The sequence below is a fragment of the Bifidobacterium sp. LH_389 genome (assembly GCF_056357235.1).
Window position 1 is genome coordinate 1 of the sequence record NZ_JBKEVR010000008.1, and the last position, 57,671, is coordinate 57,671.

42 protein-coding genes, 3 tRNA genes and 3 pseudogenes (1 of these 48 running past the window's edge) are annotated in these 57,671 nt (G+C 65.0%); 21 read left to right on the forward strand and 27 right to left on the reverse strand.

The window, feature by feature from the left end; all coding sequences use genetic code 11:
* Positions 1–117 precede the first annotated feature (117 nt).
* Positions 118–1,085 (forward strand): annotated as a pseudogene (locus tag AC1AZA_RS08335) (IS256 family transposase); the annotation flags it as partial.
* Positions 1,086–1,479: 394 nt separating this feature from the next.
* On the opposite strand, the gene AC1AZA_RS08340 reads toward AC1AZA_RS08335, so the two are convergent.
* The 4 genes from AC1AZA_RS08340 to AC1AZA_RS08355 all read right to left on the reverse strand — a co-directional run bounded on the left by AC1AZA_RS08340 (position 1,480) and on the right by AC1AZA_RS08355 (position 7,988).
* Positions 1,480–2,673: an AAA family ATPase gene (locus tag AC1AZA_RS08340; RefSeq protein ID WP_476514200.1), complete on the reverse strand. Its 1,194-nt coding sequence runs from the start codon at positions 2,671–2,673 to the stop codon at positions 1,480–1,482.
* Positions 2,674–2,837: 164 nt separating this feature from the next.
* On the reverse strand, positions 2,838–4,289 hold the full coding sequence (locus AC1AZA_RS08345) for a tyrosine-protein kinase domain-containing protein (RefSeq protein WP_476514201.1): 1,452 nt from the start codon (positions 4,287–4,289) through the stop codon (positions 2,838–2,840).
* A 91-nt stretch (positions 4,290–4,380) separates the two neighbouring features.
* The gene (locus AC1AZA_RS08350; RefSeq protein ID WP_476514202.1) at positions 4,381–6,402 is read right to left on the reverse strand and encodes a DUF4012 domain-containing protein; all 2,022 of its coding nucleotides are present in this window, start codon (positions 6,400–6,402) and stop codon (positions 4,381–4,383) included.
* The gene (locus tag AC1AZA_RS08355; RefSeq protein WP_476514203.1) at positions 6,402–7,988 is read right to left on the reverse strand and encodes a sugar transferase; all 1,587 of its coding nucleotides are present in this window, start codon (positions 7,986–7,988) and stop codon (positions 6,402–6,404) included. Before AC1AZA_RS08355 ends, AC1AZA_RS08350 begins: the two co-directional genes overlap by 1 nt.
* A gap of 165 nt (positions 7,989–8,153) precedes the next feature.
* Between AC1AZA_RS08355 and AC1AZA_RS08360 the strand changes: the two genes are divergently transcribed.
* The 7 genes from AC1AZA_RS08360 to AC1AZA_RS08390 all read left to right on the forward strand — a co-directional run bounded on the left by AC1AZA_RS08360 (position 8,154) and on the right by AC1AZA_RS08390 (position 16,689).
* Positions 8,154–9,683 carry an MDR family MFS transporter gene (locus AC1AZA_RS08360; protein ID WP_476514204.1) on the forward strand — a complete coding sequence of 510 codons (1,530 nt, stop codon included), beginning with the start codon at positions 8,154–8,156 and terminating at the stop codon, positions 9,681–9,683.
* Positions 9,684–9,914: 231 nt separating this feature from the next.
* Positions 9,915–10,895 (forward strand): hypothetical protein, encoded by a 981-nt coding sequence (locus AC1AZA_RS08365; RefSeq protein ID WP_476514205.1) that lies wholly within the window; start codon positions 9,915–9,917, stop codon positions 10,893–10,895.
* 112 nt (positions 10,896–11,007) lie between these two features.
* A complete protein-coding gene (locus tag AC1AZA_RS08370) occupies positions 11,008–12,111 on the forward strand; it encodes a LacI family DNA-binding transcriptional regulator (protein ID WP_476514206.1) in 1,104 nt (367 codons plus the stop codon).
* An 85-nt stretch (positions 12,112–12,196) separates the two neighbouring features.
* Positions 12,197–13,498 (forward strand): adenylosuccinate synthase, encoded by a 1,302-nt coding sequence (locus AC1AZA_RS08375; RefSeq protein ID WP_476514207.1) that lies wholly within the window; start codon positions 12,197–12,199, stop codon positions 13,496–13,498.
* 84 nt (positions 13,499–13,582) lie between these two features.
* Positions 13,583–14,896 (forward strand): fluoride efflux transporter FluC, encoded by a 1,314-nt coding sequence (locus tag AC1AZA_RS08380; RefSeq protein ID WP_476514208.1) that lies wholly within the window; start codon positions 13,583–13,585, stop codon positions 14,894–14,896.
* The gene (locus tag AC1AZA_RS08385) at positions 14,893–15,270 is read left to right on the forward strand and encodes a fluoride efflux transporter FluC (protein WP_476514209.1); all 378 of its coding nucleotides are present in this window, start codon (positions 14,893–14,895) and stop codon (positions 15,268–15,270) included. The genes AC1AZA_RS08380 and AC1AZA_RS08385 overlap by 4 nt, the downstream gene beginning before the upstream one ends.
* A 60-nt stretch (positions 15,271–15,330) precedes the next feature.
* Positions 15,331–16,689: a polysaccharide deacetylase family protein gene (locus tag AC1AZA_RS08390; RefSeq protein WP_476514210.1), complete on the forward strand. Its 1,359-nt coding sequence runs from the start codon at positions 15,331–15,333 to the stop codon at positions 16,687–16,689.
* Positions 16,690–16,783: 94 nt separating this feature from the next.
* On the opposite strand, the gene AC1AZA_RS08395 is transcribed toward AC1AZA_RS08390, so the two are convergent.
* Positions 16,784–16,857: transfer RNA gene (locus AC1AZA_RS08395), tRNA-Gly, on the reverse strand.
* Between the two features lie 125 nt (positions 16,858–16,982).
* Between AC1AZA_RS08395 and AC1AZA_RS08400 the strand changes: the two genes are divergently transcribed.
* From AC1AZA_RS08400 to AC1AZA_RS08415, 4 genes are all read left to right on the forward strand, one after another.
* Positions 16,983–17,696, forward strand: a complete 714-nt coding sequence (locus AC1AZA_RS08400; protein WP_476514211.1) for a LytR/AlgR family response regulator transcription factor — start codon at positions 16,983–16,985, stop codon at positions 17,694–17,696.
* Between the two features lie 7 nt (positions 17,697–17,703).
* Positions 17,704–18,381, forward strand: a complete 678-nt coding sequence (locus AC1AZA_RS08405; RefSeq protein ID WP_476514212.1) for a sensor histidine kinase — start codon at positions 17,704–17,706, stop codon at positions 18,379–18,381.
* 137 nt (positions 18,382–18,518) lie between these two features.
* Positions 18,519–20,483 (forward strand): ABC transporter ATP-binding protein, encoded by a 1,965-nt coding sequence (locus AC1AZA_RS08410; RefSeq protein WP_476514213.1) that lies wholly within the window; start codon positions 18,519–18,521, stop codon positions 20,481–20,483.
* Positions 20,480–22,426, forward strand: coding sequence for an ABC transporter ATP-binding protein (locus AC1AZA_RS08415; RefSeq protein WP_476514214.1), 1,947 nt, complete (start codon positions 20,480–20,482; stop codon positions 22,424–22,426). The genes AC1AZA_RS08410 and AC1AZA_RS08415 overlap by 4 nt, the downstream gene beginning before the upstream one ends.
* A gap of 100 nt (positions 22,427–22,526) precedes the next feature.
* Here AC1AZA_RS08415 and htpX read toward each other — a convergent pair whose 3' ends face one another.
* The 10 genes and pseudogenes from htpX to gltX all read right to left on the reverse strand — a co-directional run bounded on the left by htpX (position 22,527) and on the right by gltX (position 35,738).
* A complete protein-coding gene (htpX, locus tag AC1AZA_RS08420; RefSeq protein ID WP_476514215.1) occupies positions 22,527–23,483 on the reverse strand; it encodes a zinc metalloprotease HtpX in 957 nt (318 codons plus the stop codon).
* Positions 23,484–23,614: 131 nt separating this feature from the next.
* On the reverse strand, positions 23,615–25,066 hold the full coding sequence (locus AC1AZA_RS08425; protein ID WP_476514216.1) for an FAD-dependent oxidoreductase: 1,452 nt from the start codon (positions 25,064–25,066) through the stop codon (positions 23,615–23,617).
* Between the two features lie 412 nt (positions 25,067–25,478).
* Positions 25,479–27,062: pseudogene (locus AC1AZA_RS08430) on the reverse strand (heavy metal translocating P-type ATPase); the annotation flags it as partial.
* A gap of 69 nt (positions 27,063–27,131) precedes the next feature.
* A pseudogene (locus tag AC1AZA_RS08435) lies at positions 27,132–27,704 on the reverse strand (hypothetical protein); the annotation flags it as partial.
* Positions 27,705–28,032: 328 nt separating this feature from the next.
* Positions 28,033–29,604, reverse strand: a complete 1,572-nt coding sequence (locus tag AC1AZA_RS08440) for an MFS transporter (protein WP_476514217.1) — start codon at positions 29,602–29,604, stop codon at positions 28,033–28,035.
* 575 nt (positions 29,605–30,179) lie between these two features.
* Positions 30,180–32,045, reverse strand: a complete 1,866-nt coding sequence (locus tag AC1AZA_RS08445) for a S1C family serine protease (RefSeq protein ID WP_476514218.1) — start codon at positions 32,043–32,045, stop codon at positions 30,180–30,182.
* A gap of 210 nt (positions 32,046–32,255) precedes the next feature.
* Positions 32,256–33,689, reverse strand: coding sequence for a metallophosphoesterase family protein (locus AC1AZA_RS08450; protein WP_476514219.1), 1,434 nt, complete (start codon positions 33,687–33,689; stop codon positions 32,256–32,258).
* Positions 33,690–33,824: 135 nt separating this feature from the next.
* Positions 33,825–33,899 (reverse strand) — tRNA-Gln (locus tag AC1AZA_RS08455).
* 42 nt (positions 33,900–33,941) lie between these two features.
* Positions 33,942–34,014, reverse strand: a tRNA-Glu gene (locus AC1AZA_RS08460).
* Between the two features lie 194 nt (positions 34,015–34,208).
* Positions 34,209–35,738: a glutamate--tRNA ligase gene (gene gltX, locus AC1AZA_RS08465; protein WP_476514220.1), complete on the reverse strand. Its 1,530-nt coding sequence runs from the start codon at positions 35,736–35,738 to the stop codon at positions 34,209–34,211.
* Between the two features lie 117 nt (positions 35,739–35,855).
* Here gltX and AC1AZA_RS08470 point away from each other — a divergent pair, with 117 nt between their 5' ends.
* Together AC1AZA_RS08470 and AC1AZA_RS08475 are read left to right on the forward strand one after the other, a co-directional pair.
* Entirely contained in the window at positions 35,856–36,644 is a 789-nt protein-coding gene (locus AC1AZA_RS08470) for an ABC transporter permease (protein ID WP_476514221.1), read from the forward strand.
* A 154-nt stretch (positions 36,645–36,798) separates the two neighbouring features.
* Complete coding sequence (locus AC1AZA_RS08475) at positions 36,799–37,710, forward strand: DUF805 domain-containing protein (RefSeq protein WP_476514222.1); 912 nt, start codon at positions 36,799–36,801, stop codon at positions 37,708–37,710.
* A gap of 93 nt (positions 37,711–37,803) precedes the next feature.
* On the opposite strand, the gene AC1AZA_RS08480 is transcribed toward AC1AZA_RS08475, so the two are convergent.
* On the reverse strand, positions 37,804–38,697 hold the full coding sequence (locus AC1AZA_RS08480) for a hypothetical protein (protein ID WP_476514223.1): 894 nt from the start codon (positions 38,695–38,697) through the stop codon (positions 37,804–37,806).
* A gap of 53 nt (positions 38,698–38,750) precedes the next feature.
* Positions 38,751–39,434, reverse strand: coding sequence for a histidine phosphatase family protein (locus tag AC1AZA_RS08485; protein WP_476514224.1), 684 nt, complete (start codon positions 39,432–39,434; stop codon positions 38,751–38,753).
* 211 nt (positions 39,435–39,645) lie between these two features.
* Here AC1AZA_RS08485 and AC1AZA_RS08490 point away from each other — a divergent pair, with 211 nt between their 5' ends.
* Positions 39,646–40,986, forward strand: coding sequence for an MFS transporter (locus AC1AZA_RS08490; protein ID WP_476514225.1), 1,341 nt, complete (start codon positions 39,646–39,648; stop codon positions 40,984–40,986).
* A 16-nt stretch (positions 40,987–41,002) separates the two neighbouring features.
* On the opposite strand, the gene AC1AZA_RS08495 is transcribed toward AC1AZA_RS08490, so the two are convergent.
* Positions 41,003–41,536 (reverse strand): GtrA family protein, encoded by a 534-nt coding sequence (locus AC1AZA_RS08495; RefSeq protein WP_476514253.1) that lies wholly within the window; start codon positions 41,534–41,536, stop codon positions 41,003–41,005.
* 143 nt (positions 41,537–41,679) lie between these two features.
* Here AC1AZA_RS08495 and AC1AZA_RS08500 point away from each other — a divergent pair, with 143 nt between their 5' ends.
* Complete coding sequence (locus AC1AZA_RS08500) at positions 41,680–42,027, forward strand: phenylpyruvate tautomerase MIF-related protein (protein WP_476514226.1); 348 nt, start codon at positions 41,680–41,682, stop codon at positions 42,025–42,027.
* A 102-nt stretch (positions 42,028–42,129) separates the two neighbouring features.
* Here AC1AZA_RS08500 and rplI read toward each other — a convergent pair whose 3' ends face one another.
* The 5 genes from rplI to AC1AZA_RS08525 form a co-directional block, all read right to left on the reverse strand.
* A complete protein-coding gene (rplI, locus tag AC1AZA_RS08505; protein WP_476514227.1) occupies positions 42,130–42,579 on the reverse strand; it encodes a 50S ribosomal protein L9 in 450 nt (149 codons plus the stop codon).
* A gap of 17 nt (positions 42,580–42,596) precedes the next feature.
* Positions 42,597–42,845, reverse strand: coding sequence for a 30S ribosomal protein S18 (gene rpsR / locus AC1AZA_RS08510; RefSeq protein WP_476514228.1), 249 nt, complete (start codon positions 42,843–42,845; stop codon positions 42,597–42,599).
* Between the two features lie 61 nt (positions 42,846–42,906).
* The gene (gene ssb / locus AC1AZA_RS08515) at positions 42,907–43,530 is read right to left on the reverse strand and encodes a single-stranded DNA-binding protein (protein WP_476514229.1); all 624 of its coding nucleotides are present in this window, start codon (positions 43,528–43,530) and stop codon (positions 42,907–42,909) included.
* Between the two features lie 42 nt (positions 43,531–43,572).
* Positions 43,573–43,869 carry a 30S ribosomal protein S6 gene (gene rpsF / locus AC1AZA_RS08520; protein ID WP_476514230.1) on the reverse strand — a complete coding sequence of 99 codons (297 nt, stop codon included), beginning with the start codon at positions 43,867–43,869 and terminating at the stop codon, positions 43,573–43,575.
* Positions 43,870–43,996: 127 nt separating this feature from the next.
* Entirely contained in the window at positions 43,997–46,096 is a 2,100-nt protein-coding gene (locus tag AC1AZA_RS08525; RefSeq protein WP_476514231.1) for a DUF4012 domain-containing protein, read from the reverse strand.
* Between the two features lie 305 nt (positions 46,097–46,401).
* Here AC1AZA_RS08525 and AC1AZA_RS08530 point away from each other — a divergent pair, with 305 nt between their 5' ends.
* Complete coding sequence (locus tag AC1AZA_RS08530) at positions 46,402–47,688, forward strand: ABC transporter permease (protein WP_476514232.1); 1,287 nt, start codon at positions 46,402–46,404, stop codon at positions 47,686–47,688.
* A gap of 5 nt (positions 47,689–47,693) precedes the next feature.
* Positions 47,694–48,728, forward strand: coding sequence for an ATP-binding cassette domain-containing protein (locus AC1AZA_RS08535; RefSeq protein ID WP_476514233.1), 1,035 nt, complete (start codon positions 47,694–47,696; stop codon positions 48,726–48,728).
* 37 nt (positions 48,729–48,765) lie between these two features.
* Here the strand turns inward: AC1AZA_RS08535 and AC1AZA_RS08540 are convergent, their stop codons facing one another.
* The 3 genes from AC1AZA_RS08540 to AC1AZA_RS08550 all read right to left on the reverse strand — a co-directional run bounded on the left by AC1AZA_RS08540 (position 48,766) and on the right by AC1AZA_RS08550 (position 52,509).
* Entirely contained in the window at positions 48,766–49,818 is a 1,053-nt protein-coding gene (locus AC1AZA_RS08540) for a LacI family DNA-binding transcriptional regulator (protein WP_476514234.1), read from the reverse strand.
* A 37-nt stretch (positions 49,819–49,855) separates the two neighbouring features.
* Positions 49,856–51,436, reverse strand: coding sequence for an arabinosylfuranosidase ArfA (gene arfA / locus AC1AZA_RS08545; RefSeq protein WP_476514235.1), 1,581 nt, complete (start codon positions 51,434–51,436; stop codon positions 49,856–49,858).
* 359 nt (positions 51,437–51,795) lie between these two features.
* Positions 51,796–52,509 (reverse strand): HD domain-containing protein, encoded by a 714-nt coding sequence (locus AC1AZA_RS08550; RefSeq protein ID WP_476514236.1) that lies wholly within the window; start codon positions 52,507–52,509, stop codon positions 51,796–51,798.
* A gap of 131 nt (positions 52,510–52,640) precedes the next feature.
* On the opposite strand from AC1AZA_RS08550, the gene zwf reads away from it, so the two are divergent.
* From zwf to pgl, 3 genes are all read left to right on the forward strand, one after another.
* The gene (gene zwf, locus AC1AZA_RS08555) at positions 52,641–54,164 is read left to right on the forward strand and encodes a glucose-6-phosphate dehydrogenase (protein ID WP_476514237.1); all 1,524 of its coding nucleotides are present in this window, start codon (positions 52,641–52,643) and stop codon (positions 54,162–54,164) included.
* Complete coding sequence (locus tag AC1AZA_RS08560; protein ID WP_476514238.1) at positions 54,161–55,099, forward strand: glucose-6-phosphate dehydrogenase assembly protein OpcA; 939 nt, start codon at positions 54,161–54,163, stop codon at positions 55,097–55,099. The genes zwf and AC1AZA_RS08560 overlap by 4 nt, the downstream gene beginning before the upstream one ends.
* Positions 55,100–55,294: 195 nt before the next feature.
* Positions 55,295–56,122: a 6-phosphogluconolactonase gene (gene pgl, locus AC1AZA_RS08565; RefSeq protein ID WP_476514239.1), complete on the forward strand. Its 828-nt coding sequence runs from the start codon at positions 55,295–55,297 to the stop codon at positions 56,120–56,122.
* Between the two features lie 134 nt (positions 56,123–56,256).
* Here pgl and gndA read toward each other — a convergent pair whose 3' ends face one another.
* A protein-coding gene (gene gndA, locus AC1AZA_RS08570; protein WP_476514254.1) for an NADP-dependent phosphogluconate dehydrogenase crosses the window boundary here: on the reverse strand, positions 56,257–57,671 show its 3' portion. It continues 10 nt past the right edge of the window; 1,415 of the gene's 1,425 nt are visible here — the last part of the coding sequence; its start codon lies beyond the right edge, outside the window — the gene reads right to left on this strand; it ends in the stop codon at positions 56,257–56,259.

Genomic DNA, 57,671 nt, shown 5'->3' on the forward strand with positions numbered 1-57,671 from the left:
CGCAGACAGGCAGCGGCCACATCCAATACCGCACACACTGCGGAAAACCCGCTGCCCACACTGCGGAAAAACACTGCACACAACGCGGACACCAACTTGACAAAACACAAAATGAGCCTGAGGGTGCCGAAGCTGAAGGGTGCGGTGTTCGAGTCGGCCGTGATTCGGACGCTACCGGCGGCGCGAGGAGAGCGCCCGGGGAGGCGCTGATCGACATGTACCTGGCCGGCGTGAGCACGCGTCAGGTCGATGACGCCGGCCAGCTCCTGTGGGGCGACCGCATGCCCTCGCAGACGCTTTCCGACAAGCTCAAGCGCATCTACGCGGATATCGACGCGTGGAGGGAGCGCCCGTTGGAACAGGAGTACCCGTACGTGTTCATGGACGGAGTGTGGCACAAGCGATGCTGGGGCGGCTCGGTCGAGAACGCGGGCGTGCCGGTCGCCATCGGCGTGCGTCTGGACGGCCACAGGGAGGTGCTCGCCGTGGCGGAGGGCATGAAGGAGGACGCGGACAGCTGGCGTGGGTTCATCACCGGCATGCTCGCACGCGGCCTCAAGGGCGTGAGATTGGTGACCGGCGACCGGTGCGCGGGGCTCGTGGCCGCGGTGAACGAGCTGCTGCCCGGCGCCCGCCACCGGCGGTGCATGGTGCATTTCGAACGCAATATCCTCGCCAGGGTCAACCCCGGGAACCGGGAATGGGCCGCGGACGCGCTCAAGGCCGTGTTCTCCATGGAATCACGCGACAAGGCGCTGGAGAAGGCCGAGTCCGTCGCCGGGGAGATGGACTCGAGGAAGCTCAAGGAGGCCGCCACATGCCTGCGCGAGGGCATCGGGGAGACCACGACCTACCTGCTTGACGACTATCCGAGGGAGCACCGGCGTCGCATCCGCACGAACAACATGATCGAACGATTGAACCGCGAGATCAGGCGGCGCACGCGCGTGGTCGGCTCGTTCCCGGACGGCAGGAGCGCGTTGATGCTCGTCTGCGCGCGCGTCCGCTACGTCACCTCGAGCGAGTGGTCGACGCGCCGCTACCTCGACATGTCCCGACTCGGTGAGACCGTACCGGCAGCGAACCGATCATCGTCACAGCCGAGCGAAGACCAAAGTGCGCAAGAATCCGGGCACTACCACGCGTGGGCCCATTGCCGTGACACCCCGTATCGTCGGGCCGCGGAGGCGACGGGCCCCCGCCCCTGACGGCCGCGATGATGGAGCGATTGCGCAGCATGTCGCCCCGGGACGCCGCGTCGGGTGTGATGATGCCGCCGGCGCCGGCGCCGGCCGATGATGAATACGTGTCCATACACCATTGTCACCACCCGAAACCGTCAACCATGCCCCAGGACATACCGTCAAGCATGCCCCGACACATGCGTCAACTATCCGCTGAAGCTAAACAGATGCGGGCCATGCCCCTTCACCTCAAGCCCAAACTAAAGTGCGCAAAAAATCGGGCCTTATCCATCCGCTATCTCCTGCCATCATATGGCTGTTCCACCTCCGGCATAGCTCGGCGAACGAATTCGGCCATGCGGGGCACGGAAAAGGCCACTTGGCCGTAACCGGAGGAGTAGATCAGGCCGTCGGAGATGAGAGAGGCGCGTGCGCTGGCGGCGGACCCTCGGCTGCGGAACCGTTGAGCCACATCCGCCGTACGTACGGGGCCGTCAGAGAGATCTGCCATGATGCGCAAATACATGCGTCCAGCCTCGGTGGCCTTTTGCCAACGGGACATATACAATCCATGGTCTAGCATTCGCAATGCCTCAGCTTTACCGCGGTCAACGGCATCACCGCTAATTGGATTGGAGTCCGATGCATTCCACGTTGCCGCTCCATATGCCTGAATAAAATACGGATAGCCTTGAGACAGGTCAACCAGCCGATCCAACGAATCTCCGCTGAACGGGCGTCCGCTCTTGCGTGCAGGCTCTTGAAACCCCTCTCGTGTGGCAACATCATCCAACCGATCAATCTCACGATAGTCAAACAGCCGTTCGGCGTAAGACCGGGATTTGGCAAGAACTCCGGGGAGATCTGGGAGTCCCGCGCCAATAATGTAAAATGGCAGATTCTGCTGGCCCATTTCATGTTGGATGGTGATCAGATCCCCGAGCGGAGCATCATTCATTTCCTGCATCTCATCAACAAACAAGTACAGTCCTGAATTGGCTTTTTGCAGTTCCCGGCAAATGCCTTCAATCAGCAATTGCAGACGATATGACTCCGTACGATACGACTCTTTGCCCTTGAACCCGGCATCGGCCTTCACACCCATGAAGTCAAAGGAGATCGACTCCACATGGGCAAATACACCGCCAATCTTCTTCCGAAGATCAGGCTTGCCAATACGAGCAATCGCCATGGGAATATCGCGGAACAAGGCGTCATATACTTTACCGGCGTCCGCGCTGGCCTCAATCTTGATGGTGGCAATATGCTGCTGCTCGGCAATGGAGCGCATACGCAGCAAAAGCACGGTTTTCCCTATGCCACGCAACCCATACAGCATCACGCCTCTGTTGAGAAGTCCCAGTTTGGTACGTGCCACCATGCGGTCCATATGCTCCAGTTCACCGGCACGCCCAACCAACGCAGGCGGCTGCAAGCCGGCTCCCGGCATGAACGGATTCAACGCTTGCAAAGGCGGCTGCTGCTCCATCGTCTCCCCCAAATAAACTAAAATAAGGCTAGATATCTATAGATAATTATAGATAACTCCAGATATCATGGCAAATTTTCCGTTGGTTAGGCAAGCGCCTAATGCAAAAAGTCCGGGTTCCCACTCGTCATCTCGAGCGGAAACCCGGACCGTATACGATGCTGTCAGGCCTTTTTGTGCTTCTTGCCGTCAGACTTGCCTTCGCCGCCCTTGTCATCGGAACCGTAATAGTAGTAGTACTCGTCCTTCTTCTTGTCGCTTTCAGCGAAGTTGAGGGACAGGCCGGCGGTCTCGATCTCCAAGGTTCTGAGCTCCTGAACGGTGGTGCGCAGTTGCTTCTTTTCTGCCACGCCAAGGCCTACCACCAGCAGCAACTCGCCGCCTTCCTTCACGAACACTGCGGCGTCATTGGCTACGCGCATGGGGGCCGTGTCGATGATCACATGGTCGTAGTGGCCGGCCACCTGAGCGATGAGCGACTTCATGGCACGGGAGTTGAGCATGATGCTCGGGTTCATGGTCTGCTTGCCTGCGGGCAGCACGTGGAAGTTCGGCTTCCAGTAGCGCTGAATGGCGTCCTGAGCGGACAGCTTGCCGGCGAGCAGATGCGTCAGGCCTACATTGCCCTCGATGCCGAGCTGGGAGGCCACGGAAGGGCTGCGCACGTCCGCATCAATGAGCAGCACACTGCTGCCGGCTTCCGCAAACGCGGTGGCGAGGTTCACGCTGGTGGTGGTCTTGCCCTCGTGCTGGGTGGCAGAGGTGACCACGATTACGTTGGACAGGTTATTCTCCGGCAACGCGAAAGACAGATTGGTGCGGAGGCGGCGGATCTCCTCCGCCTCCGGAGACGCTGGCTTGGCAATAATGACCGGGGCCTTGCCGGAGAATGTCTCGCTGTTGGACAGGGTTCCCAGCACAGGCACGTCGTCCACAATGGCCTGCACGTCCGAAGTCTGACGCACGCGACGGTCTAGGAGATCCTTGACCACAGCGGCCACAATGCCCAAGACAATGCCGCCCACCAATCCGATGGCAAGATTCATCTTCGTGTTCGGAGAGCTCGGATTGGCCGGCACGTACGCCCGCTGCACAATCTGCAGATTCACTGGGGAGACGATCTTTTCGCCCTCGTCGCTATACAAGGTGGTGGTGATCTGCTTTTGCAAGCTGGTGGCCACGCTGTTGGCGATGTTGGACGCATTCTTGGGGCTCGGATCATCCACGCTGATCTCCACCAGCATGGTGTCCGTGGGATTGGAAGCAGTGACCTGCTTCGCCAGATCATCCACAGTGGTGTTGAGTCCCAGATCCGTGATGACCGGCTGCAGTACAGCTTCGGTCTTCACCAGCTCGGGGTAGGTGGCGATCTGCGACTCAATGTAGCTTGCACCGGAATTGAAGGAATTCGCGGTCGTGTCCTGCGTACTGCTGCCCTTGTACGTGGCCAACAACTGGGCGGACGCCGTATACTGCGGAGTGCGGGTGAACGTATAACCCGCCACTGCAGCAAACACCACCACAAGAGTAACCACCGTGGTGATGATATGCTTTTTGATGGCCCCAAGGACGTCAATGGTAATGACGTCATTCTCAGCGTTTTCAGTGGTAGCCAAAACTCAACTCCAATCCTCATACCCGGGCAGTTAGGGGGAACCTCATCCGCCACGAAATTCTTTCCTTAGTCTATCGCCTGTTCCATTCCGTCTACTTCAGCAGGGGGGTTTGGCGCAAAATCATCTCATCATCTGCAGCCACGATGGGCGATGTGGTCACATGGATAGTGGCCTCAAACGACTCTCCCGGCTGCAGGGTAACGCCTTTAACGCCAACGGTCAGCTCATTGTGCACGGCGATACTGTCGAAGTTGCCATCGCCCGTACCGGCACCGGTGAATTGCCAGTCCACCAAGCGGCCATCCGCAGGCGCATAGACATATGCGACCGTATCGATCTCTCCGTGGCGGGACGCACCTTGCTCATCAAAACCAAGTACATCCTTCGGGAAGGACGCCACCTCGTTCGGATCGGCCGTGTTGGTCAGTTTGATGTGCACGGTGTACTGCTTGGCGCCGGTGGGGTACGTCTGGTCGTACTCGTAGCTGACCTCGCGTTTGAGGTACCAGTCCATTTTGCCCATGGTGCCGTCGTTGAAGTAGACGCCAGCGACGGGTTTGCTCGGATTGGTGATAAGCGTGCCGGAAATGGCCGTACCGTCAATCTGCTGCTGCTCATCCTCGTGAGCGGTCCACAGGTAAACGTGCCGGTTGCTGACGGCACTCTGCACCGCCTTGACGAGTGCAGCGTTGTTGCCGCCGGCGGATGTGATGAGATGGTTGAAGATACTGGTGGCGGCAGAAGAGAAGAACGCATCCTGAGCCCTGCCGGAAAGCTTCGTAAAATACGTGTCATGCAGCAGGGTCTGTACGGTGTTCTGGCCGTTGAGCTGGGAACCGTCGGCCAAGGTAACCGGGCCTGTCACGTTCAGCAGACTTTGCAGGAACACCGGATCAATGCTGATCACGCCATCCACAGCCTGGTTGTTGAGGTTCTTCCACATGGCGGCTGCGATTTCCGCAGCGCGCGAGAAATCCGGGGTGAAATCTGGATCCTGCTGGTAGGTGGCCATCTTCTCGGTGAACAGCGACTTCTCCTCTGGCGTGAGCTGCACCACGGGAGAACCGGGCACCGGCGGCACCTGCGCGGGGCTGAACGCGCCCATGGTGAGCTTGCCGCCGTCCACGGTGAGCACGCCCCACGAACCGAAGATGCCGCCAGTGGCACGCAGCTCCGCATTGTTCTGCGCAATGACCAGATAGGTACGAACCTTGCCGTCGTTGGGCGCATTGCCGGGGCCGAGGTCGAACATGGCAGGCATGAGGTTGGCCACGCGGGTACCGAGATCCACAGTGGAGGCGAGCTCGCCGAACTGGGCCTTGGCGGAGGCAAGCGCATCCGTGAGCTGCGGAATGGTGGTACCGGAGACGTTGCCGAACTTCACGTTGGCGTCGGCGATCACCTTGTTGGCGGCGGTCAGCTCATCGGCCACGGACGCCATGCTGCCAAGGTCCACAGCACCATCGCGAATGCCGATCTGGCTCAGGTTCAATCCATCCACGGAACTGGCGAGCTTGGGGAGGGCATTGTTGCTCACGTCCTCCAGGATTTCCACGGTCTGGCGCACGGCCTTCACGTCCGAACCGTAGTGAGGCACCAGCGAGGCGAGCGCCCACACCGGGCTCTTGGTCTGCGCATAGGTGGCGTCAATATGCTGGCCGAACTGCTCGATGCTGGCCTTGGCGGCGGCGGTATCCCCGCCCATCACCTGCGACTGGATGCCGGAAGCCTGCGCCACGGCGGCCTCCACCTCGGTCTTGGCCTTGAGGGCGCTGGCAACGAACCATCCGGCGAGCGCAATGAGCACCACAACGAGCACCAGAATGCCGATCAGAATGCGGCGACGACGCTTGCGCCGCTTGATGCGGCGAATATGTTCCGGGCTCATGCGACGGCGATGCGAATGGTGCTCGGCGGCAGCGGCATCCGCCGCAAGCACGGCCGGGTCAATGTCCGGCTGAACGATCGGCGTGGCCTCGTCAATGTGCTCCACATAGTTGTCGGTACTTTCCGCACCCTGCGGGGCGGAAGCCACCGGAGTGGCAGGAATCGGAGCAAGGCCGATCGGCGGCTTCGGAGGGTTAAGCGGATCATTGGCAGAAGGATTCGTCATCAGTAGGCTCCCTTATGGCTCAGCACGGCGCCCACGGTACGGAACAGGAACACAATGTCTCCCAGAACGCTCCAGTTCTGCACGTAGGCCACGTCCAGAGCCTCGCTTTCCTCCTCGGACAGGTCGGACCGGCCGGACACCTGCCACGGGCCGGTGATGCCGGGCTTGACCAGCATGCGCGTGGCGTACACCTGATTGTAACGGGCGTACTCCTCCGGCAGCGGCGGACGCGGCCCCACGGCGGACATGTCCCCCATGAACACGTTGAGGAACTGGGGCAGCTCGTCGATGGAGAAGCGGCGGATGAAATGGCCCACCGGCGTGATGCGCGGATCGTTCTTCATCTTGAAGATGAAGCGATCGGTCTGGCCGGTCTCCGCCGCAAGCTTCTTCTTGAGCTCGTCCGCGTTGACCACCATGGAACGGAACTTGTACATCTTGAACGGCTTGCCACGCAGCCCGATGCGCGTCTGCGTGTAGAACACCGGGCCTCCGTCCGTCACCTTGATGGCAATGGCCACCGGGATGGTGATGATGGCGGAACAGACGATGGCCAGACTGGAGACCACAATGTCGAACAAGCGCTTGAAGAACGCGTTGAGCGGCGTGTACTGGGACAGGCGCTGCGTGATGATCGTAGTGCCCTGAATGGAACGCACCTGCAACTCATGGTTGCTCGTGTCCGCGGCGGAGGCGAGCATGGCCACCTCCAGACCAAGGCTCTCCATGCGCACGGAGAACGTGTTGTAGTTCTCCGAATAGCGGGTCATCACGTCGCACACCATAACGGTCTGTGCACCGGCATCCACGATGTGCTCGGCCAGCGTGTGGTCCTCGTAGGCGATAACCGGCAGGGACGCGCCCCAATGCTTCATCACCTGCGCGTCAAGCTCGGTGAGCACCTGCGGATCCGTAACCGGGCGAATCAGACCGCTCTGCGGATGCACCTGAATGGGGCATACGGCCACGGGCCGGTAGTTGAGCTGACGGCGCTGGGCAAGGAAGCTCAGCATGCGACCAATGCCCTCCGGAGAGCCGATCAGCACCGTGGCATACGCGTACGCGCCCTTCTGCCTGCTGCCGGTAATGATGCGGCGGCTGATCATGCGCTCCACCACGGTAAGCGCCCAAGCGGCCATCACCGCGATGGTGAGCGAGACGAGCGTGAGCTCGAAGCCGAAGATGAAGTTGAGGGCGCACTGGATCACCCAGCACACCACCATGCCCTTGATGAGCAGCATGTTGAGCTGGTAGCCGTCACCCATCACATGGCGGTGGTAGACGCCCACCGAGCGCAGCGACCACACCCAGAACGCGGCGCACATGAGCAGATAGACGGACACGTCCATGCTGAAGAACATGCGCATGGAATAAAAGGCATGCGACTCGTTGCGCAACAGCAGCACCGTGGCGCCGGCGATGATGTACATGGCGGCGTCCGCGAAACCCAACGCCATGTTGAGGAACATGCGCCAGTACTGGACGCTGTTGATCTGGTAGGCATTGCGGAGCATGTTCGACCTCCGGCGGCCTCCGCTCGGCCCCTCCGCTGCCTGTTCTGCCGTTTCGCCGCTTGTCAACGCCATTACGGTGCGCCCCTCTTGTACTACTGCTCTCATGGTTGGCTTACGCCTCTGCTATGCACTATACCCCCTACGTCGCGCATTTGTCCCCTTGCCGATTCAACCGTCGTCCATCTCCACGGGCGCGGATAGACTGACCGCGTACACGGACCAGAAGGCGATGATGACATGGCGAAACAGACAGTGCAACGGCAGCGGCTTTCCAGCGAGGAATCGTACGTTGACGGTCACCTCACCCACGCGGCCTTCGCCTCGCTCGCCATCCTGACGTTCATCACGTTCGTGGGCAACTTCACGCAGCTGCAGCTGAGCGCGGCCCTGCCCACCATCGTCTCCGAATTCAACATTTCCGTGACCACCGGGCAGTGGCTCACCTCCATCTTCCAGCTGGTGATGGGCGTGATGGTGCCGCTCACCGCGTTCCTGACCCGCCGGTTCTCCACCAGACAGATCGTGATCGCATCCATGGCGGTGTTCACCGTAGGGTCCGCGCTGGGATGGGTCGGCTCGTCGTTCCTGCTCGTGCTGCTCGGCCGTCTGCTGGAGGCCGTGGGCACCGGCGTGATGTGGCCCGTGCTGCAGATCACCGTCTTCTCCATCTACCCCCTCTCGCGCCGAGGCATGGCCATGGGCACGGTGGGCATGGCCATGAGCGTGGCGCCGGCGCTCGGACCCACCATCGGCGGCATGCAGACCGACACGTTCGGCTGGCGGTCCATCTTCCTCACGCTCACCGTGATCGGCGTGGCATGCCTGACCATGGCGGCGCTGTGGCTGCGCGATTTCGGGGAAAACGACGCGACCGCGAAGGCCGACTTCTTCTCCGTGGCGCTGTCCGTGTTCGGATTCGGCGGTCTCATGTTCGGCTTCACCAACATCGAGGCGTTCCCGGCGTCACATCCGATGGTGTGGCTCGCGATGCTCGTGGGCGTGGTGGGCATCGTGTGGTTTGTGGCGCGTCAGTTGCGCGGGGCGCAGCGCTACACTGCCTCGGACGGGACCGCCCAACCGCCGTTGCTCAATTTGGGCGTGCTCAAGAACCGCAGTTTCACCACCGGCACCATCTGCGCGGCGCTGAGCTTCTTCGCATTCAGCTCGATCATGGTGATCATGCCGCTGTACATTCAGGACGATCGCGGCTTCTCCGCCACCGTCAGCGGACTGGTGATGATGCCCGGCGCGTTCGGCATGTGCATCTCCCAGTATTACGGGGGCAAGCTGCTCGACCGGCTCGGCGCACGGCCCGTGGCGCTGTCCGGCACGATCATCCTGCTGTTCGGCACGATCATGATGAGCCTGATCGACACGGACACGTGGATCTGGTGGATCTCCATCTGGCAGTTCGTGCGGCAGATCGGCATGGGATTCATCATCATGCCCATCACCACATGGTCGCTCAACTGCCTTGAGCCGTCCGAGGTCTCGGCTGGCTCCGCGGTCACCAACACCGTGCGGCAGATCGCCGGCGCAGTAGGCGCCCCCGTGCTGGTGATCCTCATGGAAACGCTGAGCCATCTGGCGGCGCAGTCCAACGGAGACAATGCGATCCTCGCCTCCATCTTCGGCACGCAGTGGACGCTGCGCGTGAGCGCGTTCATCGTGTTCGTACAGCTGCTCATTGTGCTGTTCGGCGTGCGCGGGGACGGGGCCGGCTCCGCGCGGGACGCCGTGAACCGCGCACGAGCTCGCGCGCGCTGAGCACCTATGCCGCCAAAAGTTGCATATCCGGGCGCATCAATGCGTCGGCGGGGGCTTTTCACGCTCGAATATGCAACTTTTGGCGGCATACGGCTGTACACAGCCGTGCACGACTGTGCTCTGTGGATAAGTGGGCGCACGACACGCCCAAATCATGAATGCGGGGGCACGTTCGTCCACAATGCCCGGTCGAGCTTTTCTGCCACGCCGGCCGTCACATAGCGTTTCAGCATGAGGCGAAGCAACAAACTGGAACAGGCGCTGGCGGCAGCGGAACAGGCGCAGGCATGTCTGTGGACGCGCGACCGGGCACTCAAGCGAGTCATCAACGGACGTCTGGCGCGCGGAGAACTGATCGCCGTACGCAACGATCTGTTCGCGCGGCCGGCCTATTGGGCTTCGCTCACCTACTGGCAGCGCATCATGCACGTGCTCCGCGCGGTGGTGGACCAGCATCCAAATTGGCCATTATGCCAGCTCAGCGCCGCAGCCGTCTGGAAGCTGCACGGCACCTACACGATGCACGATCGCGTGCACATTGCCGTCGACGACCATACCTGCACCCGCAACCGGTCATATTTCCAATTTCACCATCTCACACGCATATGCGCCGTAGTTCGGGACGGCATCCGCGTCACCTCACTCATGCAGACCGTGTTCGATTGCATCCGTACATTGCGCTTTCCGCTGGCACTGGCCATCTGTGACGCGGCAATGCGCCTATATGGGCTTGCAGCCGACTCACTGCTGGCGTTCATCGACGAGCACGCCGGATATAAAGGTGTTGAACAGGCACGGCTGGTAGCCGCGCACGCCGATCCAAGAAGCGAGAACGGCGGCGAGTCCATTGCACGGGCGTGGATGCTGATCTGGGGATACGAGACGCCGGAATTGCAGTATGAAATCGTCGATCCCGTGAGCCATCGCCTCTGGCGCACGGACTTCAAATGGACCGGCGCTGACGGCACAACCATCATCGGAGAACTGGACGGCAGGGAAAAATACGTGAATCCGAGCATGGTCAAAGGCGCAGACGCCATCGACACCGTTCTTGCGGAAAAGGAGCGCGAGGGCGACCTGCGGCTACTGGGCAATACGGTCTTTGTACGCTTTACGTTCAACGAAGTCATCCACTCGCCTGCGCTGGTTCGTCGCAGACTCGATCTTGCCGGCGTGCCACGGCGCTGCCAAAAGTTGCAGATTCGGGCGTGAACAGCCCTCGAATGGAGACTGAGAGGGGCGAATATGCAACTTTTGGCGGGCACATGCCACGCGAACCGGTTCGAGTAGTATGGGGACGACAGACGCAAAGGAGGTGGTCGCAATGGTGGGAATGCGAGACGTGGCCCGCAAGGCCGGGGTATCGCTGAGTACGGTATCGCTGGTGGTTAACGGCAACGGGTACGTGTCGGATCAGATGCGCGCCAAGGTGCAGGCGGCCATGAAGTCGCTCAACTATGTGCCCAACGAGCTGGCCCGCAACCTGTACCACGACCGCACCAACGTGGTGGGGACGATCGTGCCGACCATTCGGCACCCGTTCTTCGCCACGCTCGTAGCCGGATTGCAAGGCCGGCTGTTCGAGGCCGGATACCGCACGATCATCTGCTCCACGGCCGACATGGGCACCGGCGAGGACCAGTACGTGGACATGCTGCGCCGGCACATGATGGACGGTCTGATCATGATGGGACACACCGCGCACCCGACCGACTACTGGACGTCCATCCGCAGGCCGATCGTCGCCTTCGACCGCTATCTGGGCGCCTCCATCCCCTCCATCGGCTCCGACCACGAGCAGGGCGGCGAGCTGGCCGCCACGATGTTCGCGCTCACCGGAGTGCGCAACGTGGTGGAGATAGGCGGACCGCGGTCGCAATACAACGATCTGCCGTCGACCGAGATGACGGGCGAGCACACCACCTTCCCGCCCGTGCGCTACCACTTGGCGTTCGAGCGCACGCTGGACATGGCCGGCATTCGCTGGAACTATCTCGAAGTACCGGACGTGAGCGACTTCGCCACATACGAGACCGTGGCGAGAGAGGCGTTCGAACGATTCCCGGATGCGGACGCGATCGTGGCACCGGACATGGCCGCCGCGTTCTGCGTGCAGGAGGCGCTGCGCCGCGGCGTGCGCGTACCCGACCACATGCAGATCATGGCGTACGACGGCACGTACGTGACCGATCTGGCCGGCATGAGGATCACGTCGATCCTGCAGGATTTCAAGGCCCTGACCGGCGTGGTGGCGCAGCGCATGATCGCGGAGATGCACGGCGACGACGCCACGGAACCGCACGGGCCCGCAGGCGTAGTGGCCGATCTGGTGCCCATGCGGGTCAAGCTGGGCGAAACCACCCGCATGAACGACGCCGTGCACCAGCTGCTGTTCGGTCCGGATACCACGCCGGCGCAGACCGACTGAGCCGGGCAACGGGTCGGTTTAGGGCTCGCGGTAGGCTGTAAGGCGGCTTAATCACAAGGCATACACACGGCTGCGGAGGTGCATCATGCCTGGAATCGTGTTGATCGGCGCACAGTGGGGCGATGAGGGCAAGGGCAAGGCCACGGACCTCATCGGCACCAAGGTGGACTACGTCGCCCGCTTCAACGGCGGCAACAATGCGGGCCACACGGTGGTGGTCGGCGACGAGACGTACGCACTGCACCTGCTGCCCTCCGGCATCATCTCCCCCACCGTCACCCCGGTGATCGGCAACGGCGTGGTGGTGGACGTCGAGGTGCTCTTCCAGGAGATCGACGGCCTGACCAGCCGCGGCGTGGACTGCTCCCGCCTGCTGGTGAGCGAGGCCGCGCACATCATCGCCCCCTACCACCGCGTGATCGACAAGGTGACCGAGCGGTTCCTGGGCAAGCACAAGATCGGTACCACCGGCCGCGGCATCGGCCCGGCATACGCGGACAAGATCAACCGCGTGGGCATCCGCGTGCACGACCTGTTCAACGCCGACCACCTGCACGACAAGGTGGAGGCCAGCCTGCACCAGAAGAACCAGATGCTCGTCAAGCTCTACAACCGCCGGCCGATCGACGTGGACCAGACCACCGACGAGCTGTTGCGACTGGGCGAACGCCTCAAGCCGTACGTGGCCAACACGTCGCTCATTCTCAACAAGGCGCTCGACGAAGGCAAGACCGTGCTGTTCGAAGGCGGTCAGGCCACCATGCTCGACGTGGACCACGGCACCTACCCGTTCGTCACCTCCTCCAACCCGACCGCCGGCGGCGCCTGCACGGGCACCGGCGTGGGACCGACCAAGATCGACCGCGTGATCGGCGTGGCCAAGGCGTACGTGACCCGCGTGGGCGAGGGCCCGTTCCCCACCGAACAGTTCGGAGGGGAAGGCGACTGGCTGCGCGCGCAGGGCCACGAATACGGCGTGACCACCGGACGCCCGCGCCGCTGCGGCTGGTTCGACGCCGTGGTGACCCGCTACGCATCCCAGGTCAACGGCCTGACGGACATCGTGCTCACCAAGCTCGACGTGCTCACCGGTCTCAAGGAAATCCCGATCTGCGTGGCCTACGAGGTCGAGAACGCGGACGGCACCGTGACCCGCTACGACGATATGCCCACCGATCAGGCCGCATTCACCGCCGCCAAACCGATATACGAGACCATGCCGGGCTGGACCGAGGACATCTCCCAGGTGCACCGCTTCGAGGATCTGCCGGACACTTGCCAGGCCTACGTGAAGCGCCTCGAGGAGATCAGCAACTGCCGCATCTCCGTGATCGGCACCGGCCCGCAGCGCGACCACATCATTCAAATCCACTCTCTGACCGACTAGCAGCAAACCGCCGGCGCCATACGCGTTCGGCGGTTTTTGACTTCACGGCGGGGCACATCAACCCGCAAGGAACACGGCATGCCCATGACACCATCACCATCCGATTACACCGACGCGCCCACCATCGTCACTCCAGTGGTACCTGTGCCCGGAGCCCGATCGGCCACGGCACGCGCAGACTCCGGCGGCGATCCGCTGATGGACCCACTGCTGTACGTGGTGGTGTTTCTGGGCGGGTTCCTCGGCACGGCCATGCGCTACGGACTGAGCCTGCTCATCCCCCGGCCGGCCACGGAAACCGGTTTCCTTTCCGCCTTCCACACGGCCACCTTCACGGCCAACATGCTCGCCTGCTTCATCTTCGCCTGCCTGACGGCAGCGATGGGCCAAGCCGCATGGATTCCCGCGCGCAGGCGCGAGCTCGTCAACCGCGGCGTGGGCATGGGCATGTGCGGCGGATTCTCCACGCTGAGTGCACTGGTGATCGAAGAGCTGCTCGCCTGGCACGGCGGCAACTTCCTCGGCGTGGCGTTCTACGAAATCATGAGCTTCGCATGCGGTCTGGCACTGGCCTATGCAGGCGCCCGACTGGGACTGGCGCTCACCGCGCGACGCGCGCTCCTGCACCGGCTGCAGGACGCGGCGAACGCCGGCAGCACCACGGGGGACATTCCGATCACCGTGGAGGACGCCGATGCGTCCGCCGACGCGTTTCTGGCGGCCCATCCGGCCGATGATGGAAATCTCAGTCCGAGGGATGAATCCTTCGCGCCGCCGGTAAGCGGGCCTGTGGCGGAAGCTCCGACCGAGGTATTTGCCAGGCAGCCTATGCGGGTGTCCGCAAGCCGTAAGGCAGGCAGCGGGCTGGACCTGCTGAACGGCGGATCCGATCATGCGGAGACGAATCCAACCGCCCCGCTACCGGCACTGGTATTCCCGTCGTTCCGGGAGGAATCCGCGGCGGAGCCCGAATCCCGGGATGCCGTAGAGCCTACTGCGCCAACCGTAACGGCGGAGGGCGGCTCGGGCTCCGCTACGGCGACTCCCGCGGCAGAGCCGGCTCCCGTGCCCGAGCCCGTGGCGGAATCCGAGATCGCCGAGACGAAGCCCGATGTGGCCGAACTGGCCGACGTAACGGAGCCGGCTCCCGCGGCAGAGTCCACCGAGCCGGAAGCCACCGTCGTAATGGAACCCGACGACGTTCCCGAAGCGGAAACGGACGTGCCTGCGGCGGGACCGGCCGACGCGCCGGAGCAAGCTCCTGCGCCGGACGACACGACGCCAAAGCCGGTCGTCATCCCCCACGTTGTGGGCGAGACCGACGACGACGCGCCGAACTTCGGACGCATCGTGACCGAGGTCAACGAGCGGCGCAAGGACGAGGAGACGGAACGATGATCGTACTGTTTCTGGGCGTATGCGCGTGCGGAGGACTGGGAGCCGTGGCACGGTTCGTGCTTACCGTGTCCATCAAACGGCAATGGCACCGGTCGTTCCCGCTCGCCACGTTCGTGATCAACCTCATCGCCACATTCTGCGCAGGACTCGCCGCCGGCGCCTATGCGCACGCGGCGGTCGCCAGCCCCACGTACCTGCTGTTCGTCACCGGATTCCTCGGCGGGTTCTCCACGTTCTCCACGGCAATCAACGAGATCGTGACCCTGGCGCGCGGCGGCAACCGCACCATGGCCGGCATCTATCTGGCCGCAACCATGCTCGCACCCCTAGCGTGCGTGGCGCTCGGCTGGGCGCTCATCGGGGCGGCACTGTAGATTCGTCGGCACGTTTCACCTTGGCACCCCATAGAATGTGAGCGGTAGAAAGGATCGGAGTTGACTGGAAACGACGAAGAGAACGACGCCCGCATGGAGCATCAGCTGGAGGGCGTGTCGGACGGCGACGTACAGGAACTGGATTTCAACGGTAGCGCCTACGGACCGCGTCCGGGCAAACGCGTCGGCGGCAAACGTTCGGCGGGCAAAATCGTGGCTATCGTGCTCGCGGTGATCCTCGTCCTCGCCGGGCTCGGCGGGGGCGGCGGATGGTACTGGTACAACAATCTGCGGATGTACCCGGTGCTGGTGGACGGCAAGGTCGTCACCATCCGCAACGGTCAGTCGCTCAAAACCATCCTCGACGACAACGCCTACTTCGGCAAAACGCCCGGACGGCTCATCTCCGTGACCGGCAAGGTAATCGACGGGCAGGTAGGCAACCCCGTGGAGGTTGCGCTCAACGGCACGGACGTGCCGGAGGACAAGCTCGCCTCCACACGGCTCAAGGAGCAGGACGAGATTACGCTCACCAACGGCACCGACAAGGACGAGGACCACGAAGCCAAGGTGGAAGCCATCCCGCACGCCAAGAAGGCCACCAACATCGTCACCGGCGGCATCATCCAGCTGCATCTGCCCGGATCCGACGGCACCAAGGAAACGTGGGTGGGCAAGGTGTCCGGCGAAACCGTGGACAAGGGCGTGACCAAGGAGCCGGTGGACGAACAGATCACCGCACTCACGCCGCACGTGCCCTCGGACAGGAAGGTCATCGCGCTCACGTTCGACGACGGTCCCAGCCAGTACACCGTTCCGATGCTCGACATCTTCAAGGAGAAGGGCGTGCACGTCACGTTCTTCAACATCGGCACGCAGTCGGCGGAAATGAAGAGCGTCGTTCAGCGCATGGTGGATGAGGGACATCAGGTGGGCAGCCATTCCAACACGCATCCGTTCCTGCCCAAGCTCAGCGACGACGCGATCCGCTCGGAGCTCACCGCCGGATTCGACGGGCTCGAGCAGTCCGGCGTGAATTCGCGCATGTTCCGCTCCCCTTACGGCGCCTTCACCAACAAGGACTGGGACCGCGTGGGAGATATGCTCTCCACCAACGTGCTGTGGGACATCGACACGCTCGACTGGAAGATGCCCGGCGCTCAGGCCATTCACGACACCGTGCTCAAGGAAGCCCACAACGGTGCCATCGCGCTCATGCACACCGGTGGCGGCAACCGCGAGCAGGACATTGAGGCTTTGCCGAGCATCATCGATGATCTGAAGGCGCAGGGCTACGAGTTCGTGACCGTGGGAGAGCTCATGGCCATGGACCAGCAGCAGCGATTCCCCGACTGGGCCATCAAGGGCGAATTGCCGCCTTCCGCAACTTCCGCTACCGATACCGCCAACAAGCAGTAGAACAGTAGGAGCGCGTTCGAACCTTACGAATAGCCTCGATTCCGATGTTCCGCAAACCGTCGATGCGAGCCGGAATCGAGGCTATCTGCATCTGTGGAGCGGATGACGGGAGTCGAACCCGCCTTTAAAGCTTGGGAAGCTTTCGTTCTACCGATGAACTACATCCGCAGTAAGCCTCGCGCAACGGCGCGAATGCACAAGTAGACAGTGTACCACATGAGCTGACCGGCGTGCATTCGGCGGCGTGACCATTCCGCGCGGCACTAAGATATGAGCGAGGAAAGGAGCCCAGCATGCCGTACCGCATCGCCATCTGCGACGACAGTGACGTGGACGCCGAGTATGTGCGGTCGCTGGTAGGGCGGTGGGCCGGCGAACGTTCGGCGGAGGTCGAAACCGAGGTGTTTCCCTCCGCCGAACGGCTGCTTTCCCGCTACGAGGAGCGGCAGGACTACGACATCCTGCTGCTGGACATTGAAATGGGCGGACCGAGGTCGATGGACGGCATGGAGCTCGCGAAGACCGTGCGGCGTACGGACGCCGGCGAGCGCACGCAGATCGTGTTCGTCACCGGATACTCGGACTACATCGCCGAGGGGTACGATGTGGAGGCCCTGCACTACCTCATGAAACCGGTGGACGCGCACAAGCTGTTCGCGGTGCTGGACCGGGCCGCGGAACGGCTGCGGCAGAGCGAACGATGCCTGAATTTGCAGTACGCGGAGGGCGTGGTGCGCATCCCGCTGGAGACGATACGCTATCTGGACGTACGGCAGAACTACGTAACCGTCCACGCGGCGCGCGAATACACGGTTAAGCGGTCGCTCAGCGAGTTCGCGGACGAACTGGGGACGGAGTTCTTCCGTGCCGGACGGGGGCTGATCGTGAACCTGCGGCGCATCCGACGGGTTACCCGGACCGCCGTGGAACTGACGGGCGGGGAGACGCTGCGGCTGCCGCGCGGCGCGTACGAGCCACTCAACCGGGCGATCATCGAAAGGACGTGATGGCTGCATGAGGCTTCCGAAACTCTTCGGCCGCAGCAAGGCCGACAAGGCACTGGCCGCATACCAGCGCGAGCTTTTGGACACGCACTACCGCGAAGTGGAGAACATGTACCGGCAGATGCGCATCTGGCGGCACGACTACCGCAATCACATCCAGACACTCAAGGTGCTGGCGGCGAACGGGGACCTCGCCGCGATCCGCAGCTATCTGGACGGGCTCGACACCAAGCTCAAGGAACTGGACACGCCCATCAAATCCGGCAATGCCATGGCCGACGCGATCCTCAACAGCAAGGTGTCGCTGGCGAAGGCGCACGGCATAGACGCGCGCGTGGACGCCCGCATTCCCATCAAGCTGAGGATTTCCGAGCTGGACCTGTGCTGCGTGCTCGGCAACCTGTTCGACAATGCTATCGAGGCGAACGCGGCGCTGCCCGAATCCGAGCGGATGATCCGCGTGTACATGGACATGAAGGGCCCGCAACTGTACATCTCGTTCACCAATGCGGCTTCGGAAGGCAAGCAGCGCAAGACGGGCGGGCTGTTCCCCACCACCAAGGGCGGCGAGGGACACGGCTTCGGACTGGTGCACATCGACCAGATAGTGGAGGATGCCGGCGGGTATCTGAGCCGAAACTCGGAGGCGGGGGCGTTCACCACGGAGATTCTGCTGCCGCAGGAGTGACGGCTGCCGATCCGACACGCCGACGGGCGACGCCCCGGCATGCAGTTCGTCCCCGAATTCGTGCGTTTCGTCCCCGGCGGCCGGCGCTTCCCCGCTTTCCGCGTTAGAACTGGACTCAACGCGGAAAGGAGGCGGTCATGGCAACGCACAGCAGCACGGAGGACCGCGATGATTGCAATACCGGCGCCGGATGCCGCGAGGGCAAACCGCGGTACAGCATGTGGAGCAACACCCGGTTCATGCTGTCCCTCGCGTGGCGGGTGGCTCGCGGCGTTCCGTTCGCCGTCACGGCCATGGCGGTCGCCGCCGCCGGCATGACGGTCACGGAACTGTTCATCGCGCCGGTGATCCTGCAGCGCATCGAAACGCGTGCGACGGCGGACGGAACGCTACTCGCGATCGCAGGGTTCACGGCCGTGCTCGTAGCGCTGAATGGAGTGCACGAGTATCTCGACACGTGCAAGGTGTTCGACCGCGCCGCCGTGCGCGACGAACTGCTGTGGAGCATCGGGCGCAAGGTGGCGGGCACCTCGTACGTCAACACGCTGGATCCCGCGTTTCGCGCTGCGGAGCGCAAGTGCAGCGACGCGTGCAACAGCAACTGGGCACCCACCGAGAGGTTCTGGGGCACGTGGACCGAGATCCTCACCAACGTGCTCGGATTCGCGGCCTACCTGGCGGTGCTGTCCGGGCTGAATCCATGGCTGATGGCGGTGGTGCTGGTCACCGCGGCGACCAGCTACCTTTCCGGCAAGCGCATCCATGAGTGGGGTTACCGGCACCGCGAGAGTGAGCAGACCGCGATCAAACGGTTCGAGTACCTCAACGATCTGGGCAACAAACGCGAGTATGCGAAGGACATTCGCATCTTCGGCATGTTGCCATGGATTCTGGAGCTGCGCGCGGGGGCGTTGCGCGCATTGGCGGCGTTCTACGCCAGACGCGAACGAGCGTACATGTGGGCGAGCGTGATCGACGTGACGCTCACCTTCGCACGCAACGGCGTGGCGTATGCGTATCTGATCTGGCTGACTCTGGCGCAGGGGCTGGGTGCGTCGCAGTTCCTGTTGTATTTCACGGCGGTGAGCGGGTTCGGCACGTGGATTACCGGCATCCTCGACCAGTTCGGCGAACTCAACAGGGAAAGCCAGGACATCGCCCAGATCCGCGAATTCCTCGACTGGCCCGAACCCTTCAACCTCACAGGCGGCCGCCCGATCCAACGTACGCCCGGCCACGCGTACGAGATCCGGCTCGACCACGTCTCCTACCGGTACCCGGGCGCCGCCGAGGACACGCTGCACGATTTGAGCCTGACGGTCCGGGCCGGGGAGCGCCTCGCCCTGGTCGGCCTCAACGGGGCGGGCAAGACCACGCTCGTCAAGCTCGCCTGCGGCCTGCTCGACCCCGACTCGGGCCGCGTCCTGCTCGACGGCAGGGACATCCGCGACTACGACCGGCGCGACTACTACCGGCTGTTCGCGGCCGTGTTCCAGGAGTTCAGCGTCCTGGACTCCACGATCGCGCAGAACGTCGCCCAGCGCGTGACGGGCATGGACCGGGCGCGCGTGGCCGAATGCCTTGCGGCCGCGGGCCTGACTGGGCTCGTGGACCGCCTGCCGGGCGGCCTGGACGCGCGCCTGGGGCGCGAGGTGTACGAGGACGGCACGGACCTGTCCGGCGGGCAGGTCCAGCGGCTCATGCTCGCCCGCGCCCTGTACCGCGACGCGCCGATCCTGGTATTGGACGAGCCGACCGCGGCCCTGGACCCGATCGCGGAGGACGACATCTACCGGCATTACGCGCGCATGACCGAGGGACGCACGTCGGTGTTCATCTCGCACCGTCTGGCCTCGACCCGGTTCTGCGACCGGATCGTGCTCCTGGCGGACGGGCGGATCGCCGAGCAGGGCACCCACGAGCAATTGCTCGCCGCCGGCGGCGAATACGCACGCCTGTTCGCCGTGCAAAGCAAATACTACCGGGACAACACCGCGGGGAAACAAGCCGACGCGACGGACGCGGGCGGGACGACGGGCATGTCCGACGCGACGAACGGCACCGGGCCGACGCCACAGCCGCAGGAAGGAGTACGGCGATGAGCGCAGATGCACAAACCGAGGCCAAGGACAACGTGACCGGGATGACCGGGAAAGATGCGGACGAAGCCGATACGTCCACGACGTTCCGCGAGGCATGGCGGCTCAATCTGCGCGCCCTCGGCCTGTACCGGCGGTACCGGCCCGGCTGGTTCGCCGCCACGACCGTCAGCGCCCTGCTCACCGCGGCATTCCCCTATGCGACGATCTGGTTTTCCGCGCGCCTGATCGACGAGCTCGCCGGCGCGCGCGACCCGGGACGCCTGCGCATGTGGGTGCTGCTGACCCTCACTGTCGGTCTGGCGCTAGGGCTGGCGTCAGCAGCCGCCAAACACTGGGAGAACGCGGAAAACGGCGTGATCGAACCCGCGGGATACCAGACGATTCCGGACAAGCTGCTCACCATGGACTATCCGCTCGTGGACGACGAGTCCACTATCAGCGCCGTCACACGCATCCAGCAGACCGACCATCTCACCGGTCGAGGGCAACGCACCGCGCTGTGGATCTACAGGACCTCCATGCCCGCGGTATTCCGGGTCCTCGGAGGCATAGGGCTCTCGGCCACACTGTTCACCACGCCCGTGCCGGACACCGCGGAAGCCGGCTGGCTCACGGCGCTCGACAGCCCGTGGGCGGGAGCGGCAGTCATAGGGCTCATTCTGGCAATCGTATGGGCGTCCACGGCCGCATCCGCCCGGGGCGAGAGGTATTGGGACGTTCTGGACAAGGAAGGCCGGTTCGGCAACCGCGTGTTCCGGTTCTTCGGCTACCTGTACCGTGACGCCCGGCGCGCACTGGACCTGCGCATCTACCGGCAGTACGAGGAAGTGGCGCTGCCGTTCCAGAAAGCCAACGAGCCGTGGGACCTGCACGGACCGTTCGGACGCATCCTATACCGGCGCATGGCCCCGCTGCTCGGTGCAGGCGTGGCGCTCACATCGCTCATCACCGGCGTGGCCTACGCATACGTGTGTCTCAAGGCGCTGGGCGGGGCGTTCGGCGTGGGAGCCGTCACCCAGTACGTGGGCGCGATCACCACCATGTTCGCCGGAGTTTCGAAACTGTTCGAGATGGGCGTGCAGGTCAAGACGAACGGGCCGTTCCTTCGTCGTTTGTTCGGGTTCCTGGACACGCCGAACCTGATGTACCAGGGATCGCTGACCACGGAGAAACGCGCGGACCGCCAGTACGACGTCGAGTTCCGCGACGTGTCCTTCCGCTACCCCGGCACGCCCGCCGACGCGTGGGCCCTTCGCCACGTCAGCCTGCGCTTCCGCATCGGCGGCAGGCTCGCCGTCGTCGGCGAGAACGGGTCCGGCAAGACCACGTTCATCAAGCTCCTCACCCGCCTGTACGACCCCACCGAGGGCGAGATCCTCCTCAACGGCATCGACATCCGCAAATACCGGTACGACGAATACATGCGCCTGTTCTCCGTCGTCTTCCAGGACTTCCGCCTCCTCGCCCTGCCCCTGGGCCAGAACGTGGCCGGAAGCGCCCGCTACGACCCCGCGCTCGTGCGCGACTGCCTGGAACGCGCCGACCCGGACGGACGGCTCGCCGGCCTGCCCGCCGGGCTCGGCACGCCCCTGTACCGCGAGCTCGACGCGCACGGCGTGGACGTGTCCGGCGGACAGGCCCAGCGGATCGCGATCGCCCGCGCCCTGTACAGGGACGCCCCGTTCATCGTGCTCGACGAGCCCACCGCCGCCCTCGACCCGGTCGCGGAGGCCGCGATCTACGCGGGGTTCGACCGGATCGCCACGGACCGGACCGCCGTGTACATCAGCCACCGCCTCTCCTCGTGCCGGTTCTGCGACCGGATCGCCGTATTCGACCACGGACGCATCGTCCAGACCGGCAGCCACGAGCAGCTCGTGGCCGACCATGCGGGCAAGTACTGGCAGCTCTGGCACGCACAAGCCAAGTACTACGGCGCATAGCCGACTAGTCGTATCCGCCGCATGATGACTGACTGCCGTGCAGAGAATGCCTGACTGCGATCGCCGGAGGACTGGCCGTGACGCCCCGGCAGCGATCAGATCAATGCTGGCGATAGACCTGCTGATAGGACTGCTGCTGGAAGGGAATCTGAGCGGCGGCCATCTCCTGACTCATCTGCATGAGACGGGAGATACGCTCTGAGGTCGGCGGGTGCGTGGAAAACAGGCGGCTCAGACCCTCGCCACGGAACGGATTGGCGATCATCATGGCCGCGGCGGACTGCGTACCGGCGCTCTGACGCAACGGCTCGGCCCCGATGCCGGCTTCGATTTTGTTGAGTGCGGAGGCGAGCGCCATCGGATCTCCAGTGAGCAGACTGCCGTCCTCGTCGGCATCGAACTCACGGGTACGACTGATGGCCAGCTGGATAAGCGACGCTCCGAGCGGCGCCAGCACGGCACTGACCAGCACGCCGATCAGCCCCAGCCCGCCGCCGTTGCTCTCGCGATCGTTGCGCCCGCCGCCGAAATACATGAGCGAATAGCCGAGGTAGGTGATCACCGTGGCCATGGCGGACGCCACCGCCGAGGTGAGAATGTCTCGGTTGTAGACATGCATGAGCTCATGGCCCAGCACGCCACGCAGCTCGCGTTCGTTGAGGATGCGCAGAATGCCCTGCGTGCAGCACACGGCGGCATGATTCTCGTTGCGGCCGGTGGCGAAAGCATTCGGGCTCAGAGTGGGCGCGATGTAGATGCGAGGCATGGGGCGGCCCGCACGGGCAGACAGTTCGCGCACGATGCGGTACAGTGCGGGCGCCTGGGCCTCCGAAACCTCGCGCGCGCCCATGGATGCGATGGCGATGCGGTCGGAGAACCAGTAGGACACGAACGTGGTGCCGAGGCCGATGAGAATGTAGATTCCCAGCGTACCCCGGTTACCGCCTGTGGCCCACCAGATCAGCATGATAATGGCCCGCATCAGCCCAAACAGCAGTGTGGTCTTCAGCCCATTGAAGTGGCCGTGCACATGCAATCGTCCCGTTTGCCCGTTCATACTCCACAGACTAGGGAACTACGCTGTGATTTTTCTGGACGTTACCTCAGGATGCCGTGGACGATTCCCCGTGGGCCGTCCAAGGCATCCCAAGTTCCGCCAAACGTCGCGCAGACGCTACACGTTACGCGTTACGCGTGAGCGAGTTCGCGCATCTGCTCCGGTTCGATGACCTTCTTGTGCTCGCGGCCCTCTTTGGCGCCCTCGGCACGTTCGAAGGCGTCCACCTTCTTCCAGCCGGCGAAGTCGATCGGCCTGATGCCGCGACCTTCCAGCAGACGGTCGATGGACTCCTGGTCGCGGTCGGGAGCCACGCGCCCGCCCTCGGCGGCCTTGGCCAGGTCCTCGAGCATGTTGGTCACGATCGCGAGCGCGTCAGACTTGGTGGAGCCGATCAGACCCACCGGGCCGCGCTTGGCCCAACCCGTGGCGTAGAGACGCTCGCGGATCTCGCCGCCGTCAGCCTCGGTGGTGATGCGGCCGTCGCCGTTCGCGTTGGCGAGGTGCGCGCCCTTGGCATCGTAGGCGATGCCGGGGGCCTCCGCAGGCTGGTAGCCGATCGCATGGTACACGGCCTCAACCGGGTAATCGGTGAACTCGCCGGTGCGGTGCATCTTGCCGTCCGCGCCGGTTTCCGTACGCTCCACGCGGATCGCGGTCACCTTGCCGTCCTTGCCCAGAATCTCGGTGGGCGCGGAGTTGAAGTGCACGTAGTACTTGCGGTCGGCGGGATTGCCTTCGTAATCCACGTCGCCGTCGTCCTCCATATCCTCGGCCATGTCGCGGATGGCGAACAGCTCCTCCACCATCTGGCGGGTGAGCTTGTCCTTCTGGGCCACCTCGACGGTGTCGTCATCCAGCTCGAAGTCGTCCTCGTTGATGATGAGCTGCACGCCGGGCAGCTTCTCCATCTCGCGCAGCTCCTGCACGCTGAACTTGGCCTGGGCCACGCCTCGGCGGATGAACAGATGCAGTTCCTTGGCCTGATTGGCCTGGATGCCGGCGTACACGTTGTCCGGGATGTCTGTCTTGGCCTTGAGGTCGTCTGCGTTGCGCATGAGCTCGCGGGCCACGTCCATGGCCACGTTGCCGCCGCCGATCACGGCGACCTTCTGTGCGGTGAGCGGCCATTCTCGCGCGCCAGTGGGATAGCCGTCGTACCATTCGACGAACTTGGCGGCGCCGTACACGCCATCCAGATCCGCACCGGGGATGCGCAGCGGCTTGTCCTTCACGGCGCCGGTGGCGAACAGCACGGCATCGTAGCGGGCGAGCAGGTCCTCGAGGGTCACGTCCTTGCCGAACTCCACGTCGCAGTAGAGGTGGATGTCCGGGTTGTCGAGCGTTTTCTCGAGCGCGTCGGCGATGAACTTGATGGACGGGTGATCGGGAGCCACGCCGTAGCGGACCAGTCCGAAGGGCACCGGCAGCTTTTCGAACAGATCGATGCGGGCCTTGGTGCCGAGACCCAGGCCTTCGCCGAGCTTCCTCAGCTGGCGCAGGAAGATGTCGGAGGAGTAGACGCCGGCCGGACCGGCGCCGATGACGGCGATGCGAAGTTCAGTATTTACGGATTCAGTCACGCGTAACAGCCTATCGCAAGCGGGCGAATCGCGGAAGAGGGCGGGAAGCGAGGGAACGCGAGCTATCTGCGTTCGTGGGGTAGATTGCGGACTTTGCGGACAGGCATCTGCGTTCGTGGGGGACTCCGCACGGCATATCTTGACGAACAGGCCCGCTGCGCTGTTGATATCGCATGTTTCCGCAACAACGCAATGGCATTGGTGTCCCCCACGAACGCAGATGCCTGCCTGCATAAGCGAAAATCTACCCCACGAACGCAGATACCTGTCCGGCATGGCACGAATCATCCTCGGACAAATGCCGTTCGACGGTATATCTCAAGGGGCAAGGCCTCGAACTTCGGCCTTGCCCCACTCAGCAAAGCGGCAGGCCGTGCCGCTCACAGAGACCACGACCCTTGAGAGGCCTCTCTCAGTCCCGGCCGAGCAGCACGGTCAGGGCCCACAGGATGCTCACGACATCGATGGCCTCTTGCAGGAACGCACCCACCACCACCGGGATAAGGTCGAAGGCGGCCGCGACCATGCCCGCGAGAGCAAGGGAAAGCCCCAGCAGCACGGCCTGCAGCATCACGCGTTTGGTGTGCCGTGCGATGGAGATGGCCCGGGGCACGGCGGCAATGCTGTCGTTCATGATCACGATCTGCGCGGATTCGGAGGCGGCAGTAGACGTGCCGTCGGTCATGGCCACGCCGAGATCCGCGGAGGCCAGGACCGGAGCGTCGTTCACACCGTCGCCCACCATCATGGTGACCTCGCCTGAGGTTGCGCCATGCACGGCGGCGACCTTGTCTTCCGGGAACAGCTCGGCACGCACGTCTTCGATGCCGACCTCCTTGGCGATGACGCCTGCGGAGGAACGCTTGTCTCCCGTGAGCATGGTGATCGCATTCACGCCGAGCCGGCGCAGGCGCTCGATGGAGGACCGGGCGTCGGAGCGCGGCACGTCACGCAGCACGATGCGCGCGACGAGTCGACCGTCGACGGACACGTAGGAAGCCATTTCGTCCGGCTGGAGCAGACCGAAGCGCGCGCGAATCTCGGTGGCGGCGCGGGCGGCGGCACCGGTTCCTCCCGACACCGGCTGGAATCCGTCGGACTGCGCATTGGCGAAAGCCAAGCGACCCACGCGAACCACGTGTCCATTCACCTCGCCGCACACGCCGCGACCGGATTCCTCGCGGACGTTGCGCACCACCGGATAGTCGCGGCCGTGCCCCGGCCAGCTTGCCTCCGGTTCGGGGCAGCGGCGCTGGCCGGCGGCGAAACGCCCGCGCAGACGAGCCATGGCTTCAGCGCCGGCCTTCGCGATGCCGCGGGACAGGATGTGCACGGAATACCCCTCGACCACGCCGGCCATCATGAGCACATGGTCCTCGTTGAGCGGGGTTTCGACGCCCGGCAGCATCTCCACGCGCGTCACCTGCGGCTGCTTGACGGTGAGCGTGCCGGTCTTGTCGAAAAAGACATGTGTCACTTGGCCCAGACGCTCGAGCACGGTCTGCGATTTGATGAGCACGCCGGCCTTGGCAAGTCGTCCGGTGCCTGCCATGTAGGCGACGGGCGCGGCGATGAGCAGCGGGCAGGGGGTGGCGAGCACGAGCACCTGCGCGAACCGCGTGGGCACACCGGACATCCACCACGCCAGACCCGCGATGATCAACGACAGTACGGTGAACGGCACGGCCAGGCGGTCGGCAGTCTTCACTACGGCGGGGCGTGACGCCTGCGCACCGGCGACCAGTTGCAGGATGCGCTGGTACTGGGACTGCGCGGCCGGCGCAGCAGCGCGCATGGTGAGCGCGGCGGAACCGTTAACGGCACCGGACATCACGCGCGCACCGGCGTAGACTTCGCGGGGCAGGGGTTCGCCGTTGATGTTCGACAGGTCGAGCGTGGCGGAGCCACTGAGCAGCGTGCCGTCGACGGGCACGGTTTCGCCGGGCAGGACGACGAGCGTATCACCGGGCCGAACCTGTTCGACGGGCACGGTACGCAAATAGGAGGGCACGCTGCCGGACGCATTCGACTTGCCGAACGACGGCGCAGAGCTCGAGCCAGCGGGAGCAGCGGCGGCGGAATCCGCGGTATGCTCCGCAGTGCGGGAGACCTGCCGGAAGCCTTCGTCTGCCGCCACAGCCCCGGACGCCGCGAATCCGACGCCGGGCAGCGCCACCACGTGGGCGGTGCGCGGCGCGGCCTCAAGCAGCGCGGTCAGACTGCTTTCCGCCTTACCTTGCGCATAGGACTCGATGGCCTCGCCCGACGCGATCATCAGCGTGACCGCCCAGCTCGCCCAGTACTCCCCCACGGCCAGCGTGGACAGGATGGCGAGGACCGCCAGCAGGTCGATGCCCACCTGACCGTGGCGCAGATCGTCGATCATGCCGAGCAGCGTGTCCACCACGGTGTACACCACCAGTGCGATCGCCACCCACTGCCCCACGCTCGGATTGGGCGACGACCCCCACAGGCCAAATGTGCCCCACGGCGCGACCGAACCCCATGGCCGCCAATCCCAGAGCAGGGCGAGCGGTACTGCGGAGGCGACCACCACGGGCAGCAGGGGCACGAGACGGCAGACGTCGCCTACGCGTGCAGTGAACGTTGCAAGAACATGTTCGGGACTCCGTATCATGACGGGACTCCTTACGCTGGTATCCGGGCCGTCCGCGCGCAGTTCATCCGCGAGCGCAACACGACCGACACCACCGGGTACCAGCCGCCTGACATTCGCGGCCGCATGGTACAACGCGCGACCGGCTTCATTTGCCTGTCACGCCTTGTTAAACCCATCGCTGCAAGATCTACGGACCGCATCTACACGCCCTACACGAACGTGCCTCACACGGTCAGCATCCCCGCCTCGATACACGGCGTAAAGATTCGCTCTCACTATAGCAACAAACCCGCAACATGCACGATCGGCATGTTGCGGGCTTGGTCCGGGGGTATCGGCTGACGCGTCAGAACGCAGGCTTCACGGGCCACAGGCTCTCGTAGGGGTGACCGGTGAGCTCCTCGCACACCTTGCGCGCCTCGGGCGTCACGTCCGCCTTGGAACCGCCACGCTCCAGACGCTCGATCTCGTTCTTGAGCACCTGATGGGTCTCGCGGTTCAGGTACACGGAGCGGGACAGCACCAGCGCCGCCACGATGAACACGAGCGTGCCGATCAGGAAGACCAGTCCGATGCCCATGCGCACGCTGTCGGGCGTGGTGGCGTAGTTCTTCATGGCCTTGGCATCGTAGCCTGTGAACGCGAGCAGCAGACCGGCTGCCCACGTGGCGACGGCACCGGTGGACTTGCGGAAGAACGTCATGACGGAGGCGTACAGGCCCGTGCGGTCGGCGTGGGTCATGATGTAGTCCACGTCCGCCATGAACGGGAACAGGTTCCACGGCGTGAACTCCAGCAGCGCGCGGCCACACTGGTAGACGAGCGAGACGACCAGCAGGATGGCGAACGGGGAGTCGAGCCTGAGCAGCCACGTGACGCCGTACGCGACCATGGAGACGATGACCAGCCAGTAGGACAGGCGGAACAGGAAGCGCGGGCCATGGGTCATCATGAGTCTGACGGCGCCGATGGTGACCAGAATGCCCACGATGGACAGCGCCTGAAAGGTCCACGCCCAGCTTTCCTGGCTGCCGTACACGCAGCAGACGATGAACGTGGGCAGCAGGGTGGAGTAGAAATCCTTGCCGGTAAAGGACAGCAGGTAGACGCCCAGATGCACGCGGAACGCCTTGTTGCGGAAGGTGTCCACGTAGCCCTTGAGCGACAGTTCGAGGAATTTGAGCGTGGACAGGCTGGTTTCCGCGTCGAGTTCCGCAATGAACTCCGGGGTGAGCGGGCGTTCCCACGTACCGCGGTAGGTGACGAAGATGGCCACCACGAACAGCACGGTCCAGGCGATGCCGGCAATGAGGTAGGCATTCGGGTTGTTGGCCTGCTTGAGCGCGGCGAGGATGAGGAACACCATGGCCGTGCCGGTGGCGGAGATGACCATGCGCGAGCCGGACAGCACCGTGCGTTCGCGGTAGTCGCGGGTCATTTCGGTGGGCAGGCACTCCCACGGCACGAGCATCATGGCGATGATCATTTCCATGGCCACGTAGACCACGAGGTAGTACCAGAAGTTCGGCTGGCCGTCCGCGCCCTGCACGTTGAGCCAGAACAGCGGGAAGACCGCAAGGAACAGGATGCCGCCGATGAGGATGAAGAAGTGGCGGCGGCCGAAGAGCTTGCCCAGACGGGTGCGGTAGAACTCGTCGGTGATCTGCCCGAGCACCAGGTTCCATATGCAGTCCACGATGCGCCCGGCCGCGGCGATGGTGCCGGCGAGCGCCGGGTTGAATCCCTGCGCAAGCGTGAGGTAGGCGAAGATGACGCCGGAGACGATGTTGTTCCAGCCGCCGCCCATCAGGTCCATCATGCCGTACATCAGGCCGCGTTTGACGTTGATCGTGCGCGGGGTGTACACCCATCGCTTGGTCAGGTCCGTCAAGTCCCTTTCACCGCGCTCGTCGCTCATGCGTTCCCATCTCCTTTGACGCGCTGGCCCCAGCCACAGCGCCCAGTATCCGTATTGGCTGTCACGCCCGCGCCGATCTGCCGGCATGGGCGAAAGCCGAATACCAATTTAGAAATGCGCGCCGGCGGGCAAAGCCGTTTTTGCCGCGATTTGCCCCGCATGCCGCGATCGCGAAGAGACGATCGCGCCGTCCGGCATGGGCTGGCCAGAGAAGCCGAGCGAAGTGCGCCTTACGGGAACGGCTTGAAATCAACCGAAACGCACCGTGAAATCAATACGTATCAATCAACGACGACAAGGACAGACAGCCATTTGTGAAACGTCTCACATTGCGCGTATTCGCACGAAAACGGAGACAACATTAGGCAACACAACCGCACATTCGCGATGCCGCCGCCCCGACCGCACACCCGGCCGAGCAAACGGTCAAGAGCACCCGGCCTCACACCCCTCCCACGAAACGCGTATGGCCGCGAGGGGAGCCACCTCCCCTCGCGGCCATATGCGGACTCAATGCCGGACCGTCGAAACGTATCCGTCGACCGGAACCGGACAGCGGGCGCGCATCACGTCCGTCAGTTGCCGAAGCCGAACAGCTGGCTGAACGGATCGGTCACGCCGCCGTTGTCGCCGTAGTTGTTCTGGCCGTTGCCGTTGGAGCCGTTGCCCGAGTTGCCGTAGCCGTAGCCGTTGCCGTTGTTCTGGCTGTTGCCGTTGCCCGAGCTGCTGCCGCTCGAGCTGCCGGAGCCGTTCACCGCGGTTTCCTCCTGATCGAGCGTCACGTTCACCTCGATGGTCTTGCCGTCGCGCACGAGCGTGAGCTTGGCAGTCTCGCCGAGCGCGGAGGCACGCACGTAGCCGAGCAGCGAGTAGACGTCGGACACCGTGTTGCCGTTGTAGCCCACGATCACGTCACCGGCCTTGAGACCCGCCTTGGCGGCCGGGCCGGAGGCGTTGGAGACGGTGTCGATGGCGGCGCCGGCGCGGGTCACGCCGTCCGCCGTGGCGGTGCCGGTCTTCACCTTGATGCCGAGCGCGGCGTGCTGGACCTTGCCGTTGGACACAATTTCGTTGGCCACGCGCTTGACGAGGTTGGAGGGGATGGCGAAGCCGATGCCGATGGAGCCTGCGGACGAGCTAGAGGTGGCGGTGGAGGCGATGGACGAGTTAATGCCGATCACCTGGCCGGCCGCGTTGAAGGTCGGGCCACCCGAGTTGCCCGGGTTGATGGCCGCGTCGATCTGCACGGCGTTGGTGACGATGTCCGCGTTGGTCTCCTCATCGGTCACGGTGACCGGGCGGTTGAGCGCGGAGACGATGCCCGTGGTGGCGGTGTTCTCGTAGCCAAGCGGGTTGCCGATGGCCATCACGTCCTCGCCCACGGCGAGCTTGTCGGAATCGGCGAACTCCACGGCCTTGAGGTCGCTCAGCGGATTGTCGAGCTTGATGACGGCCAGATCGGTGGTGACATCCGTGCCGACGAGCTGTGCGCTGTACAGGTTGCCGTTGGACATGGTCACGGTGATCTTCTGCGCGCCCTCAACCACGTGGTTGTTCGTCACGATGTGGCCGTCGGTGTCGATGACTGCGCCGGACCCCTTGCCGGTGCCGTTGGACAGCGTAGTGGTGATGGACACCACGGAGGAGGACACGTTGCCGGCGATGGTCTTCCAGTCGGGAGCCTCGCCGGTGGTGGCGGTCGCGGAGCCGGAGCCGCCGGTGGAGGAGCCGACGCTGCTGAGGTTCGAGGACGACGGCACGCTGATCACGCCGCCGGAGATGAGCCCCCAGCCGAGGCCCAGCATGAGGGCCGCGGACACGAGGGCCGCGATGACGGCCGTCAGGATGGTGGTCGTTGCGGTGGACTTGCCGCCCCTGACCGGCTGCGGCATGGGCTGGCCCGCCATACCCGGCAGGAACGGTCCCTGCGGCCCCTGCCCCTGCGGCGGCACCTGACCGGGCTGCGGCGGCACCGGCTGCTGAGGCTGCGCACCGTTGGCGGCATTCTGGGCCGGACGCTGCGCACCGAACGGGTTGAAGCCCGCAAAACCGGAGTGCTGGCCGTTCGAGTTCTGCTGGCCGCTATCGGCATTCTGCGAGGGTTCGGGCGCGCCGAACGGGTACGGATTGAACGGGCCCTGCGGCATGCGCTGGCCGTATTCGGGCTGTCCGGGCTGCTGAGGCTGGGCAGGCTGGCTCGACGGCTGGGCATGATAGGTAGGCACCGGGGCCGGCAGCTGGGTGGTCGGCTGGTCCTCGCGGACCGCGGAGGCCGGGGCCGGAATCGTTTCGGTGGGCTGCTCGCCCCGGCTCGTCTGCGCCTCGTCGCCCGCGGCACCCTGCCCCGCGGAGGCCTGTCCCTCGGCACCGACGCCCGCACCGGCGTTGTTCGATGCCGGATCGTTCTGCGCCTGCCATGGCTTCTGCTGATCGTCAGTCATGATTGTGCTCCTTACATTCCTGTTCGCGTGCGCCGCCACCCCGTGGCATCGCCCTTGCGCGAACCGCTAACTAAGAGTAAAGGCAACCGTACTGGAAGTTTCCTGAATGTTGTTTGAAAGCAACGCTGGAATATCCCGTCAGTTCTCCCACACTCGCCACGCCGCGGCAACGGGTACGATCGCAGCGCAGCAACCGGGAGCAACCGGGCGCTACCGCCGCTTGGGACGCAACGCCCCCACGGCGGCCACCACTCCCGCCACGGTAGCGGCAGCGGTGGCGAGCAGGCCCGGCCGGCGCAGCAGATTCACCGCATCCCCGGCGGACGTAGGCATGTGGCTCAGCGCGAACGTATACGCCTTGTTCGCGCTCGGCTTGCCCACCAGGGTGCCGAATTCGAGCAGCTGCGTGCGCGGCTCGTACGGATGGCGGATGTCGAATTCGATGAGACGCACGGCACGCCTCGCCGGGGCCGGACCGTACGCATGGAACCCGCAGGTGGGCGTCACGCCCAGCAGCAGGCCGTCCACCGTGCCCACGAACCCGTTGCGGTGGTCCTGTCCGGCGAACAGCCCCACGTAGTCGCCGGCCTTGAGCGCATCGAACTCCCCGCAATCCCGGTCCGGGCAGCTCACGCCCTCCCCCAGATAGCTGCCGGGAAGGGTCTTCGACTCATCCAGCACGTAGCACTGCTGGTCGAACGTGCGATACCCCTGAATCGCGCGGGCCGTGGTGGCGGGAACCGGCCGGAGCAGCCGGTAGAACTGCGGCAGCGGCGTGTGCTGGAACACCAGCGTCCGCGCGCCGACCAGCGCCGGAACCCGCCGCAGGAACCCGAGCGCCGCATCGGAGGGCGTTCCATAGCCGCCTTCGCGCGCATAATCGCCGGAATCCACCAACGCCAGCCCCAGCACCGCACGGTCGCCGTCCATGCCCCGCACCGGCAGGGCGAACGTGCCAGGCTCGCAGGCGTAGATCGGCTGGTCGGGCAGTCCGGAGCCGGGCTGACGGCGGGGCACCGAAGGGTCGGCTGCCGTGGATTCGGGGTTGAGGCAGCCGGGAAACTCGCGGTAGATCGCATCCAGCTCCGCGTTGCTCAGTCCGCACTGGAAATCGTGGATGCCGTACGTGACGGCGAACGGGATACCGCGGTCCACCATCGGCTTGACGAACGCGGCGATGCTCTGCCGCACCAAGGCACGCGTGTGCTCCAGATCGCGGCGACGGGCGGCGGATTCGTCCACCTGCGGCAATTCCGGCGCGGCGGTGATGCTCTGCAGGGCGTTGCCGACCATCGCACCCACCGATCGGCCCGCAGCGGCGACGCCGTCCCACGTGGTATCCCAACGGCGTTTGCGGAAGGTCTTGGCGTAGGCGGGATCGTATCCGGCGATCTGATCGCCGGTGAAGATCACCAGATCGGGACGGGAGGCGTCCAAGGCCGCTTCGATGAGCCGGACGGTGTCCTTGGCGACGGCGGGACCGTCCTGAAGGTCCGCGAGCTGGAGCACGCGGAATTTGCCGGAGGAGTGGAATTGCAGGCGTCCGAGCCGCGCGGACACGGAGACCGGGTAGTCGTCTCCGTTGCGCGGGTCATGCGGGCGGATGCGCGCGCGGGTGGACTGGGCAATCGACTGGGCAATCATAGGACCACACTACCGCACCGCGCTGGGGACGACGCCGACCGCAGCGGCAGTGGACAACACTCGGCGCCGCCGATCCCGGAAGCGCATCCGGGTCGGAAAACAAAAAATCCCCGCAGGAATACCTGCGAGGATCATTGGCTGGGGTGCCTGGACTCGAACCAAGAATGGCTGAACCAGAATCAGCTGTGTTGCCAATTACACCACACCCCAATTGGCAAGGCGTTGCAGCTGAAATCAGCCGTAGCGTCTTCGTACCCCCAACCGGATTTGAACCGGTGTTGGCGCCGTGAGAGGGCGTAGTCCTAGACCGCTAGACGATGGGGGCTTGAGTTATCTGCTGTGCGGTTTGTTTCCGTGCCGCGCAACAGATGAAGACTATACGCGGGTGGCGGTCCATATGCAAGTCATCGGCGTGTCGCCCGGAATTGCAACGATTTCGCAATCCCGTCGATCACCTGCCGATCGCCCGCATATGGGCCCGTCCGCGCACGGTCATCGGCTCACGGACGGGCCTTGAGCTCACAGATGAGCACGCAGACCCTTGAGACGGGCCACCGTGATCGCCTTGCCCACGATCTCCATGGACTCGAACAGCGGCGGGGACACGCGGCGGCCGGACATGGCCACGCGCACCGGGCCGAACGCCAGACGCGGCTTGTAGCCACCCTCCTCCACGAGCGCCTTGTTCAGCGCCTCGTGCAGGGCGTCGGTCTTCCAATCGGCCTCGTCCACGCCCTCCAGCACCGCGATGGCCTTGTCCAGCACCTCGGGCGCGGATTCCTTTAGCGTCTTGCGCGCGCCCTCGTCCGGCTCGATGTACCCGTCCTCGCTCAGCAGGGCGCCCACCATGCCGGACACCTCGCCCAGCAGGCGCACGCGCGTCTGCACGAGCGGCGCGGCGGCCGTGAGCACGGTCCTCTCGCGATCAGTCAGCGCATCCCACTCGTCCGCGGACACCACGCCGTCGCGCTTGAGATACGGCACGGAACGGCGCAGGAAATCAGCCGGATCGAGCATGCGGATGTGCTCGGCGTTGATGGAGACGGCCTTGTCCAGATCGAAGCGAGCCGGATTGGCCTTCACGTCGCACACGTCGAACTTGGCGATCATCTCGTCCATGGAGAACACGTCGCGGTCAGGGCCGATGGACCAGCCGAGCAGGGCCAGATAGTTGAGCAGGCCCTCGCGGATGAAGCCGGCGTCACGATGGTTGAACAGGTTGGACTCGGGATCGCGCTTGGACAGCTTCTTGTTGCCCTGGCCCATCACATACGGCATGTGGCCGAACAGCGGCGTGGTCTTGGCGATGCCCAGCTGCTCGAGGTAGCGGTACAGCACGATCTGGCGCGGGGTGGAGCTCAACAGGTCCTCGCCGCGCAGCACCACGTTGATCTCCATGAGCGCGTCATCCACCGGGTTGGTGAGCGTGTACAGCGCGTCGCCGTTCGGGCGCACGATCACGTAGTCCGGCACGGAACCGGCCTTGAACTCGATGCGGCCACGGATGAGATCGTCGAAGGCGATGTCCTCGTCGGGCATGCGGATGCGCAGCGCGGGCTTGCGACCCTCGGCGCGGAAGGCGGCCTTCTGCTCCTCGGTCAGGTCGCGGTCGTAGCCGTCGTAACCGAACTCGGCCGGGCGGCCGGCGGCCAGATTGCGCTCCTTGATCTCCTCCGGGGTGGAGAAGGACTCGTACGCATAGCCGGCTGCCAGCAACTTGGCGGCAACATCCCTGTAGATCTCAGTGCGCTCGGACTGACGGTACGGGCCGTGCGGGCCGCCCACGTCAATACCTTCGTCCCAGTCGATGCCCAGCCAGCGCAGGGCCTCGAGGATCTGGTTGTAGCTCTCCTCGCTGTCTCGCGCGGCGTCCGTATCCTCAATGCGGAAGATCAGCTTGCCGCCGGTGGCGCGGGCCTCGGCCCAGTTGAACAGGGCGGTGCGGACCATGCCGACGTGCGGCGTGCCGGTGGGCGACGGGCAGAAGCGCACGCGAACGTCCTTCGGCAATGCGGGTTTGGTGTCTTTGGTGTTTTCGGCTTCAGTCATAGGCTCCATTGTGCCCCGCAAGCGGGACGTGACGGCCGCCGCGGGCACCCTTATAATGGGTTCCGCCGTGCCCGCGGGCTCCTCACCTTACCGACGGGCGGAAAGCAAGGTGAAATCATGGCCTCCAAGGCGAAGAACGTCGTTCGCCGGTATGTACCCACGCTGATCGCCGTGGCGGTACTGCTGGCGGCATGGGAGATCTGGGTGGATTCGGGGCACGCGAACCGGCATTCGTTCTCCGCACCGAGCGAGATCGTGCTGGCCACTGTCGACGTGTGGCCCAAGATGTGGGCGCAGACCGTGGTGACGATCCAGGAGGCCACCGCCGGATTCGTGCTGGCCGTGGCGCTGGGCGTGCTCATTGGCGTAGTGTTCTACTGCTCCCCGCTTCTCAACGCCGCGTTCTTCCCGCTGCTCACCGCGGCACAGACCATGCCGCTCATCACCATCGCGCCGCTGTTCATCATCTGGTTCGGCTTCGAGATTTCCGGCAAGATCGCCATCGTGGCGGTGTTCAGCCTGTTTCCGATCGCCGTGCAGACCATTCGCGGGCTTAAGGCGGTGCCGCAGTACTACGAGGACGTGGCGCTGACCTGCGGGGCTACTCGCTGGTGGACGCTCTGGCACGTGAAGCTGCGCGTGGCCGCACGGCAGATCTTCGGCGGTGTGCGCATCTCCGCGTCCTACCTGTTCGCCACGGCCACCACGGCCGAGTACATGGGGGCGCGCAAGGGCTTGGGCATCTGGCTGCAAATGGCATACAACTCGTTCCGCACGCCGCTGATCTTCTGCGCCACGTTCATGGTGGTGGCGCTCACCGGCGTGGTGCTGCTCGCCGTTTCCGCGGCGGAGCGGCTGCTGCTGGGAGCGGACGACGATGCCGTGGCCTTCGACGAGGAGGGGTGAAGGTTTCGGCTTGCGCAGCCGTTCTCCGAGCGGAGCTTTCGCGCGAACGGCCGGAGACTGCCAAGAAGACGGCTATCTGCGCAGTGCTGCACACTATGCAGATAGATGCCCAATAGGTATGAAAGAATGAAGTCACACCATGAAAGGGGCAGCGATGGCCAATTTCCCACCGAACAACGAGCAGCAGGGCAACACCGCCGGACAAAACGACGAGCAGGCCGGAGGACAGGCACCGCAACAGCCAGCGGGGCCGATGCCTCAATATGGCCAGTATGCACCGCAGCAGGGGCAGCCGCAATACTACGGGCAACCGGCCTACGGGCAGCCGTCCTATAGTCAACCCGGGCAAGGTGGATACGCCGGCCAGCCGCAGTACGGCCAGCCGGGAGGAAACGCCCCGGCCAACCCATTCTCGCCCGGATACCAAGGCGGCTACCAAGGCGAGCAGCAACCACAGTACGGTCAGCCGCTGCCGCAGGGCGCACCGGCGCAGGCATACACATTCGAGCCCCCGATCGACAAACCGTGGTACGGCATCGGCTTCGGAGCGGCGGTCAAGCGCCTGTTCGCCAAGATGTTCGTATGCACCGGCCGTGCATCCCGCGGCGAGTTCTGGTGGGCGTTCCTGTTCGTCGCACTGGTCAGCATGGTCGTGGGCTGGCTCATCGGCCCGCTAGGGCTGGCTATCGTCGCCGCGTGGGGTATTCTCTCCGATCTGGCGTTGCTGCCCATAGGCATCCGCCGCCTGCATGACGCCAACCTTTCCGGATGGTTCATGCTCATCCCGGTCATCGCGACCGCGGCGAACGAGGTCTTGGCGGTTGCGATCGTGCCGCGCTTGGGCGCCGAATTCGCAGCCATCTACGCGGGCGGGGACGATCCGGCCCTCTACGAGGAAACGTTGCGACGTGGCATGCAACAGTTCCTCGAGCGCAACGCCACTACGCTGGGGATTTCCACGATCGTCTGGTTCGCCGCGGCCATCGCCATGATCGTCACCATCGTGCTGCTGGCCGGCCGTTCCAAGCCGGAGGGAGCACGGTTCGACATCCCCGCACAGCGCTAGGAGCGCGCGGCTCGTTGCCCGGCGCGGTTCCATAACGACTGTGGCCCGGAAGGCAATGCACCTTCCGGGCCACAGCTATACGGCACATGGCCGCTACAGTTCCACGTGCTCCTTGTTGGGGTCGTCCTTGATGTGCGCGAACTTGGCGGCGAGCGCTTCCTTGTTGCGCTTCTCATCCTCTTCCTTGGCCTTCTTCTTGGCCTCGGCGGGATCCCACAGTACGTCCTCGCGGTGCTTCTCCCATTCGGAGGCGGCCAGCGGGGCCACCAGCGTGGCGGTCGCGTCCAGACGGGTGCCGGCGTCCGGCGCGGCGGCACGGGCCTTGAGCAGGTCGTCGAGCTGCGTGTCGCTCAGGGCGATGCGCGGCACGGAAAGCTGTTCGAGCAGCTCGTTGACGGCCAGCAGCACCGTCACGGCCGTGCGCGGATCGGCCCCGTCCACGGCGTCCAGCAGCGCGTCGTACGCAACGAGCGCGACGGCGAACCTGCCCGCCACCGCATCCGCGGACGCCGCGGGCGAGACATCGACGCCCGGTACCGAGCCATCCTTCAAGGTCGCCTCCACGGCATCCAGCACGCCCGTCACGGCATCGCGGGTCCGGTCCGGCCAGCCGTCGTGGAGCTTGTCCGCGGCGTCCAGCACCAGCGAGGCGTCGCCCGTGTCCGAGTAGTCCGCCAAGGCGTCGTACGCGTCGTTGGCGTCCAGCAGCGCGTCCACGATCTCCTGCGGACGGCCGGGGATGGCGTCGGCGCCTTCGTAGACGAATTCGGCGTCCGGGACGGTCACGTCCTGGCCGGTCATGATGCGGGCGGCGGCGCGGGTGAGCCTCACCTGCAGGTTCTCGCCGTACTTCGCGTCGTTGTCCATGTGCATGGCCTCGGTCAGCGGCCACAGTTTCACCAGTTCGCTGCCCCGTTTGGCGGCCTCGCGCACCGCGGGCGATGCGGCCACGCGCGCCACGGCGGCGTCATCGAATGCAAACGTCATCTTGCTTGGCTCCTTTGCTGTCTCACCAGTGTTCATTGTAGTCCGGAAGGCGCTTACGCCACGTTGGCGGCGGGATCCACATATGTGATGCTCATCACCTGACGGGTGTCCGCGTCAAACGTGATGGACGTGACGGAGGCGAGGGCCGTGTGCCGCAGCAGCATGTTGTGCTCCGGACGGCCGGTCTCCAGCAGGTGGCGGAACGTCCAGATGGGTGATTCGTGGCTGACCACGATGATCTGCCAGCCAGCGTATTCGACGATCTTCTCCGCGGCGAACGCGCCCATGCGATCGGCGATGTGCCGGTAGCTTTCCCCCCAGGTGGGCCGGTACAGGTTGCGGACGAGCTTCATGTTCTCCGGCTTCCACAGCGCGCCTTCGCCATGGCCGATGCGTTTGCCGCGGAATTCGTTGCCCGCCTCGATGAGCCGGTCGTCTACGGCGAGTTCGAGCGCGGGCAGTGCGCGGCCATCCGGGGCGACCACGGCACGTTCGGCGCGGGCTTCGTTGAGGTGGCCAATGATGATGCCCGCCGTCTCGCGCGTGCGTTCCAAGGGTGACGAGTAGACCGCCGCCGGCGTGTTGGTCTGCGGATTCTGCGCCAAATACCGGCCTGTGGCCTCGGCCATGCGCCGGCCGCGTTCGGACAGGTGGAAGCCCGGGAGGCGTTCGTACAGCACGTGTTCGGGATTGTGGACCTCGCCGTGGCGGACGAAGTGGATGGTGGTTGCGCTCATGGTCCCAATGTACCCGTGTCGATGTACCCGGCACGGCATAGCATGCGGGTGACGGTACGAGGACGTCCGCGGGAGACCGCGGTGCAGCCGTCACGCAAAACGTTTGATCATTGAGCAACCATCGCGGGCCCGATGACCGGGCGCCGGGCCATTGCGGACCGCGGCGGCCGGGACCCGAGGCGACCGCCCATCACGGAAAGGACAGCACGACATGGCCAACACCGCACTGGCCGGCATCAGGGACATCGGCGCCCGGGTCTTCGGCGGATATGCGGAGCTGCTGCGCATCCCGCACACCGCACGCTTCTCCATCGGTTCGGTGATCGCCTGCATGCCGTTCCCGATGGTCGGCATGACCATCACCATCTCCGTGCAGTACTACTACGGCAACTATTCGCTCGCCGGCGCACTCACCGCCGTGCAGGCCATCGCCCTGGCCATCGCCACGCCGCTGCTGGGCAAGCTAGTGGACAAGTTCGGTCAGCGTCAGGTTTCCATCCCCACGATCATCGTGTGGATCGTGGCCGCGACCGCGCTGGTGACCTGCATCACCAACCGTGCGCCGGAATGGGTGCTGTACGCACTCACGCCGTTCCTCGCGGCCATCCCGCCGTGGGGCGCCATGAGCCGCGGCCGTTGGACGCATCTGCTCAAGGGCGACCGCGTGCGCACCGACCGGGCGCTGAGCCTGTGCGGCGTGTTCGACGAGTGCATGTGGGTGATCGGCAATCCGCTCGCCTCCACGCTTGCCGTCATCTCCGGCCTGCTGGCGTTCTCCGTGACCGGCATGTGCGTGGTGGTGGGCGCGCTCATGTTCCTCACCGAGCTGACGACCGAACCGCCGTCGCAGACCCAGCTGGCCCGGGCGGCCGGCATGACCCGGCGCGAATACCGTGAACGAGAGGCGGCCAAGGCGGCGGCCCTGCAGGCCGAGCGTGCGGACGCCGGCAAACGCAAGGAGTCGATCTGGGGACCTGGCCTGATCGCCGTGTGCGTCACCTGGTTCGGCCTCGGGGCGTTCCAGTCGGCGGCAGCCATCTCCATCATCTCGTTCGCCACCGAGCAGGGCGCGAAGCAGTACACCGGTTTCGTGTTCGCCTGCTTCTCGTTCAGCTCGCTCATGGGCGCGCTGGTCTACGGCGCCAAGAACTGGACGATCCCGCTGTGGAAGCGCTTCTACTTCTGCCTGGCGGTGGTGAACATCGGCATCAGCCTGTTCCTGTTCGCCCACAACCTGTGGACGATCATGATCATCTACCTGCTCATCGGCGTGTGCCAGGCGCCCACGTGGATCAACGGCAACCAGCTCATGCTCCACCTCGTGCCGCCGACGAGGCTCACGGAGGGCATGGCGTGGATGGGCGCGATGAACTCGATCGGCGCGTCCGCCGGCTCGGCCATCGCGGGCCAGTTCATCGACCGCATGGGTTCGCACGGCGGATTCCTCGTGGTGACCGCGCTGGCGATCGGCTCACTGGTCATTGCGCTCGTCGGCTTCAGGCAGATCAAGGACGGTACCGAGAAGCCGCTGCTGCAGGAGGTCACCGTCTGACGGATGCCGGAACGCGTTACTTCGGCCAGCCCTTGGGGGTGTGCGCGAGGGACCACAGGCCCAGCTTGTGTGAGAAGCTGTTCTCCCACTTCGCATCGAGCTGTTCCTGGGTGAGGCGCTTGTCCGCGGACTTGAGGCGGTTCATGGCGTTGGTGTGGGTGTCGTCCAGCAGCCACTTGCGGATCGCGAAGTTCCACACCATCACCACCGCGGTGGCGACCAGCTTGCCGACGTTCGTCCACAGGATGTACTGCGCATGCATGCTGTACATGGAATCGTGCGGCATCCATGAGGTGCTGAGCCACACGATCACCTCGTTGATGATCCATCCGATGAACGAGGAGACGAAGAAGATGGTGATCTCCATCCAGCGGGCCATGTCCGGGCGGTGCTTGAACACGAACTTCATGCTGGCCAGATAGTTGAAGACCAGCGACACGAAGAAGGAGATGGACGTGGCGAGCACGTTGTGCATGTGGAACATCAGCAGGATGTTCATCAGGCCGTAGTCGATGACGAAGGCGATGACGCCCACGATGCCGAATTTCATAAGCTGTGCGATCAGTTTCTTCACGAGTGACTTTTATACTCACGCAGGCTGACCGGTAGCAGGGAATCGGCTGGATCTGCGCACAATCCGCGGAATAGCTACAATGGCGGCGTACTCACCCGCAAGTCCCGCAAGGAGGAACCATGCCCGTCATTCACACCCACGTGAGCGTCAAGACCACCCCGCAGCAGCGCGAGGCCCTCAAGGCCGCCTACGGCAAGGCCATCACGGCCGTGCCCGGCAAGTCCGAAGGCTGGCTGATGTGCCCGTTCGAAGACGACATGCCCATCTACTTCGCCGGCAGCGACAGCAAGCCGGCCGCCTACGTGGAGGTCAACGTGTTCGGCCGGTCCGTGCCGTCCGACGCATGGGAGAAGCTCACCGAGCAGATCATGGCCGCGCTCGACTCCGAACTCGGCATCCCCAAGGATCGCACGTACATCCGCTACACGGCGACCACCGACTGGGGCTGGAACGGATCTAACTTCTAGCCGCCTCCGGGCTTCCTGCCACCGCAACGACGAGGGCCCCGCGCCTGGGAAATCCAAGCGCGGGGCCCTCGTCTGCTTAAGCTCAGGTCAGCGAACCGAGATTCACTCGGCGACGACCTTGACGGTGAAGTTGGCGGCGATCTCCGGGTGGAGCTGGACCGTGGCGGCGAAGTCGCCGGTGGTCTTGATGCTCTCGACGGTGATGGCCTTCGGATCGACGGCGGCCTTGTCGGCCAGAGCCTTGGCGATCGCGTCGGTGGACACGCCACCGAACAGCTTGCCGGACTCGGACACCTTGGCGGCGATCTCGACGGTGGTGCCTTCGATGGCGCTCTTGGCGGCGACGGCATCCTCGCGGGTGGCGACGGCCTTGGCCAGACGGGCGCGACGCATGGCCTCGATCTGGGAGGCGGCACCCTTGCTCCACGCGATGGCGAAGCCCTGCGGGACCAGGTAGTTACGGGCGTAGCCCGGCTTGACCTCGACCACGTCACCGGAGTGACCCAGGTTGGCGACGGTCTTGGTGAGGATGATCTTGATTTCCTTTGCCATGTCTGTCGGTCCTCCTATCAGCGACCCGAGGTGGCGTACGGCAGCAGGGCCATCTCGCGGGCGTTCTTGACGGCCGTGGAGATCTTGCGCTGCTCCTGCACGGTGACGCCGGTGATGCGACGGCTGCGGATCTTGCCGCGATCGGAGATGAACTTGCGCAGCAGCGCAACGTCCTTGTAATCGATCTCGGTGACCTTGGCTGCCTTGAGCGGGTTCGGCTTCTTCTTGAACGGCTTGACCGGCGGTTGCGGCCTCTTGCGTGACATAGTGATGTTCTCCTTGAAAAGTGTGTGGTTGATTCGTTGCTAACGGTTCGGGACTGGCGGATCAGAACTCGGGTTCGTCGTTGGCGCCGCCGAAATCGTCGGAGGAGCCGAACGAACCGAAGGATCCGCTGGACGGCGTGCCCCACGGATCGGCGCCGGTCTGGGGCGCCTGAGCCGGAGCGGACTGCGCGGGCTGGGCGGCGGAAGCGCCACCGGAGTAGCCTGCGCCACCGGAATACCCGGCGCCACCGTTGTAGCCGCCGCGATTGCCCTGAAATCCGCCGCGGTTGCCGCCCTGGAAGCCACCGGAATAGGAGCCGGAGCCACCGGACGTGCGGGTCACCTGAGCGGTGGCGTAGCGCAGCGAGGGGCCGAGTTCATCCACCACGAGTTCGGTGGTGTAGCGGGTCTGACCCTGGCTGTCCGTGTACTGGCGGTCGCGCAGGCGACCGGAGGCGATGACGCGCGTGCCCTTGGACAGCGAGCTGCCCAGATTGGCGGCCAGATCGCCGTACGCCACGCAGCGGAAGCTGGCGCGGTCGCCGTCCTCCCACTGATTGGTTTCCCGGTTGCGACGGCTCGACTGCGTGATCACGGTGAACGTGGCCCACGGACCGTTGTTGCCCTGACGGACTTCGGGATCCGCGGCGAGGTTGCCGATGATCGTGATCGTAGGTACTGCCATAGGTGTCACCCCTTAGCAACGGCACCGAAACGGTGCAAAAGCTTACTTGACGTCCTTGCGAAGGATCTTCGTGCGGATCACGGATTCGTTGAGGTTGAGGACACGGTCCAGCTCGGCGCTGGTCTCGGCAGTGGCGGTGTAGTTCACCACCACGTAGTTGCCCTCGGACTTGCCGGCGATCTCGTAAGCGAGCTTGCGGCGACCCCAGTAGTCGGTTCCATCCACGGAACCGCCCTCATTGGTGACGATCTCGAGGTACTGCTCGGTCAGCTTCTTCAGACCGCGCTCGTCCAGCTCAGGATCAGCGATGAACATCAGTTCGTACTTATGCGCAGACATCACCCACCTCCTTCGGACTATCGGCCGCCAGACCCTCTGACGGCAGGAGTGTGTTTGCATGTCGACGGACCGAAGTCCGCACAACTTTTCCGACTGTACGCCACCTCGCGGACAAGCACCCCGCGCGTCACGCCCTGACGAGCGACTTGAGATCCACCGGGCAGGACATGCTGCCGCGGAACGCATCCAGCGAATCCAACGCCCCGCCGGACGTGGTGGCCGCGCTCTGGTCCTCGGGCGCAAAGCTCGGCGTGGGCGTGGCGGCGTCCCCGGGGGCGACGCTCTGCAGATCGGACGGGTCGAGCGTGCCGCTGCCGTAGCGCTGGTCCTGCTGGGCGTCCGGCACGTCGGCGCCGCACTGATCCGTGACCTGCCCGTTGGTGCCGGTGTAGATGCCGTTCGCGTTGATCACCGGCGTGGTGACCACGTTGAGCAGCGCGGTGGCGTCCTCGCGGGAGCGCACGGTGAACGCCACGGTGACCTCCGACTCCGGCTTGACGCCATCCGTCAGGCGCAGGTTGATGAACTGGTGATCGCCCACGATGCCGTTGGCCACGAAGTCGCCGGACTCGTAGGCGATGGACGTGATCTCTCCGCCGGCCGGGGCCATGAGGAATAGGCGCGGCTGCATGGTGCCGCTGTCGGTCTCGCCGGTCACGAACTTGGGCAGGTCGATGGCCTGCTGCTCGGTCATGGTGTTGCGCAGCGTGACCTGCACGGTGTATTCGTCGCCGAGGGTCTTGGAGGAGATGGCGCCCAGCATGGTGGAGCGGGGACGGGCGTCGACCAGATCGCTCAGGCTGCGCGACGCGGATGCGAAGGTGGGCCCGCAGGTGCGGGTCACGGTGGTTTCCACCTGCAGGTACCAGTCAAGCTTGCTGGCCACCGCCTCGGTGAGGTAGACGCCGGCCGTTGGGTTGAGTGGGTCGTCGGGCAGCATGCCGGCCGCGTTGGGGCTCAGCACCTGGGTCTGCACCAGGGCCTCCAGCTCGTCCACCTGTTCCATCCACACCTTGAAGTGCCCGTCCGCGGAGGCCGAACGCACGGCGCGCAGCACGCCGGATGCCGTGGACGCGCCCACGTTGGAGAATACGCTGGACATGATGATCTTGGAGGATTCGTTGGTGTACCGGTCCTGATCCTGGAAGTCGGGGTGCGCGGTGTAGATGTCGCTCAGGAAGAACTGGACGGCGTTCGTGCCGTCGAGCACCTTGCCGTCGGACAGCGTCACGTTGCCGGTGGCGCCGATGAGCGCCTGCATGAACACCGGGTCGAGCGCGAACACGCCGGCCACGTCCACTCCCTGATTGCCGGGCTGGGCGGCCCACAGGTTCTTGAGGGTCACAGCCGCGCGCTGGAAGTTGGGGTTGACGGTGGTGGTTTGCGGGTAGCGGTACACCTGATCGCCGAAGATCGCGCCTTCCACCTTGTTCTCGTCGTCAAGGGGGCTCGTGCCGTATTCGAAGGACGAGGTGATCACGAAGTCGCCGATCTCCACCTTGCCGGCGTCCGCGGTGACCGTGGCGACGTTGCCCACCATGCCGCCGCCGGAGCGCAGTTCGGCCGGATTGTAGATGGCCACGAGGTACGTGCGCTTGCCATCCGCGCCGAGCAGCCTGGGGATGAGGTTGACCAGGTCGTCGTACTGGGCGAGCAGGCCGTCGACCGATTCGAGGGCGGCCCGGCCAGTCGTCACCAGTTTGGCTACGGCGGGGATGGACGGCGTGGCAAGGGACGCGAGCTGGTTCGTCTCCTCGCCGATCACGGCGTGCGCGTTGGCGAGGATGCCGGGAATGCCGAGCAGGGCGCTCAGATCGACGGTCTTGTTGTCCATGGAGAAGCCGGAGAACTGGTCCGACAGGCCCATGAGGTCGCTGAACGGACCGTCCACCAGATCCGCCACGGCACCGAGCATGGTGCGTGCGGCGGTGATGTCGTTGCCGTAGGAGGTGTGGTCGCGCACGATCGTCCACTTCGCGCTGTCGAGCTCGTCGCGCAGCTTGGTGGCGGAGTCGACCATGTCGTGCGAGGCGTGGGCGAGGTTCACCTCCCCGCCGCAGCCGAGCGCCGCATTGGCGAGGTTCTCGGCCGAACCGATCATGCGGTCGGCCTCATAGGTCATCTTTACCGCGGACGCACCGTACACGATGAAGGTGGACAGGAGCAGCCCTCCGAAGGAAGCGAGTACCACGTACAGCACGCGCGCCACCATGCGCCAACCTGTCACGGCCCTGAGGTTCCTCATGCTTCTGCCGCGGATGTGGCGTGGGAACGTGCGCATAGATCACCTCTCGGAATCGGCTGCCATGGGAGTGCTATCGGACAGTGTAGCGCCGATCGACGAAGTCTCCGGGGACGGGGACGAACCGTCACACGACCTGCAAGGCACAGATTGCCAGCATTCTTTCAGATTCCTTGCAGTATTACTATAGGCAGCGGCAAGAGAACGTCCACGTCCCTTGCCCATAGTGAATGCACGGGGCGCCTGCGCGTCCCGGCCAACGAAACAAGGAAAACCGGAGTAGCTGAAGTATGTTCGTTCTCAAGAACGCCTGGACCGCGATGACGCATCACAAGACGCGCACCGTTCTGGTGGTCCTCATCGCCGCCGTCGTATCGGCGGGTTCCATGTTCGCCCTGTCCGCCCGCTACTCCTACGAGTCGGCCATCGGCTCCGTCTACCAGGCCATCTCCCCGGATGCGAAGATCAGCGTGGACCGCCAGAAGGTCATGGTCGCCAAGGGCGTGAGCGACGCGAGCCAGATCAACTGGAACGACTACAACCTGTCATGGCAGGACTGGTCCGCCTACGCCGAGGCGCTGAGCAACGCAGGCGTCAACTTCACCCCGCAGTACGACGAAACCGCCGTGACGCCCGCCGCGAACGGCCAGATCCAGCCCGTGAACGGCTCCAGCTTCACCGTGACCGGCTTCTACGACGCCGGCTCCTCGCAGGACGGCCCGCTCGGCGCATACGAGATCGTCGAGGGTGCAGACCTCACCTTCGACCAGAACGGCATGGGCAACGCGATCATTCCCAAGGCCCTCGCGGACAAGAACGGCACCAAGGTCGGCGACACCATCACCGTGACCAACCCGCTCGACGCATCGAAGACGGTCACCTTCACCGTCTCCGGCATCTACCGGACCACCGCCTCCGGCGTCACCCCGTCCCTCGGCAACGACCTCGACCCGGACAACGCGATCTACACGAGCTACTACGGCTTCAGCAACGCGGGGCTCTCCCCCACCGACGACTCCCAGAAGACCAACGCGCTCAACGTGACCTTCAAGCTGGATACGCTCGCCGCGTACGACCAGTTCAAGACTGCGGTCAAGCAGGCAGGCCTGAGCGACGACTACGTCGTCTCCTCGCCCAAGATCGCTTCCTACGAGGCCAACATCCAGCCACTCAAGGATCTGGGCGGCAAGCTCACCCCGACGCTCATCGCGCTGTGGAGCGTGGGCGGAGTGCTCGCCGTGGCGCTGATCGCATGGACGCTGTCGCGCCGATCGGAGGAGATCGGTTACGACATCGCCGTGGGCGTCAGCCGCGCACGCATCGGCTGGCAGTTCGCACTCGAACTCATCCTGCCCACGCTGGTCGGCGTGCTCATCGGCTATCTGGGCGCCGGGTTCGGTACCGCACCGATCATCGCCCGCCTCACCACCGAAGTGCACGGTACTCCGCAAGCGAATCTGATCTGGCAGTGCGTCTGGGCCGCCCTGGGGGCAATGGCCGCAATGGCCGTGATCTGCTGGGTGCGCGCGGCCTGCTACCGGTCGTCCACGCTGTTCGCCGCGCGGAAGGATGCCTGACCGCCATGACGGACGAACGCAATCGCGACTTCAACCACAACGACGAGCAGGAGCAGCACATGAACGCGAACGACGGCAAGGACATCGACGAGAACCTCAAGACCCACGGAACGGACGACGACGCGCCGGCGGTGCCGTTCGGCATCGTATACGACGACGAGGCCGACGAGCAGAGCGTTGCGGACGGGGCCGCCGAAGGCGGGCACGCGCCCGCACTCGACCAGACCGACGCGCTGATCGCCGCCGCACTGGGGCTGCCCGCCAAGGACGCGGCCAAGGCCACGGCCGACGCCGAAACCACCTCCGGGGAGAAGCCCGCGGAGGCCGCCCCCGTGATGGTCGCCTCGAAGATCGACCGTGAGATCTCCCGCGAGGACTCCATCGTGTTCTCCACCTATCCGACGCTGGCATTCAAGCGCGTCGGCTACACCGCCGGCAGGCGTGGGCCGAAGGTGCTTGACGGCGTGGATCTGGCATTCTACGACCGCCGCGTGTATGCGGTGGTGCCCTCGTCCGACGAGCAGCGCGTGGCCCTGCTGACTCTCATGACCGCCATGGGCCGGCCCGAGGAAGGCCACGTGATGTTCAAGAGCAAGGACCTCGAGGAGATCGCGGGCACCGAGCTGCGCGGCCACTTCGCCGGTCTGGTGCTTCAGCGCAACAGTCTCAGGGGCGACCTGACGGCGCTCGGCAACATCGTCAACGCGATGGATGCCTCCGGGCGCAACTTCCTCAAGCCCAAGCCGCTCATCGCGGAAGACCTGCTGGCCGAGGTCGGCTTCCCCGCCGAGCACAATGAGACCCGCGTGAGCGAACTGCCGGACATCCACCGGCGCCGCGTGGCCATCGCCAAGGCGCTGAGCTGCGAGCCTGCAGTCATCATTGCCGACGAGCCCGTGGCGGAACTCGAGGACCCCACCCGCAGCGAGATCATCGCACTGTTCCGGCGCATAGCCCACAAGGACAACAAGACCGTCGTGATCGTGACCGAAGACGCGGATCTGGCGCACGACGTGGCGGACAAGATCTACACGCTGTAGCCCTGTCGGCCCGCTAGTGCATCAGCGGGCCGACGCACTAGCGGGCGGATGCGCGGTCGCTGACCTCGAATCCCGTGACCCGCTCACGCGTCGGCCCGTCGAACCCCTCGATGCGTTCGATGAGCATGTCCACGGACAGACGCGCATACTCCTCCACGAACGGATCGACGGTAGTGAGGGACGGCGTGGCGAACTCGGCCTCCGGCACGTTGTCGAATCCGGTGACGCGAATGTCCTGCGGCACCCGCAGGCCGCGCCTCTGCAGCTCGGTGATCGCGCCGAGCGCGGCCGCATCGTTGAGGCACATGATCGCGTCCGGCCGGGGCAGTCCGGAATCCAGAATCGTGCGCACAGCCCGGGCCCCGTCGGCCCGGTTCCATGCGGACGGCGTGGAGAGATACCGCCAGTCCGGCTCCAGCCCGCGCTCCCGCATGGCCTCCACGAACCCGCGTACGCGCTGGGCCGTGGTGCCGTCCTCGCCGGCAAGCACACGGGCCAGCGCCTGCGGACCGTCCACGCGGGCCCCCGTCACAGCGATCGAACGGCAGCCGACGTCCAGCAGACGACCGGTCAGGGCATGCATGGCCTCCTGATTCGGCATGGCCACCCGGTCCACCCTGTCCCCGGTGGCCGGTCCGAGCGCGTAATCGCTCGCTGCGACCACCGGATACGACTGCCGCAACTCCGCACCCCCGTCCGGCAAGGTGGAACCGACGAAGAAAATCCACCCGTCGGCGCCCAGACGATACGTCTCCTCGACGATGCCGGAGATGCTGCCGTTCGGCGGGTACGTGTCGGTGATGACCCCGTACCCGCGCCGCCGCGCCGCCGCGATGACACTGTCCGCGAAGTACGGCATGAACGGCTGGTCGAAACTGGTGATGCCCAGTCCGATCAGCCCGGTGCGGCCGGCCTTCATTGCGCGTGCGGAAATGTTGACGCGGTAGCCGAGCCGACGCATGGTCTCCTCCACGCGGGCCCGCGTCTCCGGCCGCATCGAACCGCCCTTGTTGATGACGTTCGACACGGTCTTGATGGAGACGCCGGCCTCACGGGCGACGTCGGTGATGGTGACTCGCTTGCTGCTCATACTGTCCGATGGTAGCTGGGTCCGATGGTAGCGACCGTCAGCGAACCTCCACAACGGTCCAGGAGACGGGCGGCAGTGTGACGCGGACCGTACGCGCATCCGTGCCGACCGTGCCGACCGTGCCGTCCGCACCGTCCAGCACGGCGGTCGGATTGGCGTGCAGGGTGACGCGGTTCTGGTCCTCAAGCGTATTCGCCGCGTGCATGTCGTCCTCATGCAGCGTGCGCGCGGAGACCTCGGACCATGCGCCGCCTGCGCGGGAGGGCAGCTCGATCTCGAACGGCGTTGCGGCGTCGAGCGAACGGTTCACGGCGAACACCGCCACGTTGCCGTCCGCCGTGCGCACCGCCACCGCATCCACGCCGGGCACGTCGCCATAGCGGTCGGTGGGCACGGTTTCGGTGCGCAGCTTCGGCTCGAACACGGTGCCTCCCTTGGCCAGACGCGCGGTCTCGGCAAACGGGTAGAACGTGGTCTGCCGCCATGCGGGGCCTCCGGGAGCCGTCATGATCGGGGCGATCACGTTGACCAGCTGGGCGAGACTCGCGGCATGCACGCGGTCCGCGTTCTTGAGCAGGGTGACGAGCAGATCGCCGAACACCACGGCGTCCAGAGCGGAATACACGTCCTCCAGCAGATGCGGGGCGACCGGCCAGTTGCCGATGCCCTCGGGCACCTTGCTCGGTTCGGAGCCCTGATACCACACGTTCCACTCGTCGAAGCTGATGGCTACGTCGTGGGTGGACTTGAGGCGGGACTTGGTGGCGTCGATCGCGGCGGCCACATCCTTGATGAAGCCGTCCATGTCCACGCCGGCGGCGAGGAAGCTGGCCACGTCGCCGTTCTCCGGATGGTAGTAGGCGTGGCAGGAGACGAAGTCGACCAGATCGTAGGCCTTGCCGAGCACGGTCTCCTCCCACTCGCCGAAGGTCTTCATGTTGTGGCCGGAGGAGCCGCACACCACGAGCTCCACATCCGGGTCGATCTGGCGCATGCCGCGGGCCACGTCGGAGGCGAGCGTAGCGTAGTCCTGCGCGTTCTTGTGACCCATCTGCCACGGACCGTCCATCTCGTTACCCAGGCACCACATGCGGATGTTGAACGGCTCCTCGGCGCCGTTGGCGCGGCGACGGTCGGACAGTTCGGTGCCGCCGGGGATGTTGGCGTATTCGAGTAGGTCGAGCGCCTCCTGCAGGCCGCGGGTGCCCAGGTTCACGGCCTCCATGAGCTCGTTGTCCCCGGTCTTCTTGAGCCAGGCGGCCATCTCATGCAGGCCGAACTGGTTGGTTTCGGTGGAGTGCCAAGCCTCGTCGAGGCGACGGGGACGGCGGTCCTTGGGGCCCACGCCGTCCTCCCAGCGGTAGCCGGAGACGAAGTTGCCGCCCGGGTAGCGCACGGTGGTCACGCCGAGCTCGCGCACCAGTTCGATCACGTCCTTGCGGAAACCGTCCTCGTCCGCCTCTGGATGGCCGGGCTCGTAGATGCCGCCGTACACGCAGCGGCCGAGGTGTTCGACGAACGAGCCGAACAGGCGGGGGTTGACAGGGGCGAGCTCGAAATCGTCGTCCACGATGAGTCGTGCGGATGGAGTGGCCGGGGAGACTGCGGTGTCTGCCATGAGGATGTCCTTTCCTTGAAGGGTGACAGGTTGGCACGGCGGCTGCGAGACGACGGTGCAACCGGCGTCCGTTCGCGCCGCGGGCATTTGGCGCACCGTCGGGCGGTACAACCTTGTACTTTTGTGTCAGACTCAAATATACACACCCCTCGGCATAAGTACAACCTTGCACTCATCATGGTCCGGTTCACAAGTTTTTTTCGACTTCAACTTGTGAACCGGCCCGACCGACCAACCGAACATGCAAATCCGCAGAATGAAGCCAAACCCCGTGCGCGGCTCTGCGCGGAAACGTGCGATTGCCGATTCACGAGTTTTTTCGCCGTTCAACGTGTGAACCGGATTTTGCCGAAAGGCCCTCAGATCACCCTCATGCCGTACTGCTCGGCGAGCGCCGGCACGTCCGGGACACCCCACTTGGCCACCAGATCGAGCCACGTGCGGCGGTTGGATTCGCCGAATCGGGCCGCGCGGGCCGTGTACGCGTCCACGGTGAGGAACTTCGGCGGCACGGATTTGCTGTGGAACTTGTCCGCATACATCACCACCTCCTGCTCAAGGTTCACCGGCACGTAGTCGGCCGGGGGCAACGGCAGACCCTGCTCCGCCACGGCCTCGCGCGTGAGCCCCACGCCGGTGTGGTTGCGGGCGAACTCGGCGATCGACTCGTCCACACCCGCCTTCAGCAGGAGTTCGTACCCGTTGAGCCCGTGCAGAATGTAGCGCTTATGGCTGAACTTGAGCGGTTCGCCGTCGGTGCCGTCATGCTTGAGCACCGTGTAGGTGCCGATGTCGTGCAGGAGTCCGCCGACCACCACCAGATGCTCGTCGATGAGACGCGGCGGAACCGTGCCGCCATGCACGGCACCGGAGTCGAATCCGCCGTTGCGCTCCGGCGCGTCGGCCGGCAGCGTGCAACGGCGCATGAACAGCGCGTTCGCATGGTGGGCCACCTGCCGGGCGATCGTGGCCACGATGACGCAATGCGTGTGGATGAGCTCATAGGCGTCTTCGCTCGGCGCGTATTCATGGTGAAGTTCGTCGATCTGTTCGACGCTCGGAATCATGCCCATGCCACTCATCCTAGCCCTGCGGGCCGGACGCCCGAACGCCCCAGCATATGGCATGAATCGAACACGGTCCCGCGTCTACCTCTACAATCGGCAGGGATGGTGTTTCCCGCAACGACCTGCAAGGAGGGGATATGGCTTGGACCAACCCGCTGCGCGACCCGCGCGACATGCGTCTGCCGCGCATTGCCGGGCCGTGCAGTCTGGTGATCTTCGGCGTCACCGGCGATCTGGCCAAGAAAAAGCTGCTTCCGGCGGTGTACGATCTGGCCAACCGCGGCCTGCTGCCGCCGAGCTTCGGCCTGATCGGCTTCGGACGGCGCGACTGGGACAACGAGAAGTTCGCGAACTTCGTGGAGGAGCACGTGCGCGAGCACTGCCGCACGCCGTTCAACGAGGACACGTTCGCCCAGCTACGCAACGGCCTGCGCTTCGTGACCGGCACCTTCGACGACGCCGATGCGTTCGGCCGCCTGTCGGACACGGTTTCGGAGCTCGACCGCGACCTGGGCACGCGAGGCAACCACGCGTTCTACATGTCCGTGCCGCCGCGCGCGTTCCCCGTGGTGTCCCGTCAGCTCGCCGCCTGCGGTCTGGCGCATTCCACCGAGGGGGCATGGCGCCGCGTGATCATCGAGAAGCCGTTCGGGCACAACCTGTCCAGCGCCAAGGAGCTCGACCGCGTGGTCTCCGAGGTGTTCGCCCCCGAATCGGTGTTCCGCATCGACCATTACCTCGGCAAGGAGACCGTGCAGAACCTGCTGGCCCTGCGGTTCGCGAACACCATGTTCGAACCGATCTGGAACGCCAACTACGTCAGCCACGTGCAGATCACCATGGCCGAGGACATGGGCATCGGCGGGCGCGCCGGCTACTACGACGGCATCGGCGCCGCACGCGACGTGATCCAGAACCACCTGCTGCAGCTCATGGCCCTGACCGCCATGGAGGAGCCGGTGTCGTTCACCGCCGCGGACCTGACCACGGAAAAGACCAAGGTGCTCTCCGCCATTCGCCTGCCGCACGACCTGGCGGCCCACACCGCCCGCGGCCAGTATGCGGCCGGCTGGCAGGGCTCCGAGCGCGTGGTCGGCTACTTGGACGAGAAGGGCATCGATCCGGCGTCCACCACCGAAACGTATGCGGCGATCCGCCTCGACGTGGACACCCGCCGCTGGGCAGGCGTGCCGTTCTACCTGCGCACCGGCAAGCGGCTGGGCAAGCGCGTCACAGAGATCGCCGTGGTGTTCAAGCGTGCCCCGCACCTGCCGTTCGAGACGACCGCCACCAAGGAGCTCGGCCGCAACGCCGTGGTGATCCGCGTGCAGCCGGACGAGGGCGTGACCATGCGCTTCGGTTCGAAGGTACCGGGCACGGCCATGGAGGTGCGCGACGTGAGCATGGACTTCAGCTACGGCCGCTCGTTCACCGAGGCTTCGCCGGAAGCCTACGAACGCCTGATTCTGGACGTGCTGCTGGGCGACCCGCCGCTGTTCCCCACCACCCGCGAGGTGGAGCTGAGCTGGGAGATCCTCGACCCGATCGAGGAGTTCTGGTCCACGCTCGGCCAGCCGCAACCGTATCGCGCAGGCACGTGGGGCCCCGAGGAGGCCGACGCCATGCTCGCCCGCGACGGACACCATTGGAGGATGCCATGATTCTTGAACTGCCGGACACGTCGACCGGCGCGATCTCGCGCAAGATCGACGAACTGCACGAGGAGCGCGGCGAGGCGGCGCTGGGTCGCGTGCTCACGCTGCTCATCACCACGGACGCGGCGAATCTCGAGGCGTCGCTGGAGGTGGCGAACGCCGCCAGCCGCGAGCATCCGTGCCGCGTGATTGCGATCGTGACGGACGGCCACGTGGATACGAACATCGCCGACCACAGCTCCACGCTGGACGGCCAGATCCGTTTCGGCGCGGACGCCGGCGCGGGCGAGATCATCATCCTGAAGCCCACCGCCGCGCTCACCCGCCATCTCGACACGCTGGTGATCCCGCTGCTCGTGCCGGACGCGCCCGTGGTGGCGTGGTGGCCGACGCGCGCCCCGGAGAACCCGGCAGTGGATCCGATCGGCCGCATGGCCCGCAGCCGCATCACCGACGCGATGCGCGCCCCGAACCCGGAAGCCGCGTTCACCGCCCTGCGCGCCCACTACAGCGAGAAGGACGTGGACCTTTCCTGGACGCGTCTGACCATCTGGCGCGCCCTGCTGGCCACTATGCTGGACCAGCCGCCGCACCTGCCCATCCGCTCGGTGCGCGTGGTTGGTCCCACGAACGACATTCCGACGGAGCTGCTGGTCTCGTGGCTGGCGCTACGGCTCGACGTGCCGGTGCGCGTGGAGCGCGACCCGGAAGCGAAGGCCGTGCAGGGCGTGTACTTCGACCGTGAGGACGGCGAGCTGGCGTTGCTGAGACCGGCCGACGATCAGGCGACGATCCGCCAGCCCGGTCAGGCCGACCAGAGCATGTCCATGCCCGCTCGACCGCTCGAGGACTGCCTGAGCGAGGAACTGCGCCGGCTTGATCCGGACGAGATCTACGCCGAGGTGATCACCAAGGGCTGGTCCTTGGTCGATCACGAGTGACGGACCGGAACGGACCTCGTCACGATGCCCTCGGAAAGCCGCGCATGCCGGACGCCACACGGACGGCATGCGCGGCTTTTTCTGCACCACAGGACCATGGATGCCCGAGTCGTGAGCCGTCCGAGCGCCAGCCGTTGCACCAGAGAACCAGAGAATTACCGAACCCCCGAACCAGAAAACCGTAAGGAGCACATCATGCCATTCGCCGCACACACCGCACATACCGCATCCACCGCGCCGCGCACGGTCGTTGTCTACCCGAATCGCAGCCTGCTGCACGAGGCCGTGGCGTCCCGGCTGCTCATCGCGCTGTCCGACCGGCTGGCCGTGGCCGACCGCGCGGACATTGCGCTGACCGGCGGCCGCGACGGCAATGCGGTACTGGCCGCACTGCCCGCCAATCCGCTCAACGCCATCGTCGATTGGAGCCGCGTGCACCTGTGGTGGGGGGACGAGCGCTTCGTGGCGGCGGACGATCCCGATCGCAACGCCCGGCAGGCGCGTGAGGCGTGGTTCGGTGCGATGATCGCCTCGGGCCAGATTCCCGAGTCCCATGTGCACGAGATGCCGGCGGACAAGCGTTCCGCCGCCGAGATCGCCGATGCCACGGACGCGGACAACGATGCGGTGCTGGCCCGCGCGGCCGCCGACTATCAGGCCGAGATCGAGCGCGAACTCGGCGCGGACGGCACCTTCGACGTGGCCATGTTCGGCATCGGTCCGGACGGTCATTTCGCCTCGCTGTTCCCCGACCACCCCGAAGTGCTCTCCGCGGACCCGGCCGTCAAGGTGACTGGCGTGAACCACTCCCCCAAGCTGCCGCCCCTGCGCGTGAGTCTGACCGTGCCGTTCATCCATGCCTGCCATGCGGTGTGGATGATCGCCTCCACCCCAGGCAAGGCCGACGCGGTGGCCGGGGCGCTGGCCGGAGCGGACAACCCGCACGTGCCGAGCTCCTTCGCGGCCGGCCGTGGGCAGTCCCTGTGGCTGCTCGACCGCGACGCCAACGCCAAGCGCGGCTGACAGACAGAGCTGACAGGCGATTCCGACGCCGCACGCCGCACAACGCACAACACAATAACGGGTGGTGCGCAGGACCACATCAGATCCCGCGCACACCCGTTTGCGATTGACGCAGCCGATCAGCCAAACAGCCGTCAGGCCTGCTTGATCTCCTTGCGGCCCGGCTCGGCCCACAGCGTGTGGAACACGCCCGGCTCGTCCACGCGCCCGTAGGTGTGCGCGCCGAAGAAGTCGCGCTGGCCCTGGATCAGGGCGGCGGGCAGGCGCTTGGAGCGCAGGCCGTCGTAGTAGGCCAGGGAGCTCGCGAACACCGGGACCGGGATGCCGGCTTCGGCGGCGCGGGCCACCACGCGGCGCCAGGACGCCTGGGCGCCCTCCACCGCGGCCTTGAAGAACGGGTCGAACAGCAGGGAACCGAACTGTTCGCCGGAATCGTACGCGTCGGAGATGCGGTTGAGGAACTTCGCGCGGATGATGCAGCCACCGCGCCAGATGCGAGCCACGGCACCGAGGTCGATCTTCCAGCCGTATTCCTTCGCACCGGCTTCGATCTCGTTGAACCCCTGCGCGTAGGCGACGATCTTGGAGGCGTACAGGGCCTGACGAACGTCCTCGATGAACGCGGCGCGCTCCTCCGGGTCGGCGGCGATGGCGCTGAACGCCCCTTCCGGCTCGGGCCCGGCGAGCGTCTTGGTCTGGGCTTCGGCGCGCAGATCCGCCTCGGAGGACAGTCCACGGGCGAACACGGCCTCGCCGATGCCGGTGACCGGGGTGCCGAGGGCCAGCGCGGTCTGCACGGTCCAGGTGCCGGTGCCCTTCATGCCGGCGCGGTCCACGACAATGTCCAGGAACGGCTTGCCGGTCTTGGCATCCTTGTGGCGCAGCACTTCGGCGGTGATCTCGATGAGGTAGGAGTCGAGGTCGCCCTTGTTCCATTCGGTGAACACGTCCGCGAGCTCATCCACACTCAGGCCGAGGCCACGGCGCATGAGGTCGTAGCTTTCGGAGATGAGCTGCATGTCCGCGTATTCGATGCCGTTGTGCACCATCTTCACGAAGTGGCCGGCACCGTCGGAGCCGATGTGGGTGACGCACGGTTCTCCTTCCGCCTGCGCGGAGATGGTCTTGAGGATCGGGCCGAGGGTCTTCCAGGATTCCTCGGTGCCGCCGGGCATCATGGACGGACCCTTGAGGGCGCCTTCCTCGCCGCCGGAGACGCCGCAGCCCACGAAGTGCAGACCGCGGGCGCGGATGGCCTTTTCGCGGCGGATGGTGTCCTTGAAGTAGGCGTTGCCCGCGTCCACGATGATGTCACCCGGCTCCATGAGGTCCGCGAGCGCGTTGATCATCTGGTCGGTCGGGTCTCCGGCCTTGACCATGATGATCGCGGTGCGCGGCTTGGCGAGCGACGCCACGAACTCCTCGAGCGTCTTGGAGGGGATGAACTTGCCTTCGCTGCCGTGCTCGTTGATGAGGGTTTCGGTACGCGAGTAGTGACGGTTGTAGACGGCCACCGTGTTGCCGTGGTGTGCCAGATTGCGCGCCAGGG

Coding starts and splice junctions, on each gene's coding strand:
- AC1AZA_RS08340 (WP_476514200.1), bottom strand. CDS start 2,673: ATGGAGCAGCAGCCGCCTTTGCAAGCGTTGAATCCGTTCATGCCGGGA.
- AC1AZA_RS08350 (WP_476514202.1), bottom strand. CDS start 6,402: ATGACGAATCCTTCTGCCAATGATCCGCTTAACCCTCCGAAGCCGCCG.
- AC1AZA_RS08355 (WP_476514203.1), bottom strand. CDS start 7,988: ATGGCGTTGACAAGCGGCGAAACGGCAGAACAGGCAGCGGAGGGGCCG.
- AC1AZA_RS08360 (WP_476514204.1), top strand. CDS start 8,154: ATGGCGAAACAGACAGTGCAACGGCAGCGGCTTTCCAGCGAGGAATCG.
- AC1AZA_RS08365 (WP_476514205.1), top strand. CDS start 9,915: ATGAGGCGAAGCAACAAACTGGAACAGGCGCTGGCGGCAGCGGAACAG.
- AC1AZA_RS08370 (WP_476514206.1), top strand. CDS start 11,008: ATGGTGGGAATGCGAGACGTGGCCCGCAAGGCCGGGGTATCGCTGAGT.
- AC1AZA_RS08375 (WP_476514207.1), top strand. CDS start 12,197: ATGCCTGGAATCGTGTTGATCGGCGCACAGTGGGGCGATGAGGGCAAG.
- AC1AZA_RS08380 (WP_476514208.1), top strand. CDS start 13,583: ATGACACCATCACCATCCGATTACACCGACGCGCCCACCATCGTCACT.
- AC1AZA_RS08385 (WP_476514209.1), top strand. CDS start 14,893: ATGATCGTACTGTTTCTGGGCGTATGCGCGTGCGGAGGACTGGGAGCC.
- AC1AZA_RS08400 (WP_476514211.1), top strand. CDS start 16,983: ATGCCGTACCGCATCGCCATCTGCGACGACAGTGACGTGGACGCCGAG.
- AC1AZA_RS08405 (WP_476514212.1), top strand. CDS start 17,704: ATGAGGCTTCCGAAACTCTTCGGCCGCAGCAAGGCCGACAAGGCACTG.
- AC1AZA_RS08410 (WP_476514213.1), top strand. CDS start 18,519: ATGGCAACGCACAGCAGCACGGAGGACCGCGATGATTGCAATACCGGC.
- AC1AZA_RS08415 (WP_476514214.1), top strand. CDS start 20,480: ATGAGCGCAGATGCACAAACCGAGGCCAAGGACAACGTGACCGGGATG.
- htpX (WP_476514215.1), bottom strand. CDS start 23,483: ATGAACGGGCAAACGGGACGATTGCATGTGCACGGCCACTTCAATGGG.
- AC1AZA_RS08440 (WP_476514217.1), bottom strand. CDS start 29,604: ATGAGCGACGAGCGCGGTGAAAGGGACTTGACGGACCTGACCAAGCGA.
- AC1AZA_RS08445 (WP_476514218.1), bottom strand. CDS start 32,045: ATGACTGACGATCAGCAGAAGCCATGGCAGGCGCAGAACGATCCGGCA.
- AC1AZA_RS08450 (WP_476514219.1), bottom strand. CDS start 33,689: ATGATTGCCCAGTCGATTGCCCAGTCCACCCGCGCGCGCATCCGCCCG.
- gltX (WP_476514220.1), bottom strand. CDS start 35,738: ATGACTGAAGCCGAAAACACCAAAGACACCAAACCCGCATTGCCGAAG.
- AC1AZA_RS08470 (WP_476514221.1), top strand. CDS start 35,856: ATGGCCTCCAAGGCGAAGAACGTCGTTCGCCGGTATGTACCCACGCTG.
- AC1AZA_RS08475 (WP_476514222.1), top strand. CDS start 36,799: ATGGCCAATTTCCCACCGAACAACGAGCAGCAGGGCAACACCGCCGGA.
- AC1AZA_RS08480 (WP_476514223.1), bottom strand. CDS start 38,697: ATGACGTTTGCATTCGATGACGCCGCCGTGGCGCGCGTGGCCGCATCG.
- AC1AZA_RS08485 (WP_476514224.1), bottom strand. CDS start 39,434: ATGAGCGCAACCACCATCCACTTCGTCCGCCACGGCGAGGTCCACAAT.
- AC1AZA_RS08490 (WP_476514225.1), top strand. CDS start 39,646: ATGGCCAACACCGCACTGGCCGGCATCAGGGACATCGGCGCCCGGGTC.
- AC1AZA_RS08495 (WP_476514253.1), bottom strand. CDS start 41,536: ATGAAATTCGGCATCGTGGGCGTCATCGCCTTCGTCATCGACTACGGC.
- AC1AZA_RS08500 (WP_476514226.1), top strand. CDS start 41,680: ATGCCCGTCATTCACACCCACGTGAGCGTCAAGACCACCCCGCAGCAG.
- rplI (WP_476514227.1), bottom strand. CDS start 42,579: ATGGCAAAGGAAATCAAGATCATCCTCACCAAGACCGTCGCCAACCTG.
- rpsR (WP_476514228.1), bottom strand. CDS start 42,845: ATGTCACGCAAGAGGCCGCAACCGCCGGTCAAGCCGTTCAAGAAGAAG.
- ssb (WP_476514229.1), bottom strand. CDS start 43,530: ATGGCAGTACCTACGATCACGATCATCGGCAACCTCGCCGCGGATCCC.
- rpsF (WP_476514230.1), bottom strand. CDS start 43,869: ATGTCTGCGCATAAGTACGAACTGATGTTCATCGCTGATCCTGAGCTG.
- AC1AZA_RS08530 (WP_476514232.1), top strand. CDS start 46,402: ATGTTCGTTCTCAAGAACGCCTGGACCGCGATGACGCATCACAAGACG.
- AC1AZA_RS08535 (WP_476514233.1), top strand. CDS start 47,694: ATGACGGACGAACGCAATCGCGACTTCAACCACAACGACGAGCAGGAG.
- AC1AZA_RS08540 (WP_476514234.1), bottom strand. CDS start 49,818: ATGAGCAGCAAGCGAGTCACCATCACCGACGTCGCCCGTGAGGCCGGC.
- arfA (WP_476514235.1), bottom strand. CDS start 51,436: ATGGCAGACACCGCAGTCTCCCCGGCCACTCCATCCGCACGACTCATC.
- AC1AZA_RS08550 (WP_476514236.1), bottom strand. CDS start 52,509: ATGGGCATGATTCCGAGCGTCGAACAGATCGACGAACTTCACCATGAA.
- zwf (WP_476514237.1), top strand. CDS start 52,641: ATGGCTTGGACCAACCCGCTGCGCGACCCGCGCGACATGCGTCTGCCG.
- AC1AZA_RS08560 (WP_476514238.1), top strand. CDS start 54,161: ATGATTCTTGAACTGCCGGACACGTCGACCGGCGCGATCTCGCGCAAG.
- pgl (WP_476514239.1), top strand. CDS start 55,295: ATGCCATTCGCCGCACACACCGCACATACCGCATCCACCGCGCCGCGC.